Origin of the sequence: Clostridium sp. AM42-4, from assembly GCF_003480105.1 — a bacterium.
Classification (GTDB): domain Bacteria; phylum Bacillota; class Clostridia; order Lachnospirales; family Lachnospiraceae; genus Brotaphodocola.
Genome location: NZ_QUIK01000002.1, coordinates 83,583 through 141,253 on the forward strand (window position 1 = coordinate 83,583; position 57,671 = coordinate 141,253).

At 49.7% G+C, this 57,671-nt stretch carries 56 protein-coding genes (1 of these 56 only partly in view); 23 read left to right on the forward strand and 33 right to left on the reverse strand.

Going from position 1 to position 57,671, the window contains the following annotated elements; all coding sequences use genetic code 11:
- Positions 1 to 146 precede the first annotated feature (146 nt).
- From rpiB to DW922_RS01760, 3 genes are all read right to left on the reverse strand, one after another.
- Positions 147 to 590, reverse strand: a complete 444-nt coding sequence (gene rpiB / locus DW922_RS01750) for a ribose 5-phosphate isomerase B (RefSeq protein ID WP_118706339.1) — start codon at positions 588 to 590, stop codon at positions 147 to 149.
- 107 nt (positions 591 to 697) lie between these two features.
- A complete protein-coding gene (gene aroC / locus DW922_RS01755) occupies positions 698 to 1,777 on the reverse strand; it encodes a chorismate synthase (protein WP_118725622.1) in 1,080 nt (359 codons plus the stop codon).
- A gap of 90 nt (positions 1,778 to 1,867) precedes the next feature.
- Positions 1,868 to 2,929 carry a beta-propeller fold lactonase family protein gene (locus DW922_RS01760; protein WP_118725623.1) on the reverse strand — a complete coding sequence of 354 codons (1,062 nt, stop codon included), beginning with the start codon at positions 2,927 to 2,929 and terminating at the stop codon, positions 1,868 to 1,870.
- Positions 2,930 to 3,182: 253 nt separating this feature from the next.
- Here DW922_RS01760 and DW922_RS01765 point away from each other — a divergent pair, with 253 nt between their 5' ends.
- The 6 genes from DW922_RS01765 (at position 3,183) to DW922_RS01790 (ending at position 8,914) form a co-directional block, all read left to right on the forward strand.
- Positions 3,183 to 3,716 (forward strand): helix-turn-helix domain-containing protein, encoded by a 534-nt coding sequence (locus DW922_RS01765; protein WP_118725624.1) that lies wholly within the window; start codon positions 3,183 to 3,185, stop codon positions 3,714 to 3,716.
- 134 nt (positions 3,717 to 3,850) lie between these two features.
- Positions 3,851 to 4,927, forward strand: coding sequence for an ABC transporter ATP-binding protein (locus DW922_RS01770; RefSeq protein ID WP_118540344.1), 1,077 nt, complete (start codon positions 3,851 to 3,853; stop codon positions 4,925 to 4,927).
- Positions 4,920 to 5,732, forward strand: a complete 813-nt coding sequence (locus DW922_RS01775) for an ABC transporter permease (protein ID WP_118719513.1) — start codon at positions 4,920 to 4,922, stop codon at positions 5,730 to 5,732. Before DW922_RS01770 ends, DW922_RS01775 begins: the two co-directional genes overlap by 8 nt.
- Positions 5,732 to 6,526, forward strand: a complete 795-nt coding sequence (locus DW922_RS01780) for an ABC transporter permease (protein ID WP_118719515.1) — start codon at positions 5,732 to 5,734, stop codon at positions 6,524 to 6,526. The genes DW922_RS01775 and DW922_RS01780 overlap by 1 nt, the downstream gene beginning before the upstream one ends.
- Positions 6,527 to 6,652: 126 nt before the next feature.
- The gene (locus tag DW922_RS01785; protein ID WP_118719517.1) at positions 6,653 to 7,780 is read left to right on the forward strand and encodes an ABC transporter substrate-binding protein; all 1,128 of its coding nucleotides are present in this window, start codon (positions 6,653 to 6,655) and stop codon (positions 7,778 to 7,780) included.
- Positions 7,781 to 7,807: 27 nt separating this feature from the next.
- The gene (locus DW922_RS01790; protein ID WP_118725625.1) at positions 7,808 to 8,914 is read left to right on the forward strand and encodes an ABC transporter substrate-binding protein; all 1,107 of its coding nucleotides are present in this window, start codon (positions 7,808 to 7,810) and stop codon (positions 8,912 to 8,914) included.
- 451 nt (positions 8,915 to 9,365) lie between these two features.
- Here DW922_RS01790 and DW922_RS01795 read toward each other — a convergent pair whose 3' ends face one another.
- The 4 genes from DW922_RS01795 to DW922_RS01810 all read right to left on the reverse strand — a co-directional run bounded on the left by DW922_RS01795 (position 9,366) and on the right by DW922_RS01810 (position 13,448).
- Positions 9,366 to 10,310, reverse strand: coding sequence for an AEC family transporter (locus DW922_RS01795; protein WP_118725626.1), 945 nt, complete (start codon positions 10,308 to 10,310; stop codon positions 9,366 to 9,368).
- Between the two features lie 262 nt (positions 10,311 to 10,572).
- Positions 10,573 to 11,199 carry a L(+)-tartrate dehydratase subunit beta gene (gene ttdB, locus DW922_RS01800; RefSeq protein WP_118725627.1) on the reverse strand — a complete coding sequence of 209 codons (627 nt, stop codon included), beginning with the start codon at positions 11,197 to 11,199 and terminating at the stop codon, positions 10,573 to 10,575.
- Positions 11,199 to 12,101, reverse strand: coding sequence for a L(+)-tartrate dehydratase subunit alpha (gene ttdA / locus DW922_RS01805; protein WP_118719523.1), 903 nt, complete (start codon positions 12,099 to 12,101; stop codon positions 11,199 to 11,201). Before ttdA ends, ttdB begins: the two co-directional genes overlap by 1 nt.
- 78 nt (positions 12,102 to 12,179) lie before the next feature.
- Positions 12,180 to 13,448, reverse strand: a complete 1,269-nt coding sequence (locus DW922_RS01810; protein WP_118725628.1) for an SLC13 family permease — start codon at positions 13,446 to 13,448, stop codon at positions 12,180 to 12,182.
- A gap of 335 nt (positions 13,449 to 13,783) precedes the next feature.
- Here DW922_RS01810 and DW922_RS01815 point away from each other — a divergent pair, with 335 nt between their 5' ends.
- Positions 13,784 to 14,650 carry a LysR family transcriptional regulator gene (locus tag DW922_RS01815; RefSeq protein WP_118725629.1) on the forward strand — a complete coding sequence of 289 codons (867 nt, stop codon included), beginning with the start codon at positions 13,784 to 13,786 and terminating at the stop codon, positions 14,648 to 14,650.
- Positions 14,651 to 14,738: 88 nt separating this feature from the next.
- Here DW922_RS01815 and DW922_RS01820 read toward each other — a convergent pair whose 3' ends face one another.
- Together DW922_RS01820 and DW922_RS01825 are read right to left on the reverse strand one after the other, a co-directional pair.
- Positions 14,739 to 15,281 (reverse strand): NADH peroxidase, encoded by a 543-nt coding sequence (locus tag DW922_RS01820; RefSeq protein ID WP_118725630.1) that lies wholly within the window; start codon positions 15,279 to 15,281, stop codon positions 14,739 to 14,741.
- 220 nt (positions 15,282 to 15,501) lie between these two features.
- Positions 15,502 to 16,695: an aminotransferase class I/II-fold pyridoxal phosphate-dependent enzyme gene (locus DW922_RS01825; protein ID WP_118725631.1), complete on the reverse strand. Its 1,194-nt coding sequence runs from the start codon at positions 16,693 to 16,695 to the stop codon at positions 15,502 to 15,504.
- 169 nt (positions 16,696 to 16,864) lie between these two features.
- Here DW922_RS01825 and DW922_RS01830 point away from each other — a divergent pair, with 169 nt between their 5' ends.
- The 5 genes from DW922_RS01830 (at position 16,865) to DW922_RS01850 (ending at position 20,687) form a co-directional block, all read left to right on the forward strand.
- On the forward strand, positions 16,865 to 17,074 hold the full coding sequence (locus DW922_RS01830; RefSeq protein WP_118706321.1) for a DUF378 domain-containing protein: 210 nt from the start codon (positions 16,865 to 16,867) through the stop codon (positions 17,072 to 17,074).
- A 96-nt stretch (positions 17,075 to 17,170) separates the two neighbouring features.
- Positions 17,171 to 17,992 carry an MBL fold metallo-hydrolase gene (locus tag DW922_RS01835; RefSeq protein WP_118725728.1) on the forward strand — a complete coding sequence of 274 codons (822 nt, stop codon included), beginning with the start codon at positions 17,171 to 17,173 and terminating at the stop codon, positions 17,990 to 17,992.
- The gene (locus tag DW922_RS01840; protein WP_118725632.1) at positions 17,989 to 18,801 is read left to right on the forward strand and encodes a threonine/serine exporter family protein; all 813 of its coding nucleotides are present in this window, start codon (positions 17,989 to 17,991) and stop codon (positions 18,799 to 18,801) included. The genes DW922_RS01835 and DW922_RS01840 overlap by 4 nt, the downstream gene beginning before the upstream one ends.
- Before the next feature lie 117 nt (positions 18,802 to 18,918).
- A complete protein-coding gene (locus tag DW922_RS01845; RefSeq protein ID WP_118541675.1) occupies positions 18,919 to 19,365 on the forward strand; it encodes a threonine/serine exporter family protein in 447 nt (148 codons plus the stop codon).
- 47 nt (positions 19,366 to 19,412) lie between these two features.
- Positions 19,413 to 20,687: a dihydroorotase gene (locus DW922_RS01850; protein WP_195714985.1), complete on the forward strand. Its 1,275-nt coding sequence runs from the start codon at positions 19,413 to 19,415 to the stop codon at positions 20,685 to 20,687.
- Positions 20,688 to 20,766: 79 nt separating this feature from the next.
- Here DW922_RS01850 and DW922_RS01855 read toward each other — a convergent pair whose 3' ends face one another.
- Entirely contained in the window at positions 20,767 to 22,224 is a 1,458-nt protein-coding gene (locus DW922_RS01855) for a sodium:solute symporter family protein (protein ID WP_118725633.1), read from the reverse strand.
- A gap of 144 nt (positions 22,225 to 22,368) precedes the next feature.
- On the opposite strand from DW922_RS01855, the gene DW922_RS01860 reads away from it, so the two are divergent.
- Positions 22,369 to 23,076 (forward strand): LytTR family DNA-binding domain-containing protein, encoded by a 708-nt coding sequence (locus DW922_RS01860; RefSeq protein ID WP_118725634.1) that lies wholly within the window; start codon positions 22,369 to 22,371, stop codon positions 23,074 to 23,076.
- Between the two features lie 78 nt (positions 23,077 to 23,154).
- Positions 23,155 to 24,465 (forward strand): GHKL domain-containing protein, encoded by a 1,311-nt coding sequence (locus DW922_RS01865; RefSeq protein ID WP_118725635.1) that lies wholly within the window; start codon positions 23,155 to 23,157, stop codon positions 24,463 to 24,465.
- A gap of 33 nt (positions 24,466 to 24,498) precedes the next feature.
- On the opposite strand, the gene DW922_RS01870 is transcribed toward DW922_RS01865, so the two are convergent.
- From DW922_RS01870 to DW922_RS01925, 12 genes are all read right to left on the reverse strand, one after another.
- Positions 24,499 to 25,275, reverse strand: coding sequence for a nucleoside phosphorylase (locus DW922_RS01870; protein WP_118719529.1), 777 nt, complete (start codon positions 25,273 to 25,275; stop codon positions 24,499 to 24,501).
- Between the two features lie 61 nt (positions 25,276 to 25,336).
- Positions 25,337 to 26,122 (reverse strand): nucleoside phosphorylase, encoded by a 786-nt coding sequence (locus DW922_RS01875; protein ID WP_118725636.1) that lies wholly within the window; start codon positions 26,120 to 26,122, stop codon positions 25,337 to 25,339.
- A gap of 2 nt (positions 26,123 to 26,124) precedes the next feature.
- The gene (locus tag DW922_RS01880) at positions 26,125 to 27,060 is read right to left on the reverse strand and encodes an ABC transporter permease (protein WP_118719533.1); all 936 of its coding nucleotides are present in this window, start codon (positions 27,058 to 27,060) and stop codon (positions 26,125 to 26,127) included.
- Positions 27,057 to 28,136 carry an ABC transporter permease gene (locus tag DW922_RS01885; protein ID WP_118719535.1) on the reverse strand — a complete coding sequence of 360 codons (1,080 nt, stop codon included), beginning with the start codon at positions 28,134 to 28,136 and terminating at the stop codon, positions 27,057 to 27,059. The genes DW922_RS01880 and DW922_RS01885 overlap by 4 nt, the downstream gene beginning before the upstream one ends.
- Positions 28,126 to 29,682, reverse strand: a complete 1,557-nt coding sequence (locus DW922_RS01890; RefSeq protein WP_118725637.1) for an ABC transporter ATP-binding protein — start codon at positions 29,680 to 29,682, stop codon at positions 28,126 to 28,128. The genes DW922_RS01885 and DW922_RS01890 overlap by 11 nt, the downstream gene beginning before the upstream one ends.
- A 97-nt stretch (positions 29,683 to 29,779) precedes the next feature.
- The gene (locus DW922_RS01895; protein ID WP_118725638.1) at positions 29,780 to 30,976 is read right to left on the reverse strand and encodes a BMP family ABC transporter substrate-binding protein; all 1,197 of its coding nucleotides are present in this window, start codon (positions 30,974 to 30,976) and stop codon (positions 29,780 to 29,782) included.
- Positions 30,977 to 31,098: 122 nt separating this feature from the next.
- Entirely contained in the window at positions 31,099 to 31,836 is a 738-nt protein-coding gene (locus DW922_RS01900; protein WP_118719537.1) for a GntR family transcriptional regulator, read from the reverse strand.
- 3 nt (positions 31,837 to 31,839) lie between these two features.
- Complete coding sequence (locus DW922_RS01905) at positions 31,840 to 32,604, reverse strand: nucleoside phosphorylase (RefSeq protein ID WP_118725639.1); 765 nt, start codon at positions 32,602 to 32,604, stop codon at positions 31,840 to 31,842.
- Between the two features lie 95 nt (positions 32,605 to 32,699).
- Positions 32,700 to 33,677 carry a nucleoside hydrolase gene (locus tag DW922_RS01910; protein WP_118725640.1) on the reverse strand — a complete coding sequence of 326 codons (978 nt, stop codon included), beginning with the start codon at positions 33,675 to 33,677 and terminating at the stop codon, positions 32,700 to 32,702.
- A 157-nt stretch (positions 33,678 to 33,834) separates the two neighbouring features.
- Entirely contained in the window at positions 33,835 to 34,734 is a 900-nt protein-coding gene (gene rbsK, locus DW922_RS01915; protein WP_118725641.1) for a ribokinase, read from the reverse strand.
- Positions 34,735 to 34,762: 28 nt separating this feature from the next.
- Complete coding sequence (gene glgB, locus DW922_RS01920; RefSeq protein ID WP_118725642.1) at positions 34,763 to 37,147, reverse strand: 1,4-alpha-glucan branching protein GlgB; 2,385 nt, start codon at positions 37,145 to 37,147, stop codon at positions 34,763 to 34,765.
- Positions 37,148 to 37,264: 117 nt separating this feature from the next.
- Entirely contained in the window at positions 37,265 to 38,380 is a 1,116-nt protein-coding gene (locus tag DW922_RS01925; protein ID WP_118725643.1) for a DUF3810 domain-containing protein, read from the reverse strand.
- Between the two features lie 233 nt (positions 38,381 to 38,613).
- On the opposite strand from DW922_RS01925, the gene DW922_RS01930 reads away from it, so the two are divergent.
- From DW922_RS01930 to DW922_RS01950, 6 genes are all read left to right on the forward strand, one after another.
- Positions 38,614 to 39,945 (forward strand): potassium transporter TrkG, encoded by a 1,332-nt coding sequence (locus tag DW922_RS01930; protein WP_118725730.1) that lies wholly within the window; start codon positions 38,614 to 38,616, stop codon positions 39,943 to 39,945.
- Positions 39,946 to 39,964: 19 nt separating this feature from the next.
- Positions 39,965 to 40,612: a TrkA family potassium uptake protein gene (locus DW922_RS01935; protein ID WP_118544267.1), complete on the forward strand. Its 648-nt coding sequence runs from the start codon at positions 39,965 to 39,967 to the stop codon at positions 40,610 to 40,612.
- 16 nt (positions 40,613 to 40,628) lie between these two features.
- Positions 40,629 to 40,802, forward strand: coding sequence for a hypothetical protein (locus DW922_RS17415; RefSeq protein WP_154106736.1), 174 nt, complete (start codon positions 40,629 to 40,631; stop codon positions 40,800 to 40,802).
- A gap of 69 nt (positions 40,803 to 40,871) precedes the next feature.
- Positions 40,872 to 42,881: a DUF4118 domain-containing protein gene (locus DW922_RS01940; RefSeq protein ID WP_182436840.1), complete on the forward strand. Its 2,010-nt coding sequence runs from the start codon at positions 40,872 to 40,874 to the stop codon at positions 42,879 to 42,881.
- Entirely contained in the window at positions 42,874 to 43,572 is a 699-nt protein-coding gene (locus DW922_RS01945) for a response regulator transcription factor (protein ID WP_118725644.1), read from the forward strand. The genes DW922_RS01940 and DW922_RS01945 overlap by 8 nt, the downstream gene beginning before the upstream one ends.
- Positions 43,573 to 43,684: 112 nt before the next feature.
- Positions 43,685 to 44,044 (forward strand): cupin domain-containing protein, encoded by a 360-nt coding sequence (locus tag DW922_RS01950; protein WP_118544264.1) that lies wholly within the window; start codon positions 43,685 to 43,687, stop codon positions 44,042 to 44,044.
- Between the two features lie 83 nt (positions 44,045 to 44,127).
- Here the strand turns inward: DW922_RS01950 and atpC are convergent, their stop codons facing one another.
- The 11 genes from atpC to DW922_RS02005 form a co-directional block, all read right to left on the reverse strand.
- Positions 44,128 to 44,526 carry an ATP synthase F1 subunit epsilon gene (gene atpC / locus DW922_RS01955; RefSeq protein ID WP_118719549.1) on the reverse strand — a complete coding sequence of 133 codons (399 nt, stop codon included), beginning with the start codon at positions 44,524 to 44,526 and terminating at the stop codon, positions 44,128 to 44,130.
- An 11-nt stretch (positions 44,527 to 44,537) separates the two neighbouring features.
- Complete coding sequence (gene atpD / locus DW922_RS01960; protein ID WP_118544261.1) at positions 44,538 to 45,929, reverse strand: F0F1 ATP synthase subunit beta; 1,392 nt, start codon at positions 45,927 to 45,929, stop codon at positions 44,538 to 44,540.
- 85 nt (positions 45,930 to 46,014) lie between these two features.
- Entirely contained in the window at positions 46,015 to 46,878 is an 864-nt protein-coding gene (gene atpG / locus DW922_RS01965) for an ATP synthase F1 subunit gamma (RefSeq protein ID WP_118544260.1), read from the reverse strand.
- 19 nt (positions 46,879 to 46,897) lie between these two features.
- Complete coding sequence (atpA, locus tag DW922_RS01970; protein ID WP_118544259.1) at positions 46,898 to 48,400, reverse strand: F0F1 ATP synthase subunit alpha; 1,503 nt, start codon at positions 48,398 to 48,400, stop codon at positions 46,898 to 46,900.
- A 21-nt stretch (positions 48,401 to 48,421) separates the two neighbouring features.
- Positions 48,422 to 48,970: an ATP synthase F1 subunit delta gene (gene atpH, locus DW922_RS01975; RefSeq protein ID WP_118719551.1), complete on the reverse strand. Its 549-nt coding sequence runs from the start codon at positions 48,968 to 48,970 to the stop codon at positions 48,422 to 48,424.
- Complete coding sequence (gene atpF / locus DW922_RS01980) at positions 48,958 to 49,473, reverse strand: F0F1 ATP synthase subunit B (RefSeq protein WP_118719553.1); 516 nt, start codon at positions 49,471 to 49,473, stop codon at positions 48,958 to 48,960. The genes atpH and atpF overlap by 13 nt, the downstream gene beginning before the upstream one ends.
- 58 nt (positions 49,474 to 49,531) lie before the next feature.
- The gene (atpE, locus tag DW922_RS01985; RefSeq protein ID WP_118544256.1) at positions 49,532 to 49,792 is read right to left on the reverse strand and encodes an ATP synthase F0 subunit C; all 261 of its coding nucleotides are present in this window, start codon (positions 49,790 to 49,792) and stop codon (positions 49,532 to 49,534) included.
- Between the two features lie 170 nt (positions 49,793 to 49,962).
- The gene (gene atpB / locus DW922_RS01990) at positions 49,963 to 50,664 is read right to left on the reverse strand and encodes a F0F1 ATP synthase subunit A (RefSeq protein ID WP_118544255.1); all 702 of its coding nucleotides are present in this window, start codon (positions 50,662 to 50,664) and stop codon (positions 49,963 to 49,965) included.
- A 19-nt stretch (positions 50,665 to 50,683) separates the two neighbouring features.
- Positions 50,684 to 51,148: a hypothetical protein gene (locus DW922_RS01995; protein ID WP_118725645.1), complete on the reverse strand. Its 465-nt coding sequence runs from the start codon at positions 51,146 to 51,148 to the stop codon at positions 50,684 to 50,686.
- Positions 51,145 to 51,489, reverse strand: coding sequence for an AtpZ/AtpI family protein (locus DW922_RS02000; RefSeq protein WP_118725731.1), 345 nt, complete (start codon positions 51,487 to 51,489; stop codon positions 51,145 to 51,147). The genes DW922_RS01995 and DW922_RS02000 overlap by 4 nt, the downstream gene beginning before the upstream one ends.
- A 350-nt stretch (positions 51,490 to 51,839) precedes the next feature.
- Positions 51,840 to 53,027 (reverse strand): NADP-dependent malic enzyme, encoded by a 1,188-nt coding sequence (locus DW922_RS02005; protein WP_118725646.1) that lies wholly within the window; start codon positions 53,025 to 53,027, stop codon positions 51,840 to 51,842.
- A 396-nt stretch (positions 53,028 to 53,423) separates the two neighbouring features.
- Between DW922_RS02005 and DW922_RS02010 the strand changes: the two genes are divergently transcribed.
- The 3 genes from DW922_RS02010 to DW922_RS02020 form a co-directional block, all read left to right on the forward strand.
- Positions 53,424 to 53,753 (forward strand): cupin domain-containing protein, encoded by a 330-nt coding sequence (locus DW922_RS02010; RefSeq protein ID WP_177303823.1) that lies wholly within the window; start codon positions 53,424 to 53,426, stop codon positions 53,751 to 53,753.
- A gap of 382 nt (positions 53,754 to 54,135) precedes the next feature.
- Entirely contained in the window at positions 54,136 to 55,968 is a 1,833-nt protein-coding gene (locus DW922_RS02015) for an NAD(P)-binding protein (RefSeq protein WP_118725647.1), read from the forward strand.
- On the forward strand, positions 55,962 to 57,671 hold the 5' portion of the coding sequence (locus DW922_RS02020; protein ID WP_118725648.1) for a [FeFe] hydrogenase, group A. Its footprint extends 33 nt past the window's final position; only the first 1,710 of its 1,743 coding nucleotides appear in the window; the start codon lies at positions 55,962 to 55,964; its stop codon lies off the right edge, out of view. Before DW922_RS02015 ends, DW922_RS02020 begins: the two co-directional genes overlap by 7 nt.

Consider the following 57,671-nt stretch of genomic DNA (forward strand, 5'->3'; position numbering starts at 1 on the left):
GGTCCTGGGCGAGGAAGACATCTGCCAAATCTACAAAAATGCAAATCACGCTGCGAAATTTTAAAATAACAATTTAAGTATATGACAAGGGCCGTGTAAGTTGCCGAAAGGCAACTCACACGGCCCTATTAAAGTGAATCAAATTGTTATTTATTCTCAATATCGAAGATCATGTCGACTCTTCTCTGGTGGCGTCCACCCTCATATTCGTTGTCCAACCACTCATCTACGATCATCTTCGCCATCTCGACACCCACTACGCGGGCACCGAAGGTCAGGACGTTGGTATTGTTGTGTCTGCGGGACATTCTCGCGCTGTACGGCTCGCTGCAGGTGCAGACCAGAACGCCTTTTACCTTGCCTGCTGCCAGACCGATACCGATACCGGTTCCGCAGATTGCGATGCCGTAATCCGCCTCACCGGATGCTACCGCGCGTCCAACCTTCTCGCCGTATACCGGGTAATCGCAGCTTTCGCTGGAGTTGGTTCCGAAGTCGATGACCTCGTAACCCTTCTGCTCTACATATGCCTTGATGGCTTCCTTCATTTCCACTGCGGAGTGATCATTTCCCATTGCAATCTTCTTCATAATTTTCCTCTTTCCTGCCTTTCTTTGTTCTCCTCGTTCCAGCTTCCAGCGCTGGACACATCAATTTTTCCGTGCGTTTCCGGCTTTCAGATTTCAGATCGGCACGCTTAATCCAGCTTTGCATTCTTTCCCATTAACAGCAGATCAGCGATCGTCAGCGCCGTCATGGCTTCTACTACCACAACCGCTCTCGGCACCACCACCGGATCATGGCGTCCCTTGATGGCGATCTCTACATTCTCGCCATGGTTGTTCGCTGTTTTCTGTGGCTGCGCGATTGACGGAGTCGGTTTGAAAGCCGCACGCAGCACGATCTGGCTTCCATCGCTCATGCCGCCTAAAATACCGCCTGCATGGTTGGTCTTTTTCACAACCTTACCATAAGCATCGACATAAAACTCATCGTTATTCTGGGATCCAAGCGCTTTTGCTGCTGCAAAGCCATCCCCGATCTCGAATCCTTTTACGGCGCCGATGGACATGATTGCCCTCGCCAGGCTTGCATCCAGCTTATCGAATACCGGCTCGCCAACACCAACCGGCATGCCATCTACCAGACATTCTACCACGCCGCCCACGGAATCCTGTGCAGCGATCATGCGCTCTAAAAATTCTGCAGTTTCCTCTGCTGCCACCTTATCCGGCATGTTCAGGCTGTTGTTATCGCGCTCAGAAAGATCAAAGCGCTTCGGATCGATCTCAAACTCGCCGATGCTTTTCACATAAGCGGTGACCGTAATGCCATAATGTGCCAGCAGCTTGCAGGCAACTGCCCCGGCTGCTACCCGGGCAATGGTCTCACGCGCGGAAGAGCGTCCGCCGCCCCGGTAATCACGGAAGCCATACTTCTGCTCAAAGCAGTAATCCGCATGTCCCGGGCGGTACACATCCATGATCGCACTATAATCTTTGGAACGCTGGTCGGTATTGCGCACCATCATGGCGATCGGGGTTCCGGTCGTCTTTCCCTCAAACACACCGGAAAGGATCTCGACCTGGTCTCCTTCGTTTCTTGCGGTGGCAAATTTGCTCTGCCCCGGTTTTCTTCTATTTAAATAAGTCTGTACATCTTCCTCACAAAGCGGAAGTCCCGCTGGGCAGCCGTCGATGGTAACACCGATGCCTTTGCCGTGGGACTCTCCCCATGTCATGATACGGAAGATGGTTCCATAGGTTGATCCTGCCATAGTTTCCTCCGCTGTTTTCCCATTTTTCTTTCACACAAAGGTATAAACGCCTGACGGCCTTGCACAGTGCTGCCAGATTTTTCGTCTTAATCAGTCGTCCACTTTCACAATGATGCAGCTGTTCGGCTCGTTGCACTTGATCGCATTGGAGCTCATGATCAGCAGTTTTTTCTCGTAATCGATCTTGAAAAATGTGATGGTATTGCTTTCATGGTTGATTGCCGCAATGTGCTTATCATCCGGGAAGACTGCGATATCCTTTGGATATTCTCCGCTGATCGGCAGACAGCACATCAGGGTCAGAAGACCGGTCTTCTTATCTCTGCTGTACATAGCCACACTCTCGTCGCCTGCATTGCTGCAGAACATATGCTTCTCATCCGGGGAGAAGCGTAACGAGCAGGCTGCTGCCAAAGAGCTGTGCTTTTCTCCCATGGTAGAAATCGTCTGAATCTTCTCCACATTCGGGACACGGTCTCCGGTCTCGTAGGTAAATACGTCAATGACATTCTTCTGCTCATACATTAAATAGAAGAATTTGCCATCAGAGCTGAAGCGCAGGTTTCTCGGTGCAGATTCCATCTCACACGGGATGGTGTCTACCTGAACCAGATGCTCGTCCTTCTCGCTGAAGCGGTAGATCTTTACCTGGTCCAGACCGGAATCTACGATCATGACAAATTTGTTATCCGGAGTACGTCTGCAGCAGGTTACATGCGGGCGAAAATTACGCTCTGCTACGCTGCCCAGTCCCTTATGGAACACACCGTCCACGATCTCACCGACACCGCCATCCTTGCGCAGGCGCAGTACCGTTGCCTTGCCATCATGGAAACCAGACACGAATACATACCGGTCTTCCTTATCCATGGACAGGTGGCAGGCTCTCATGCCTTTGGTCTTTGCGCTGTTTAAGCGGGAAAGACTTCCGTTTTCCAGAATACGGAATGCCACAACACCCTCATCCGCAACAGAATACAGGGTTTTATTATCATTGGATGCTGTTACATAGGAGGAATTGTCCACTTCCACCTCGCAGCGCTCTGTAAATGTTCCTTTTTCCACGTCTACATCGTAAACCGTGATTCCCTTGGCTTTGCCGTTGTACGAATAGGAACCGACATATGCCATATACTTTCCTTCAAAAGCCATTGCTCTTCCTCCTGTCACGCCTTCAAGTTTCTGCGTTTTTTAACCCGGTCTGCGCATAAAATGCGCAAACGTTCCAATCGTAAACAGCATACCACACATTCTCAAAAAAATCTATTCTGAATCTATTGACATACAGATATTTTCCAGTATAATGAATCTTGCTTTGTGTTTACTAAAGCTAAACTTTAAAGTGCATTTTACATTCATTTAATATTTCTAAACTTTTCGGATAGTATTATCATGGAGGACTGTTATGGATATCGGATCAAAATTAAAGGAGATACGGACGCTAAAGGGTCTGACCCAGGAAGAACTGGCAGACCGGGCAGAGCTTTCCAAGGGCTTCATCTCCCAGCTGGAACGAAATTTAACCTCTCCTTCCATTGCGACACTCACCGACATCTTACAGTGCCTCGGCACGACGCTTGGTGAGTTTTTTAATGAAACTCCGGAGGAACAGGTCGTATTCGGAAAAGCAGATTATTTTGAAAAATACGATGCGGAATTAAAAAATGAGATCCGCTGGATCATCCCGAACGCACAGAAAAACATGATGGAACCGATTCTCATTGCCTTAGAGGCCGGCGGCTCCACCTACCCGGACAACCCACATGAGGGTGAGGAATTCGGATATGTACTGCAGGGAAGCATCAACATCCACATCGGAAGCAAGACCTACCGGGCGAAGAAGGGCGAGTCCTTTTACTTTACCCCGGACAAAAAGCATTACCTTACGAGCCGTCACGGCGCATCGCTGATCTGGGTCAGCACGCCGCCAAGCTTCTAAAGCTGACCGGAGCGAACATCGCAAAGGCCGGTAGCCCGCTTTTGAGAGGGCAGCTGCATATGCAGTCAGCCCAGAGATTGAATATCACATGTAAATGAAAACAAATGTAACCATACTTTAGGAGGAATAATGCGATGGCTCAGCCCCTGATTGACTTAGTCAACATTTCAAAAAGCTTTGACAACACCATGGTCTTAGACGACCTCAATCTTTCCGTTAAGGAAAATTCTTTCGTAACATTACTGGGTCCCAGCGGCTGCGGCAAAACCACAACCCTGCGCATCATCGGCGGATTTGAGACGGCCGACACCGGAAAGGTCATTTTCGACGGAACCGATATCAGCAAACTTCCGCCGAATAAGCGCCAGTTAAATACCGTATTCCAGAAATACGCCCTGTTCACCCACATGAACATCGCGGAAAATATCGCATTCGGCTTAAAGATCAAAGGCAAATCCAAAGCCTACATCGATGACAAGATCAAGTACGCGTTAAAGCTGGTAAACTTAGACGGCTATGAGAAGCGTACCGTAGACTCCTTAAGCGGCGGCCAGCAGCAACGTATCGCCATTGCCCGCGCCATCGTAAACGAGCCGCGTCTTCTGCTTTTAGACGAGCCGTTAGGTGCCCTGGACTTAAAGCTGCGCCAGGACATGCAGTATGAGCTGATCCGCTTAAAGAATGAGCTCGGCATCACCTTCATCTACGTTACCCACGACCAGGAAGAAGCGCTGACCATGTCCGACACCATCGTTGTCATGAACCAGGGCTACATCCAGCAGATGGGTACTCCGGAGCAGATCTACAACGAGCCGGAGAACGCATTCGTGGCAGACTTCATCGGCGAAAGCAACATTGTCCCGGGCATTATGATTCGCGACGAGCTGGTTGAGATCTTCGGTGCCAAATTTGCCTGCGTGGATAAAGGCTTCGGCAACAACACTCCGGTCGATGTTGTCATCCGCCCGGAGGATATCGACCTGGTAGACCCGTCCGAGGGCACGCTGGTCGGCACCTGCACCCACTTGATCTTCAAGGGTGTTCATTATGAAATGGAAGTCACCACCCCGGACGGCTTCGAGTGGCTGGTACACAGCACCGATATGTGCCCGGTCGGCAAACAGGTCGGCATCAAGGTGGACCCGTTTGACATCCAGATCATGAACAAACCTGCATCAGAGGATGAGGAGGCCGTAGGAGTCAATGAATAAGAAATGGTTAGCCGGACCGTATCTGGTCTGGATGGTTGGTTTCATCGTCATTCCGCTGATTCTTATCGTGTATTACGGATTGACCGATAAATCCGGAGCATTCACCCTTACCAATGTGCTTTCCATCTCCACCCCGGAGCATGTGAAGGCCCTGTGGCTCTCCCTGGGACTTTCCCTGGTGAGCACGGTGATCTGCCTCGTACTTGCTTACCCGCTTGCCATGATCCTGCGTAACCGTGGCATCGGCCAGGGAAGCTTTATCGTCTTCATCTTCATTCTTCCGATGTGGATGAACTTTCTGCTGCGCACCCTGGCATGGCAGACTCTTCTGGAAAAGAGCGGTGTGATCAACGGCATCTTAAGTGCCCTGCACCTGCCAAACCAGAACCTGATCAATACCCCGGGCGCGATCGTGCTTGGTATGGTTTATAACTTCCTGCCGTTTATGGTCCTTCCGATCTACAACGTGCTTTGCAAGATCGATGATAACACTATCAACGCGGCAAGAGACCTTGGCGCAAGCTTTACCCAGACACTTCTGTGGGTATGGCTTCCGCTTAGCGTACCAGGCATCATCAGCGGCATTACCATGGTGTTCGTACCGTCCCTGACCACTTTCGTAATTTCCAACTTACTGGGCGGCAGCAAGATCCTCCTGATCGGTAATGTCATCGAGCAGGAATTCACCAAGGGCAGCAACTGGAACTTAGGCTCCGGTCTCTCCCTGGTCCTTATGGTCTTCATTCTGATCAGCATGGCGCTGATCGCAAAATACGATAAAAACGGCGAAGGGAGTACATTCTAATGAGTAAGATCCGACAGAATTTCCGGCGTATCCTGCAGGACTTCTACCTGGTGATCATCATGGTGTTTTTGTACGCGCCGATTGCCACCATGGTGGTATTATCCTTTAACAGTTCCAAATCCCGTACCCAGTGGGGCGGGTTCACCCTGCAGTGGTACACCCAGATGTTTGCAAGCCGCAACATCATGGCTGCCCTGCAGAATACTTTGCTGATCGCATTCTTGTCCGCGCTGATCGCCACCATCATCGGCACCGCGGCATCCATCGCGATCAACAGCATGAAACAGATTCCCCAGACCATCGTCATGGGGATCACCAACATTCCGATGCTGAATGCCGATATCGTAACCGGTATCTCCCTGATGCTGGCTTTCCTTGCTTTCGGTATTTCCCTTGGCTTTAAGACCGTGCTGATCGCGCACATCACCTTTAATATCCCGTACGTGATCCTAAGCGTCATGCCAAAGCTCAAGCAGACCAACCGCTACACCTATGAAGCGGCCCTGGACCTCGGCGCAAGCCCGATCCGCGCTTTCTTCAAAGTCGTGTTCCCGGATATCTTACCGGGTGTGCTGTCCGGCTTTTTGCTGGCCTTCACCATGTCTCTGGATGATTTTATCATCACCCACTTTACCAGAGGCGCAGGCATCAACACCCTGTCCACCCTGATCTACAGCGAAGTTCGCCGCGGCATCAAGCCGTCTATGTACGCGCTCTCCACCGTGATCTTTGCGGTGGTACTGGCACTGCTGCTCATCAGCAATTTTGCACCGAAGAAAAAGCAGGAAGCCTGACACGTTTTGATTTACCAAACAAAACAGGCAGGATGTCTGACCTTTTTTGATTCACCAAACACCATTTGCTGCTCTGCGAAATGTCAAATAGACAGCACACAACCACACCACTAAGAGGAGATGACTATGAAAAAAAGAGTATTTGCAATTTCCATGGCAGGTCTGACTGCCGCTTCCACTCTTCTTTCCGGCTGCGGTGCATCCGGATCTGCAGGAGGTTCCACTTCTGCTGCCAATTCCGGCAGTTCTGACGCAGGCGAGCTTTATGTTTACAACTGGGGCGAGTACATTGACGAGGATGTCATTTCCCAGTTCGAGGATGAGACCGGCATCAAGGTTATTTACGATATGTTCGAGACCAACGAGGAGATGTACCCGGTCATCGAGGCCGGCGGCGTCAACTACGATGTTGTCTGCCCGTCCGATTACATGATCCAGAAGATGCGTGAGAACGACCTGCTTGCTGAGATCAACTTCGACAATGTGCCGAATATCGACCAGATTGACCCGGCTTACATGGAAATGTCCAAGTCCTTTGACCCGGAGAACAAATACTCCGTTCCTTACTGCTGGGGAACCGTAGGCATCCTTTACAATACCAAGCTGTTAGACGAGCTCGGCGTACCGGCTCCGACCAAATGGGCAGATCTGTGGGATGAGCGCTTAAGCGGCGAGATCCTCATGCAGGACAGTGTCCGCGACGCCTTCATGGTTGCCTTAAAGAAAGATGGCTACTCCATGAACAGTGCAAATGAGGACGAGCTCCAGCAGGCGAAGCAGGATCTGGTAGACCAGAAACCGCTCGTTCAGGCTTACGTCATCGACCAGGTAAGAGACAAGATGATCGGCGGTGAGGCTGCAGTCGGTGTCATTTACTCCGGCGAGATGCTCTACATCCAGGACGAGGTTGCAAACCTGGGACTGGATTACGAACTGGAATATGTCATTCCGGAAGAGGGAACCAACCTGTGGCTGGATTCCTGGGTCATTCCGAAAAACGCGAAGAACAAAGAAAACGCAGAGAAATGGATCGATTTCTTATGCCGTCCGGAGATTGCAAAAGCAAACTTTGAGTACATCACCTACCCGACCCCGAACAAGGGCGCGTTCGAGCTGTTAGACGAAGACCTTCAGAACAACAAGGCAGTCTTCCCGGATATCGATTCCCTGAACAATTCTGAGGTTTACGAGTATCTCGGCGATGAAACCGACAATATCTACAACGAACTGTGGAAAGAAATAAAATCCAACTAAAAATAAAAGACAGAGGAGATTGAGAAAATGAAAAAAAGATGGATCGCATCTGCTGCGGCTTTATCCGCAGCGGCACTTACTGTAACCGGCTGCGGAGCTTCCGCTTCCGGCACTGCTCCGGCTAAGGGCTCTGGCTCCGGCGATGCCGGTGAGCTCTACGTTTACAACTGGGGCGAGTACATTGACGAGAGTGTCATTGATGAATTCGAGGAAGAAACCGGCATTAAGGTTGTCTACGATTTATTCGAGACCAACGAGGAGATGTATCCGGTCATCGAAGCCGGCGGCATTGCTTACGATGCGGTATGCCCATCCGATTTCATGATCCAGAAGATGCGCGAGCATGACCTCTTAGCCGAGATCAACTTCGACAACGTGCCGAACATCGACCAGATCGATCCGCTTTACATGGAGCTTTCCAAATCCTTCGACCCGGAAAACAAATACGCAGTTCCGTATACCTGGGGCACCATCGGCATCCTCTACAACAAAGAGCGCCTGCAGGAGCTTGGCGTAGAGCCGCCGACCAAATGGTCCGACCTGTGGGATGAGCGCTTAAGCGGTGAAATCCTCATGCAGGACAGCATCCGCAGTGCCTTCATGACCGGCTTAAAGAAAAACGGCTACTCCTTAAACAGCACCAATCCGGATGAGATCAACAAGGCAAAGCAGGACCTGATCGATCAGAAGCCGCTGGTACAGGCTTACGTTGTAGACCAGGTAAGAGATAAGATGATCGGCGGCGAGGCTGCAGTCGGCATCATCTACTCCGGTGAGATGCTTTACATCCAGGGCGAGGACGGCACCGACAATCTCCAGTACGTGATCCCGGAAGAAGGCACCGACCTCTTCATCGACTGCTGGGTCATCCCGAAAAATGCAAAGAACAAGGAAAACGCAGAGAAGTGGATCAACTTCCTGTGCAGACCGGACATCGCAAAGAAGAACTTTGAGTACATCACCTACTCCACCCCCAACAAGGGCGCATTCGAGCTGTTAGACGAAGATATGCAGAACAACAAGGCAATCTTCCCGGACATCGACTCCATCAAGAATGCAGAGGTTCTGAAGTACCTTGGCGACGATGTGGACGAGATCTACAACGAAGCATGGAAGGAAGTAAAATCTAAGTAATTCCATTTCAGACATGACCAAAATTGTGCATCCTGCGGAACAATTTTGATTTCCCAGGAACTCAGTTTCCATGAAAAAAAGGAGCTTCGCACTGATGAATAAATCTCAGTGCAAAGCTCCTTTTTTGATTGTTTACATTCCAAATCAGCTACCAAAACTATGTCATATTGGAATTTTCCGTTCAGGAAATCCCTATCCATGAACAGGGACCATAACTTCCCGGCACCAGTCATCGAAATCTTTCGGAGTGATCGCATATACCTCAGTATCATTCTCTAACGCAACCGCGCTAGCGGAGCGCGGTTTTTTTCAATCAGCTCCATCTCTCCGAAAAACTGTTCTCTTTCCAGCTTTACAAGCTGGGTTTCCTGAGCACTGCTGTAGTCTTTATAAATCCCAACGCTGCCTTTCAGAATGGCGGAAAGGCATTTTTACAACTTGATTTTGCAGACTAGATCAACCCCAGTGTCCTTGTCACATACAACCAGAAGGTCAATGAAAATGCGCTCGCACAGGTTGTCAGTGCCACGATGCTGGAGGTCAGTACTCCGGCATGTCCCATATTGCGGGCCATAACGTAACAGCTGACCGTTGTGCTAGAACCAAGCATGACAAGAATCGCAATCAGTTTCGCCTCCCGGAAGCCCAAAAGCACGGCCAGCGGAAGAAAGATGGTGCACAAGCCAAACAGCTTCATAAAACTTGCCAGAAATGCCGGTCCCATACCGTTTTTTGCCTCTTTCCAGTTAAAGGCAGCACCCATTGCCATTAACCCAAGCGGGGTTGCCATGCCTCCAAGGTTCGATACGGTTTTCGTAAAAATAGCTGGTGTAGGAAGATGAAGGACTGACCACAGCGCACCAAATACGATACCCAGAATGATCGGATTCGTCACGATCCCCTTCAGCGTTTTTTTCACCAGTGCCGGACTCATACCATCCTGTCCTGGTTTTGTAAAGGAGAGCACAACAACTGCCATAATGTTATAAAGCGGCACACTTCCGATGATCATGAGTGGCGCCATGCCCGAATTCCCATAGATATTAGTAATAAATGCAATGCCCAGAATTGCCGCGCTGCTGCGGTATGCGCCCTGAATAAACTCGCCACGCAGGGATTTGTCCTTCAATGTCAGGGAAAGCAGTGTTGCAATCAAGATACTTAAAATAGTAGCCGAGAAACAGAACGCTACAAATTTCCCATCCCAGGCACTTGCAAAATCCTGCTTTGCAAGATCTCCGAAAAGCAGCACCGGCAACGCCACCTTAAACACAAACTGGTTGAGTCCGTCGATCATATTTTCTCTTAAGATTCCTGTTCTCCGAAACACCATGCCAAGTACCATAAGCAAAAAGACCGGCATGGTCGCATTCAGACTAAACATCAGATTTTCCATATGCGTTTACCTCATTTTCCCACAAGAATTTAACACCTTCACAGCTGTATTTTATAGTGGCAGGCTTACCATCTTTCATTATCTTTATCACTGTGATTTGCTAAACTTTAATATACACTGAAAAATCGGGTTTTGTCAATCGCAGGTAAAGGGAACACAAAAACAGGCGCTGCAAAGAAGGGAGTTTTGCAGCGCCTGTTTTCTTTTTCGGCAAAATTTGGACATTACATTTGGTTGAAATGAATTCTTGATCGGGTAAAGCTTATTTAATGAAGCTTACATGCTTGCAGATCTCTTCGATCGCTTTTTCTTTTCTCTCGTTGAAAACAACTTTGTTTTCTTCAAAGAGATTGCGTCCCTCGGTATCGATGGATACGATCAGCGGGCCAAACTCTTTCACTCGGCAGTTCCACAGAGTCTCCGGCATACCTAAGTCTCTCCACTCTGCGCGGACGATCTCTTCTACCTCAGTTGCTGCCACAACAGCATTTCCAGCCGGGAATACACAGTGGATTGCTTTGTAGTTCTTGCAGGCATACTCGGTGTTCGGACCCATACCGCCCTTACCGATGATAACCTTGACACCGGTTTTCTCAACAAATTCTTTCTCGAATTTTTCCATACGCATGGAAGTGGTCGGGCCTACGGAAACCATCTCGAACTTATCATTCTCCAGCGGACGAATGATCGGGCCTGCGTGGAAGATTGCTGCGTCGCGTACATCCACCGGCAGCTCCCGGCCCCCCTCTACCAGACGGCGGTGTGCCACGTCACGGCAGGTTGTCATGCTTCCATTTAAGTATACGATATCACCAATATGAATATCCTTTAAATCCTCCTCAGAAATCGGAGTCGTCAAAATTTTCTTTCCATCTTTCAGTTCTAACATTATAAAGTCACCCCCGAATGTGTAGTAATGGTATAGTTCAGATCCTTATCAAAGATGATGTGTCCGCGTCGGTGGGACCAGCATCCTACATTGACAGCCACACCAATGGTAGATGGATGTCTTGCGGTGTTCTCGATATGTACACCCATAACGGAGTACTTGCCGCCCATACCCTGCGGTCCAAGACCAATCGCATTGATGCCATCTTCCAGAAGCTTCTCCATGGAAGCGGCACGCTCGTTCTCGTTGTGGCTTCCCAGCGGACGCATCAGCGCTTTCTTGGAAAGCAGTGCTGCAGTCTCAACAGAGGTTGCAACGCCGACACCAACCAGAAGCGGCGGGCATGCATTTAAACCATAGGAAGTCATGACATCCATAACGAAACGGGTCACGCCCTCATAACCGGCACCTGGCATCAGGACCATAGCTTTACCCGGAAGCGTACAGCCGCCGCCTGCCATGTATGTGTAGATCTCGCACTTGTCGCTGTCCGGAACGATATCCCAGAACACGGTCGGGGTACCCTTACCTACGTTCTTTCCGGTGTTGTACTCATCAAAAGTCTCTACACTGTTGTGACGAAGCGGTGCCTCGAAGGTTGCCTTTACCACTGCCTCTTTTAACAGCGCCTCCAGCTCACCGATCAGCGGGAATTTTGTTCCGCATTTTACCCAGAACTGCAGCACACCGGTGTCCTGGCAGCTCGGACGGTTTAAGGTCTTTGCCAGTACCTGGTTCTTCTTCATGGTCTCATAAATTACTTTGGACAGCGGGCTGTCCTCCTTCTCTGCCAGTTCGTCTAACTTGGCAATGATGTCGTCCGGCAGTACCTTACCGATATGGGATACAAAATTCGCCATATATGTGGTAAGCTGCTCAACCTGTTTTTCTTTGCTGCTCATCGTTTTGATCTCCTTTCTTGTGAAACATAAATTCATGTGAATATGTTGTGTTTATAATTTTATTTATTCCAATTCCGTTTACGGGAAAAACGGAAATGTAATCGGTAAAATGATCATGCTGACGATCGTTGCAATAACAATCAGCGGTAATCCGGATTTGACATAATCCATAAAGGTATATCCTCCGGCTCCCACTACCATGGTGTTTGCCGGCATGCCGATCGGGGTTGCGTAAGCGCAGGAACCGCCGATGACACAGGCCATCAGAACTGCTCTCGGGTCCGCGCCCATTCCCTGGGCAATAGAGAGACAGATCGGAACCATAAGGGCTGTGGTTGCTGTGTTGGACATGAAGTTTGTCATCACACAGCAGAGGATAAATACCACAAAGGTCAGCACATACGGGGAAGGATTTTCTCCCAGCGCTCCCATAACGGTTTCCGCGATCATGGCACCCGCTCCTGTCTGGGATAAGGCCGACGCCAAAGATAAAGTGCCGCCAAACAGGAAGATCGTTTTTAAGTCAATCGATTTCAGTGCATCTTTCTCGGAAATGACTCCGGTCAGGATCAGTGCCAGCGCTCCCACACATCCTGAGATGCAAAGCTTGATGCCGATCTGCTTCTCAAAGATCATGGCAAGCAGGGTCAGCACCAGAATCACCAGGGACAGAGTCTGCTTCCACTTCGGTACATCATCGAAATTCTTTGTGTCATCAAACACTCCGGCATCGCCGCTTACCTGTTTATTCGGAAGCAAGCGGTAACCAACCGTCGCATAAAAGAGGATTCCGCAGATTAGGATCGGCATTCCGACAATGGCATATTCAAAAAAGCCAAATCCCAGGTTCATCTCCTCCAGGGCACTCTGTGCGATCAGGTTTCCCGGCGCACCGATCAGGGATAAGTTGCCTCCCATGGCTGCCGCAAATACCAGCGGCATCAGCAGTCTGGAACGGGAATATCCGGATTTTGCGGCGATTCCGATCACAACCGGGATCAGCACTGCTGCAGTTCCGGTGTTAGAAAGGACACCGCTCATCAGTCCTACGATCACCATAATGGCAATGATCAGCATCTTCTCTGTCTTTGCAAACTTTGTTACGATCCCGCCGATCTTGTTCGCCATGCCGGTCTCGAAAAACGCACCTCCGACAATAAACATAGCAACGAACAAAATGACGTTGCTGTCGATGAATCCGGCAAATGCCGTCTTTACATCTAAAACTCCAGTCACGACCAGTCCGCAACAGACGATCATGGATGTCACTCCAAGCGGTATCTTCTCAAATACGAACATGACTACCGCAAAGAAAAGAAACAGTAATGTGATTGTTGTTGGATTCATTCTTACCTCCCATACTCTCAAAACATATTCTTTTGAAACTTACACTCCTTGTGAAACCTAAGAGTAATAAGGTTGCTGTTTGCGCAACACGTAAACAGTAACGTAATGAGGCGGCCGCGTTATTACCTGTTGTTTATGGCATCATTATATCGATTGTATTTCGGATTGTACATTTACTAAAAATGATACCCCCATAAAAAAAGGTTAAGGCTTTTTTCGGTTTTTCGGCACAATCCCCTAATTTCATGGTATAATTTTTGTCATCTAAGACCGGGTTTTGGTGTATTTTTCCCAATTACCCGGGAAATTTCGTGAAAAGGAGAATCTGGCGCTTTATGAAAATTGTCCAATTAGAATACTTCTGCGCAGTGAGCCAGTACCACAGTATTACCCAGGCAGCACAGAAGCTCTATGTCACACAGCCTGCGATTTCCAACGCCATCAAGGAGCTGGAGAAGGAATTTTCCGTCAGTCTTTTTGTCCGCTCCAAAAATCACCTGACCCTGACTACCGAGGGCGAATTGTTTTATCAAAAAGCAAGCGAACTTCTTGCGTCCATCAAACAGACTACCCAGCAGTTTTACGATCTGGGAAAACAGATTCCACCGATCCGCATCGGCATTCCTCCGCTTTTAAGCACGATCTTTTTCCCGGAAATGCTTCTGGATTTCCAGAAACAGTACCCGGATATCCCGGTAGAGCTGTTTGAATACGGTTCCATCCGCGCTGCATCCCTGGTGCAGGAGGAAACGCTGGATCTGGCCCTGGTCAATATGCACTTTTATGATATCGATAAAATGAATACCTTCCGCATCCAAACCGAACATCTGGTATTCTGCGTCTCCAAAGAACACCGTCTGGCGAAAGAAAAAGAAGTGACAATAGAAATGCTGCGGGACGAGCCCATCATCATGTATAATACAGATTCCGTGCAGAACACTACCCTGAATTCGCGCTTTGAAAATGCAGGGATCACCCCGAACGTCATTTTACATGCCAGCCAGCTCTATACGATCGAACGCTTTTTACATAGTGGAAACTGTGGCGCTGTCCTCTATTCTTCTCTGGTGAAGCATATGAATGGGGTAAAAGGAATTCCGATTGACCCGGTTATCCAGCAGGAAATCGGTATTGTGTGGAAAAAAGGAAAATATATCAATGGAAGTGTGGAAAAGTTTTTGAACTTTGTGAAAGAACGGTAGAAAAATGATATGCGCTTATCAAAAAAGGTGGTTTCGTATTCCATAGAATGAAATACGAAACCACCTTTTTCACATCATGCTATATGAATTAGCCAAAATATCTCTTTAACAGGCCCTCAAATGCTCTTCCGTGTCTTGCCTCGTCTTTTGCCATCTCATGAACGGTGTCATGGATTGCATCAAGATTTGCAGCTTTCGCGCGCTTAGCCAGGTCAAACTTGCCCTCGGTTGCACCGTGCTCTGCAGCAACTCTCATCTCCAGATTCTTCTTGGTAGAGTCGGTTACGACCTCACCTAACAGCTCCGCAAACTTTGCTGCATGCTCAGCTTCCTCGTAAGCTGCTTTTTCCCAGTAAAGACCGATCTCCGGGTAGCCTTCTCTGTGTGCAACTCTTGCCATAGCCAAGTACATACCAACCTCAGAGCACTCGCCCTCGAAGTTTGCGCGAAGATCAGCTAAGATATCCTCGCTGACACCCTGTGCAACACCTACTACATGCTCAGCAGCCCAGGTCATCTCGCCTTCCTGCTCTTTGAACTTGGAAGCCGGTGCCTTACAAACCGGGCAGAACTCCGGTGCAGCCTCTCCCTCGTAAACATATCCGCATACAGTACAAACCCATTTCTTCATAACTCAGTTCTCCTTTTCTTGATGTGTGATATTCTAATTTGTGTCTCTTTGTTAATATTAGTAATTGTTACTGATATTAATTTAGCACAGGGCTGCGTATTTGTCAACACTTTTTTATAAACAATATCGCACAGTAAACACAAATGGGCCGGAAGGTTCCGTCCCCGCCGAATGGCGGGGACGAAACCTTTCGGCCCTCGTTCGTTACTGTGTGATATTGTTAAAATACATACTGCCTAAGCCGCTCAAATGCCTCCTGTACCCGGCTCATCGGCAATGCCAGATTCATCCGGATATGGCACGGTCCATGGAACGGGCGTCCGTCCTGCCAGATGACACCTACTTCCACCCCGGCTTTCAGAAGTTCGTCGATACTTTTTCCATGCTTCTCACACCACTTTGTGCAGTCCAGAAACAACATATACGTTCCTTCCGGTTTTGATACTTCGACTCCATCAAAATGTTCCTGAATGAAATTGCAGGCGAATTCTACGTTCCCGGTCAATACCTGACGCAGTTCATCTACCCACCCATAACCTTCCGGCTTATATGCACCGATCAGGGCATGCATGGACAAGACGTTCATTTCATTATAATGAGATAACGAGGACTCTTTTAAAATCCGTTCCCGCAGCCAGTCATTGTAAATAATATGGTAGCTTCCCACAAGTCCCGCCAGGTTAAACGTCTTGGATGGCGCATACATGGCAACAGTACGGTTTCTGGCATCTTCACTCACGGACTGGGTCGGGATATGTTTATGTCCTTCCAAGATCAGGTCCGACCAGATTTCATCGGAAACCACATAAACATCATGCTTTCTGTAAAGCTCCATGGCTTTTTCAATCTCCCAGCGTTCCCACACGCGGCCACACGGGTTATGCGGAGAACAGAATACCGCTGCATGAATATGGTTCTCTACAATTTTCTTTTCCATATCATCGAAATCCATACGCCAGATGCCGTTTTCATCTTTTACCAATGGCGAATGAACAATATGATATCCATTATTCTCAATACATTTGGTGAAACCGATATAGGTAGGGGAATGCAAAAGTACATGATCGCCCCGCGAGCACATCACATTCAACGCACTGACTACTCCGCCCAGAATCCCGTTTTCATAGCCAATATGTTTTGGTTCCAGTCCGGTCACCCCGTTTCGTTTTTCCTGCCACTGGATAATGGAACGATAATATTCTTTTGTCGGGCTGAAATATCCGTAAGCCGGGTGCTGGACACGTTCCATCATTGCTGCCGGTATGGTTGGCACCGTTGGAAAATTCATATCTGCCACCCACATCGGAATACGGTCAAAACCTTCTTTTACCTGCGCTCCCGGAATCGGAATCTGATCTACTGCTATAGAATCTCTTCCTGCACGGTCCATAATGGAAGTAAAATCGTATTTCATAGTTTTCTTTTGTCCTTTCGTTCGTATCATAAATCTGATTCCATTTTACCGCGTTCTGCAATAATCTGCAATCATTGCCGGATTTTTCTGATATAAAGCTTTCTGATAGAAACACCATGTATAATTTTTTTCTTTCTGCGCAGAATGATTCCTGTAAGGAGGGAATCTCATGAACAACAAAGCTATGGATTGCACCGCGCTGACACTTACCATCATCGGCGCCGTCAACTGGGGACTGATCGGATTTTTTAACTTTAATCTGGTTGCATTTTTGTTTGGCAGCATGACCTGGATTTCCCGGATCATCTATGCCCTCGTCGGTCTTTGTGGGTTATATCTCATTAGTTTCTATATGAAAATCGGAGAGGTGGAAGCGTGAATGCGCTTCCACTTTTCTTCTGCTTATGTTATGATGAATGCAGATTCACAAGTTACATTTCCCTTGAAAAGTTACTCAGAAAGTGAGGAATCTGCGATGAAGATTACATACATAAAACACAGCGGTTATCTTCTGGAAAGCGATCAGGCACTGCTGCTTTTCGATTTCTGGAAAGGTACCCTGCCACCCTTAGCTCCAGAGAAAGACCTGTTCGTATTTGTCAGCCACCGCCACGAAGATCATTTTAATCCAAAGATTTTCAATCTGGCAGTTTCTCATCCCAAAATCCACTTCATCCTTTCCGATGACATCTGGCAGAACAAGGTTCCGGAGCATCTGCATGGTCTGACCTGGTTTGTGGATCCCGGAAAGGTCCGGGAGTTTAAAGAAGGCGGCGGTATCCGCGTTACTGCATTTAAGTCTACCGATGAAGGGGTTGCTTTTGTTGTGGAAACCGGGATTTTTTCTTCCGGCGCCGATTCGAGCACGGATTCTGGACTGAAACAAAAAATCGCTTTGACAAACCAGAAACACTTCACCATTTACCACGCCGGTGACTTAAACAACTGGCGCTGGAATGGCGAACCACTGGCCTGGAACAACAACATGAGTACCAATTACCAGCGGGAACTGGAAAAGATCAAGGCAGCCGGGTTCCACCCGGATGTCGCCATGGTTCCGCTGGATGGCCGGCAGGAAAATCTGTTTTACCTGGGGCTCGATGATTTTATGCGCACAGTCGGAGCGGATATGGTACTTCCGATGCATTTCTGGGAAGACTTCAGTGTGATTGACAGACTGAAGGGTATGGAATGCAGTGCCGATTACCGGGACCGCATTGTGAACCTTTCCAAAGAAGGAGAAAGCTTCTGGTATCCGGAGGCTCCGTCCCATGATGAAACAGGAGTTCTTTCATGATGACTTGGAATACCAGTTCCGAGGCAGGAGCCGATCCCGCACAGGAAATCCTGCTGCTCGCCATGAAAGCAGGACAGATCCAGCTGGAAAACGGAGCTGAAATTTTCCGGGTGGAAGATACGATCATGCATATCTGCCGCGCTTATGGCCTGCACTCTGTTAATACCTTTGTCCTGAGCAATGGTATTTTCCTAAGCTGCGGTGATGAGGACGAACCACAGTTTGCCAAAGTCCTGCAGATTCCGGTAAACAATACCAATCTGCGCCGGGTAGCAGAAGTCAACCAGCTTTCCCGCCGCATTGAAGATGATGGACTTGATCTGGAAACGGTCCGCCGGGAACTGAAGCGCATAGAGGAACAGCCCGGTTTTCCTGCGGCCCTGCAGATTGCAGTTGCCGGAGTCTCCGGTGCCTGCTTCAGCGTCATGTTTGGCGGAACTCCATGGGATTTTCTTTGTTCCATTGTCATCGGGAGCCTTTACCAGGCTTATACTTTGTATTTGGGAAATCCGCACTTTGGGCGGATCGTGCGCAGCATCCTCGGCAGTGCCTGGATCACCTTTTTGTGCATTCTCTGCTACCGGTTCGGTCCGGGGCAGAATTTTGATGCCATGATCATTGGCGGCATTATCCTTATGGTACCGGGAGTTGCCTTTACCAACGCCATCCGCGATATGGCCGACAGTGACTACATTGCCGGGTCCGTCCGGATGATGGATGCCATGCTGGGCTTTTTCTGCATCGCGATCGGAGTTGGTTTTGTCATTGCATTGTACGGGATTCTGGCAGGTGCACCACTGCTGCCCTGATCACTTCGAAGATTTCCGGACTGCTTCTGAACTGCCCTGATCATTTCGAAACGCTCCAGATTTTCTCATGACTTTCTAGATCGTTTTCCCGACTTAGATACTTTATGGAGGTTTCCCATGCTTCATCTACTGATACAGACCATTTCGGCTGCGATCGCCACAGTCGGTTTTTCCCTGCTGTTTGGCGTCCCGGCGCGCTATTATCCCAGCTGTGCTTTGATCGGCGGAATCAGCTGGCTGGCATATCTTGTGCTTGTTCCTTACAGTTCCGTCACCATTGCAACCTTCGCCGCTACAGTGATCGTCATTCTCATGTCACGCTGGTTTGCAGTACGGGAACGGTGTCCGGTCACAATTTTTCTGATTTCCGGCATCATCCCACTGGTTCCGGGCGCCGGAATTTACCGCGCGGCTTATTATACCGTGACCGACCAGCTTTATCTGGCGGTACAGACCGGTTTTGATGCTTTAAAAATGGCTGTTGCCATTGTCCTTGGAATTGTATTTGTCTTTGAAATCCCGCAGGCTGCATTTCAGATTGGAAATCATAAACGGCGCCGCTGACGCCGCCCTGATATGCCATGCGATAAAAATTAGTAGGAGGACTTATTATGCTGTTACTTCACAACGGACGGGTTATCGACCCGAAATCCGGACTTGACCAGGTTATGGACCTGGTGACCGACAACGGAAAAATTTTGGAACTTGGAACACACTTAACCGAAAAATACCCGGATGCAGAAACCATCGACGCTTCCGGTCTTGTCGTTGCTCCGGGCCTCATCGATGTACACGTACACTTCCGCGATCCAGGTCTCACTTATAAGGAAGATATTCATACCGGCGCAGCCGCTGCTGCGGCTGGCGGTTTTACCACGGTAGTCTGCATGGCCAACACCAAGCCGCCGGTTGATAACGTGGAAACACTGGAATATGTCCTCGCCGAAGGCAAAAAAACTCCGATCAATGTCTTAAGCGCTGCCAATATCACCATCGGCATGAAAGGTGAAGTGCTCACAGACATGGAAGCGTTAAAAGCTCATGGTGCAGCCGGATTTACCGATGACGGCATCCCGTTAAAAGATACTGCTTTGGTAAAAAAAGCAATGGAAGAATCTGTCCGCTTAAACGTGCCGTTAAGCTTTCATGAAGAAGATCCGGCCCTCATCACGAACAACGGCATCAACCGCGGCGCCGTTTCCGAGCATTTCGGCATTGGCGGCTCTCCGGCTGTTGCAGAAGATGTTCTGGTTGCACGCGACTGCATGCTGGCCCTGCACACCGGTGCCCTCATCGACATCCAGCATATCAGCTCCGGGCATTCTGTCCGCATGGTCGAACTGGCCAAACAGCTTGGTGCCCATGTCATGGCAGAGGTGACTCCGCACCATTTCAGTCTCGATGAATCCGCTGTCTTAAAGCACGGCACTTTGGCAAAGATGAACCCGCCGCTGCGCACTCTGGAAGATAAAGAAGAAATCCTGCGCGGATTAAAAGAAGGCGTGATCGACATCATCGCCACCGACCATGCACCACACAGCGCAGAAGAAAAAGCAAAACCGCTGACCGAAGCACCGAGCGGCATTATCGGCCTGGAAACCGCTCTGGCACTGGGTGTCACCAACCTGGTCCGTGAAAATGTCCTGACTCTGCCGCAGCTCATGGAAAAAATGAGCTTAAACCCGGCTATCCTTTATCATCTTGAAAAGAACAAAGGGCATTTAAGCGCCGGTGCAGATGCAGATCTGGTCGTCTTTGACCCGGAAGAAAAATGGACGGTAAAAGAGTTTAAATCCAAGGCTGCAAACTCTCCGTTCATCGGAGAAGAGCTTTACGGCAAGGTGAAATACACCATCTGCGGTGGAAAGATTGCTTATAAGGATTAGAACACTAAGAAATAGGGCCGTGTGAGTTGCCTTTCGGCAGCTCACACGGCCCTTGTCATATACTTATATTGTTATACTGCTAATCATCTTCCACCGGTGCCAGCTCGGTAGTCTCTACCTTCGGCGGCATCAGCTTGGAGAATACGATAAATGCAATGAATGCTGCAACCAGACCCGGGATAATGGACTGGCTGAATTTGATTCCGAACAGTACCCCTTTGGAAACATGCTCTAAGTAAACCACTACGATGGTTCCTGCGATCAGGGAAGCAATGGTTCCTGCAGTGGACGCTTTCTTCCAGTAATGTCCCATGACATACGGGAAGAAGGAGCCTGCTGCTCTTAAGGTAAAGCAGAACATCAGGATGGTTACGATGCTCTGGGTGTTAAACAGCGCAATGAACATGGAGCAAACACCTACCAGGCACATAACAATCTTGGTGACTTTCATAACGGACTCACTGGATGCATCCGGTTTTAATACAGCTTTGTAGATATCATTTGCGAAAATGGATCCTGCACCCAGAAGGTCAGAGTCAGAACTGGACATGGTTGCAGAAATGATGCCTGCAAACAACAGTCCGCAGATCAGAGCCGGCATGGTATTCATAGCCAGAACCGGAAGTGCATAACGTGCGCCTACGGATGCGAACTGGTCGGAGCTGAACTTGCCCATGTTGATCAGAGCCAGGGTGATGATACCCAGAACCGTCGGGATAAACGCATAAATAAAGTTTACCAGAGCTGCCAGCCATGCACCGCCCTTTGCTGCTTTCTCATCCTTTGCTGCATAGAAACGGGATACTGCTTCCTGTCCTACAGAGAAAGTAGCCACATACATAATAACAAGAGAAATCACACCAAACGGGCTGTAGCCCTGGAACAGGTTCATGGTTCCTTCCGGAACATTTGCTGCAACATTGCCCCAGCCGCCTGCATAGTTCATGGCAAACGGAACCGCGATGATCATACCAATGACAATTAAGAATACCTGTACGAAGTCGGTCAGGGTAACGCTCCACAGACCGCCCATGATCGAGTAAACGGTAACAACCACTGCCACAATAATAACAGCCACCTGATAATCAATGTTTAACATGGTGGAAAGAACAACTGCCGATGCAATGAACTGACCAGCCGTTACACCAATCAGCGGAAGCAGCATGATGATCGCAGTGATCAGACCACACTCTTTGCCGTAACGTCTGCGGAAATATTCCGGAACAGTCTTAACTGTAGCCGCACGGAACTTCGGTGCCACAAAACTTAAGATGACAAATGCAATACCCATGGTGATGATATACCAGGCTGCACTTAAACCATAACCTGACATACCATTCTGAACAACGCCCAGGGAACTTCCTCCGCCAATCTCAGTTGCTGCCAGTGTACCGGCCATTAATATCGGTCCCAAACGTCTGCCCGCTACCATAAAATCCGTGTTATTGGTAATCTTCGTGGAAGAATACCAGCCAATCCACAGCATGAACAGCAGATACACGACAACGATTGCTGTAACTATAATGTTTGTACCCATACACATACCCTCCTATCGTGTTTGACAACTTCGCGAAAAAGTTGTATAAATTGTTTATGTTTTAAGTTTAGCACAGGTTTTGTGTGTGCAAAACTGCCAAATATGAAAAAACACAACCAAATCTGTAACCTGGAGGATAATACCATGCTGAACATTGCCATATGTGATGATACACCGGAAGAACGGGAACTGGTATGCGCATTGGCCCGGCGTTATTTTGAAGAAAAAAACTGTCCGGTCCGCTTTTCCGTTTACGATTCCATGCAGTCTGTTCTGGATTCCGGCATTGCTTACGATCTTTATTTTTTAGATGTCCTGATGCCGGGAAAAAGCGGGATTCAGGGCGCCGCCGACCTCCTGAAGCTTTATTCCGATCCAGTTATCATTTTCATTACATCCTCCCTGGAATCTGCGGTGGACAGCTACCGTGTCTGCGCATCTGGTTTCCTGTTAAAACCGGTACACTGGGAGGACTTTCAAGAAACCATGGACCGGGTATCCGCACAAAAACTGACACCGCCTGCAGCATACCTTTCGGTTATCGTGAACCGGGTTCCTGTGCAGCTTTCCCTGGACCGGATCTCCTGCTTTGAGAACAGGCTCCACAAGGTCTACGCCACCCTGACCGATGGCAGCGTTATCGCCGTAAGCCAGAAGCTCTCCACAATTTTAGAGGAGCTTTCGGGGCAGCCGGTATTTCTGCGATGCCATCAAAGCTACATTGTCAGTCTGACGCATGTCCGCACTTTGGAAGACTCCTGCTTTCAGATGGAAGACGGCACTTCCATCCCGATTTCCCGTGCTTTCTATAAAGAAGCCAAAAATGCTTACTATCATTACCGCCTGCGCTAGTGCAAGCCGCATTCCCGGTTCGCACGATGTGCACAGCAATACACTTGCATCTCACAGAAACAAAGGAGATTTTTGCTTATGAATGACACAGCCTGCCATGTTTTCCAGGATCTGATCAATCTTTCCGTACGCATGATGCCGATTTTTCTCTGCCTGGAACCGAAAGACAAAAACCGGGAGACCATTGCAGCCTGCTCTGTCTACCTGTGGGCTATCATGATTTTCACCCAGTCTCTGTTTCACATTCCGGATCGGACGTTCTGGCTCTTCCAGGGATTTTTTTCGTGTCTGTTTTTCCTGGTTTTACTGGTCTTTTTTCAGGGCGCTGCAGTGGAAAAACTGTTTTTCTATCTGTCTGCCTGGATGCTCGCAGATCTGTCTTCCTTTTTAAACCGTTTTTCTGCCTGGTATTTCAAAAGCCTGATTCCTTTGTCTATGGAACAGCTTTGTACCATCATTTCGCTGGTCAATGCCACGCTCTGCGGTACCTTTGTATTCTTCTGGATGAAAAAACGGGCCAGGGAAATATTCCGAAGTCTTTCTCCAAGATTTTCCCTGCTCTTAGCTGGTTACCCGGCTTTGTTTTTGCTGATCCAGTTCACCGGTGAGCGTGCGCTCTTCCCGCATGGCATTCCATCCGGTCAAAGCCAGAGCCTGCTTCTGTTCTTCCTGATTCTCTGCGTCAGCCTGCTCTTACTCTATGTGCTCACGTTAAACAGTACCGCACAGATCGTAAAGCGCAAACAGACAGAGGAAGAACTTACCTTTGCCCGCCAGATGATCAACAAACAGCGCGAACATTATAACCAGACCCTTGAATACATCGAACAGGTGCGGATCATCCGGCATGACTTCCGGCATCATATCCATGCCCTGCTCTACATGGACAAGGAACAGCAGGTAAAATACTTGAAAAATCTCCAAAAAGAACTGGAAAATGCCGAGCAGCAGATTTTCTGCGAAAACCAGGCAGTAAACGGCCTAATCCAGGAATACGCAGGCCGGGCAGACAAAGCCGGAATTGCGTTCACCGCGCGGCTGGATCTGTCCGCCCATATTCCGATTGATGACCTGACTCTGTGTATCGTCATCGGGAATCTGCTGGAAAACGCCATGGAGGCTTCGAAAAAAATGACAGAAAATCCTTTCATCCGCATCCAGGCACGCATGGAAGGAGATCATCTGCTGATGCTGGTAGAAAACGCATATAACGGAAAAATTCAGGAGAAAAACGGAAAAATCCTTTCCAGTAAAAAAGATGGGGGGCTCGGGATGCTGAGTATCCAGCGCATCCTGAACCGCCCCGAAGACGAATTTGATGTTTACTTTAATGATGATACTTTCACGTCCATGGTCCGGATCGGCATAGACCCTTCGGTTCACCGATAGAACGCTCCCTCAGGGAAACTTTCTATACGGAAGCTATACAGAAGCAGCGGCCTGTCTGTCTTTCCGGATCATGATCTTCATCGCCTCAATCCCTACCTCAATGGCGCGCTCTTCCCAGCCGCTTGGATAATCATCGGCGTCATTGGAGTACTCTCCAAAATTGGTAGCGCTGATCATGACGCTGGAAGTACGGATGCCTAAGGATGCCCCGATCAAAAACAGGATGGAGCATTCCATGCTGGTATTCGTGGCGCCGCCTTTTAAGTAAGAATCCCACTTTTCTTTCAGTTCATGGTAAACCGGCTTCGTTTCCGGCTCTGCTTCGGTATAATAGGAATCTTTTGTGATGGTCACGCCGATGTTGTACGGATAGCCAAGCTTCTTTGCCGCTTCTTCCAGTGCTTTTAACATTTCATAATCCGGCACTGCCGGAAATTCAAACGGCAGATAATGATTGCCCGTTCCTTCCATGCGCACTGCACCGTTTGGGATCACGACATCTCCGAGTTTCACCTTCGGGGATGTGGAAGCCGCAGAACCGATCCGCATCATCGTATGGGCTCCGCAGGAATAAAGCTCCTCGATCGCGATTCCGGCAGATGGTCCGCCGATGCCGGTACTGGTTACCGTAACCGGAACTCCTTCCAGAGTCCCGGTATACGTCAGATATTCCCGATGATGGGCAATCTTCACCGGATTGTCAAAATGGTTTGCGATCAGGGTTGCCCGCTCCACACTGCCGGGCAGGAACACATATTTTCCAACCTGATCCGATGTTACCCCCAAATGCATAGTTTTTGCTTCTGCCATATTACACCCTCCACACTTTCTGCTGTTTTCAATCCGCAGTCTGTCATTTCACGAAGCCGGATTAAGCTTCTTTTTCCTCTCCCTGCTCTTTTTCAAAGCGGTAAATGGCCTCCAGAACCACCTTGATCTCCTCGTCCCAGCCGTTTGCCAGTCCTTCGTTTGCGGTTTCATAGATCACTTCCCCCGTGATCAGATTGCCGGATACCGCACTGATCATGGCAGCGCGTTTCTTCCGGCGGGTGCATACCGTGTAAAGCGCAGAGCTCTCCATCTCTACATTCAGGCATCCATAAGAAGAAAGTTTCTCGATCCATTCCTGGGTCTCTCCATAAAATGCATCGTCGGATGCGTTAATTCCATAGTAAACCCTGCCCGTTAATTCCGGCTGCATCTCCCTTGCCGTGTCAATGATGGTACGGGTCAGATCAAAATCCGGTACCGCCGGGAAACAGTCCGGCACATAAAACCGGCTGGTTCCCTCATTCTTCATGGAACCGGTGGAAATCATCAGATCGCCGATCTTAATCCCCTCCTGCAATGCTGCACTGCTTCCGATCCGGATCAGGCATTCTGCTCCGATGTTCATCAGCTCTTCCGCTGCGATCGCAGTGGAAGGGCAGCCCATGCCGGTCGAGGTAACAGAGATTTTTACGCCCTTATAATATCCGGTAAACGTCCGGTGTTCCCGGTTGTTTGCCACCAGTTCTGCATGGTCAAGATACTTTGCCACGCGGTCAGAACGCGCCGGATCGCCCGGGAGCAGGACATATTTTCCGATATCACCTGGTTTCAGATGAATATGATACTGTTTTTTCCCAAGTGTCTTACTTTCCTTATCAAGTGCCATAATCATGCCTCCTCTATATTTTTCAGTTTTTTCTCAGCAGCCATCGTTTTCTGAATAGAATAAATGGTCAAACCTGCAATCGTTGCCAGGTACGGAAGCATCTGGATGAACTCAGACGGGATTTTCAGTACCTGAAGGATATTCGACATGCCGTCAAAGAATGCGAAGATCATGGAGGAGAGCAATGCGCCTGCCGGCGTCGACTGTCCCATGGAACATGCTGCCAGGGCAATGAAACCGCGTCCTGCAGTCATATCACGCACAAACATATTTAAATAACCCATGGAGAGGTACATGCCGCCAAGTCCGGTCAGCACTCCGCAGAGTAAAATAGCCAGGAAACGGATCGCTGTCACATTCTGTCCGACACTGGAGGCTGCATTCGGGTTCTCGCCCACCGCACGCATCCGCAGTCCCATCGGGGTTTTGTAAAGGAAAAACCAGATCACGACAACCATGATCAGCGCAAAATACGTTAACGCATTATGACCGGAAAGAATGCTTCCGATCACCGGAATATCTTTGATCACGGGAATGTTGATCTGCGGGAAAGAGAAGCTCTTTAAAGAAGAGGAATTTCCCTTTTCACCGGTAGCCAGCTGCAGTACAAATACGGTTAAGCCGGAAGCCATGGTATTGACCGCCGTACCGCAAAGTACGTTATTCGCCTTTAAGATCAGGTGGAAATACGCAAACAGCGCGCTCACAGCCAGGGCAGCTGCCATACCTGCCACGATGCCCCAAAAAAGACTGCCGCCAAAGGCACTTCCCAGCACTCCGGCGAGTGCGGAAATCAGCATAATGCCTTCCAATCCCAGGTTTACCACTCCGGCTCTGGAACAGATCACGCCGCCAAGCGAAGAAAAGATGATTGGAGTCGCCACACGAATCCACATATAAATAAATTCCGGGCTGACAATATAACTTAAAACTTTCATTGCTTTGCCGCCTCCTTTTCCTCTTCTTTTGCTGCTTTCACGATCAGGCTCTGTCTCCAGCCCTTTAACAGCGCATCGGCTGCGATCAGAAACATCATAACACCCTGGATAATATCCACGACCTCACGTCCCACATCACTGCTGCGGGCCATGATATCTGCGCCTACATTCAGATAACCAATAAACGCTGCTGCAAGCGGAACCAGAAGCGGATTGCTTCTTGCAAGCAGTGCAACAACGATACCCGTCCAGCCATAACCAGGGGAAGTCGTCCATTTAAACCGGTTATACATACCAAGGATCTCAGCACCGCCGCCCATTCCGGCAATGGCTCCTGCAATAACCTGGGCCGCAACCATAAGACCGGTAACTTTTAATCCGGAATACTTTGCAAAAAGCGGATTCTCACCGGTAATACGCAGCTTTGTACCAAATGAGGTGCGGTACAGGAAAAACCACACCAGTACACACAGAATGATTCCAAGAACAATTCCCGCATGGATTCTGGTACCGGCAATCACCACCGGAAGTCCTGCAGTTTCTTCAAATTTTAAGGAAGCCAGGCTGGAGCTGCTCACTTCGCGGAAATGGTAACTGACCAGGTAAATGGCAAAAAACTGCACAACATAGTTTAACATAATCGAGGTTACCAGCTCACTGACATTCCATTTCATTTTCAACAGTGCCGGGATCATGGAAACAATCGCTCCGCAAAAACCGGCAAACAAAATTGCCACAGCCGGATGAAGCCCGCCCGGAAGCTTACAGGCAATCGCAACGATCATGGCTCCGGAGGTTCCGATAAAGAAGGAGCCTTCTGCGATCATGGAAAACTGACCGGAACCAAAAATGATGATAACCGCAAGCGCCGTGAACATCAGCGGTGCTGCTGCCTCTATGATATTTCCGATCCTTCGCAGTGAAGTAAATGGTCCGATAAAGAAACTGGTGATGGCCGTCATCGGATCATCGCTGACGATCAGAACGATCAGGGAAACCAGCGCACAGGCAATGAAAATGATCAGCGCCAGCTTGACCGCATCTACCAGCAAATTGATTTTTTTATTACTGTTCATGGCACGCCTCCCGGATTTCTTCCTCTGTCTGTTTCTGGATACCAAGCATATAGGTTCCAAGCTCTTCCTCGGTTATGCTGGCAGTGTCCTTGATATAAGCGGCGATCTTACCTTCATAAAATACCAGCAGACTGTCTGAGAGTCCCAGGACCTCATTTAGATCGGAGGTTACCAGAATGACGCCGTTTCCAGCATCCCTGGATTCCACCAGCCGTTTACGGATAAACTCGGTTGCACCGACATCGACACCACGGGTCGGCTGATCTGCGATGATCACCTGCGGATCACCGGACAGTTCTCTTGCCAGCACCACTTTCTGGATATTACCGCCGGACAGACTGTCAATCGAAACATCCTGGGATTTGCACAGTACCTGATACTGCTCTACCATTTCATCTCCGTAGTTTCGAACTGCTTTCCGGTTGATGATCCCGTGCCGGAAAAACGTTTTCCAGTTCAACTTATCCGCGATCATATTTTCTGTCAGCGACAGCTTCGGGGCAATTCCCATCGTCATGCGGTCTTCCGGAATATGGGCTACCTTCATGCCGCGGATCGCAGCAACGGAACTTCCCTTAATATTTTTCCCGGCAATTTCGATCGTACCGGATGCATAACCGCCCATTCCGGTCAGTGCTTCTACCAGTTCTGTCTGACCGTTTCCTTCCACACCGGCAATGCCAAGGATCTCCCCTTTCCTTAGCGAAAAAGAAATTCTGTCCACCGCCCGTTTGCCATTTTCACCAAGGATCACCAGATCTTTGATCTTTACCAGGGTTTCTCCCGGATGGCACGGAGCTTTTTCCGTGTTCAGGATGACATCACGTCCTACCATCAGTCTGGAAATGTCCTGCTCGGTCACGGAAGCAACCTCATGCACGCCCATGGTCACACCGCGGCGGATGATGGTAATGCGGTCACAGATCTGCTTAACCTCCTGGAGCTTATGCGAAATAAAAATGATCGTGTAATCATTCTGTTTCAGATGAAGCAGTTCATCAAACAGTTCCTGCGTTTCCTGAGGTGTCAGCACGGCTGTCGGTTCATCCAGGATCAGGATCTTCGCACCACGGAAAAGTGCCTTCAGGATCTCAACACGCTGTTTCTGTCCTACCGTCAGATCTTCTACTTTTTTATCCGGATCCACATAGAGGTTAAACTTTTTGCCCATCTCCTCTACCTGTTTTCTGGCATACGCCAGGTCAACCCGGATTCCTTTTACCGGTTCCATTCCCATGATGATATTTTCTGTTACAGTCAGGGACGGTACCAGCATGAAGTGCTGATGGACCATGCCCACGCCCAGCTTGATCGCCATCTGCGGGGATGTCATATGTACTTTGTTCCCATTGATATAAATTTCTCCTGATGTGGGCTGCTCTTCGCCAAACAGGATTTTCATAAGCGTGGATTTTCCGGCTCCGTTCTCACCGGAAAGAGCATGGATCTCACCACGGTTTACTGACAATGTCACATCTTTGTTTGCCATAACGCCATTGGAATAGACTTTGACAATATGGGACATTCTTAAAGCTTCTTCCGCCATTCTCAACACCTCACCTGCAACCAGTTTCCCTGTGTTTTTATTTTTTAATAGAAAAAAGCCGGAGGGGCCGGCCCTCCGGCTGTAAATATCATTTACATCACGGTTTCATGCTGTCACGCAGTGCTGCAACTTCATCTGTGCTCATATCAAATGCAGTACCAACGGTAATTTCACCATCGATGACTTTCTGCTCGGTCTCATCGATAAATTTCTGGATATCTTCCGGAACGATTGCTTTGTAGTTTTCGTTCTTTGCAAGACCTACTGCTCCGCTGTCAAGACCAAGGGTGTAATCCTGATCCAGGCTCATCTCGCCATTCTGCCATCCTTCGATTGCGGTGTAGATCGACTCACCAACATTCTTTAAGCTGGAGGAAAGAACATTTGCTGCAAGGTCCTTATCAGACTCAGCCAGCTCGGAGTACAGATCCTGGTCACATGCGATCAGATATTTGTCTGCATTCTGTGCTGCGGTTGCTGCACCAAGGATAGACTGGGATGCCGGTGCGTATACGATCTGTGCACCCTGGTTGTAAAGCTGGGTGGTCATCTCCATACATTTGGAAACATCCTCGAAGGAACCAACATAGGAAGTCATAACCTTGATCTCCGGATCAACATACTGGATACCCTCCAGATAACCTACCAGGAAATCGTTGATGTTTGCGGTATCCATGGAACCAACAAAGCCGAGAACCTTCTGGGAGGCATCGATCTTTGCATCGCCGGACTCTAACATCTTTGCTGCGAGTACACCGGAAAGGTAAGCAGCCTGGTTTGAGTAGTAATTTAAGCCCATCATGTTGTTGTCTTTTACAACATCACGGTCAACAGAAGCATCGAAGATCAGGTAGTTTTTATCTGGGAACTGTGCAGCAATATCCTGTGCCAGCTCTTTTACAGACCAGGTACCGGAAACGATCATATCCCAATCCTGCTCGGATACATCCAGATAGTTGCCTTCGTAGCTTGTCTCGTCACGGCCCATCTCTACGGTTTTGACTTCAGCACCCAGCTTGTCTTTTAACATCTGCATGCCGCTCTCAGCAGAATCGTTAAAGCCCTTATCACCAAGGCTTCCGTTGCACAGGTATACAACCTTTAACGGTTTGTCGCTGCCTTCGGTCTTTTCCTCAGCCTTAGCTTCCGTGCTCTCAGCTGCATCTGCCTTCTCTTCCGTCTTCTCTGCTGCCGGTGCTGCTGTGGTCTCCTTGCTGGAAGAACCGCCGCATCCTGCCAGGACGCCTGCTGTCATTGCTGCTGCCAGTGCTACGCTTACTACTTTCTTTTTCATGATGATCCTCCTCATTAGAATAAATTATGTACAAACTGCCTTGGGCAGCTGTATTTCTTTATGATCGTTATTCTCATTCTTCCTGTCTGTGTAACTCTTTACCCGATTCACACACACAAATCTTATCTTCTTCGTTCCATGGAAAAACGGTACCAGTTCCCATCCATCCAGTATTTGTGGTAGGAAACCGCATGATCGCCCTCCGACAGTACATCGTCCATCACGATCAGGATCGATGTCTTCGGCTTGTCGGTTTCTTCTTCCGTCCACTCCATGGCGCTCATGGAAAGTTCCGAGCGCTCTGCTTTCCGGTAAATCTGATTCAATACAAAATCTTCAATTTCTTTCTGGTCATCTACGGAAATGCCTGTTTTTTCTACCTCCAGCACCGGGATTACCGTTACCGAAGATGCAACATGCACTTCCTTCACAAAATATTTCGTATCCACGGCAAGTGCAATGAAAGATCCCCGCTCCAGACCCAGAAGATCACTTACCAGTTTTCCTCCATTCTGAAAGGAAATTATGGATTCGGTTCTTGTAACCGGCTGCTGGCATCCGGTCAGACACGGATTTACGATCTGGGAAATGCCGGTACGGCTGCGTTCCATCTGCCCCGTCACCGTCGTCTTTTTTCCCTGCATCTTGTAGATCAGACCATCCTCCTCCAGCTTGCGCACTGCCAGGCGGATCGTACTGCGGCTTACATTCCAGTATGCTGCCAGCGCATTTTCACCCGGAATCGTATCGCCTTCCTTTAAAGCCCCGCTGCTGATCCTTTCATATATGATATCGTAAATCTGAACGTAATATGGAATATTCAGTTCTTTCAGCTTTGGCAGACTTGCACAGTCATTCATAAATCAGGCATTCTCCTTATCCTCTGCGATCAGCGTTCTCATAGCTTCAATCGCTGTGCGGATTGCTCTGTCTTCGATATCGATATCGGTCTTTCTGCCGTTTGCCGAATAATCCTTATAGCTGGTTGCACTCGCCATAACACAGCCGGTACGGATGCCAAGAGATGCGCCTACGGAAAAGAGGACTGAACACTCCATGCTGGTGGAGGTTGCACCGCCTTTTTCATAAGCCTCCCATTTATAGATCAGTTCCGGTCCCACCGGTTTGGTTTCCGGTGTAGTCTGGGTGTAAAATGATGCCTTGGTAATGGTCACTCCGATGTTGTATGGCAATTCCAGTTTCTGTGCCGCCTGCTCGATGGCTTTTACAACCTGGAAGTCCGGCACTGCCGGAAATTCTACCGGAAGATAATGGGCGCTGACGCCTTCCATCTTTACCGCTCCGTTTGGGATCACAACATCACCAAGTGATACCTTTTTCGACGTGGATGCGCAGGTTCCGACGCGGAGCATGGTGTCCGCACCGCACTGGTAGAGCTCCTCTACTGCAATTGCTGCGGACGGTCCGCCGATTCCAGTACTGGTAACCGCTACCTTCACCCCGTCCAGTTCCCCGACAAATGTACGGAACTCCCGGTTGTAGGCGATTTCCTTCGGATGATCGAAGTATGCTGCAATCTTTTCGGTGCGCTCCGGACTTCCCGGAAGGAATACATAACGGCCGACTTCCCCTGGTTCCAGTCCAATATGCATCATTTTCTTTCCCATAACGACTTCTCCTTTTTTGTGATGATTTTCTTTATGGTTCTTTTTTCTTTGATATTTCCGGTTTCACTTCTGACCGAAACGAGAACCGTCCGTCTTTATTTCCAGTTATATCTTCCCGGTGTCATATCCTGAAAAACAGCAAACAGTCTTCTGACTGCCACTTCTGAATTGACACTGATGCAGGCTGCAATTTCTTCCCGGTCCAGATTTGGGACAAAGCCCATATCTTTCTTAATCATGCCCTTGAATGGTTCATGTTCATATTCCACACTTGCCCGGATCATCTTATAAATGCCAAGGCTCGGATCTTCCGCGATCAGCATAGCCAGCGGGTCATGCACTACGCAGGCATTTGCCATACCCATAGATACCCGGTGGAACTCAAAGTAGAACTTTAATACTTCGCGGATATATTCTGCAATTGGCTTGCACTCCTCAGAAGCGTATTCGCAGAGGTTTCTGACATCCCGGTCTGTAATGAACGTTTTCATAGTTACGTCCAGACCTACCAGTGTCAGATGAAACCCTGCTCCAAACACAACATCCGCTGCCTTGGCATCTCCGTGGATGTTGGCCTCTGCATAGTTATTGATGTTGCCTGGAACATCGATGCAGCCGCCCATGGACACTACTTTTTTCACTTTTTTCGGCAGTTCCGGATCTTTCAGATATGCCTTAGCCAGGTTGGTCATCCGGCCAGTCGTGATGATGATCAGCTCTCCGTTTAACTCATTCGCCTTGCGGATGATAAAGTCCTCCGCTTTTTCGTCTAACGGTTTCTGGCTGCTCTCTGGCAAAATCACATTGCCAATGCCGTTGTCACCATGAATGAATGCCGGAGCGGATTCAAACACGCCCTCTAAGGATTCATTTGCCCCAACTGCAACCGGCACTTCATAACCACAATTGGAAAGTTTGATCAGGCGGAGACTGTTGTCCGCTGACTGCTCTGCATTGTTATTGCCAAAACAGGTGGTAATTCCCTCCACATGGAAGTTTGGAGAACGCAGTGCATAAAGGATTGCCAGGGAATCATCCACTCCGGTGTCCGCATCGATTATAATATTTTTCATTTATAAATCCGCTCCTTTTTATCTTGTATGCTTATAATAAAACATGGCTACCATGTTTGTCAACACGATAGCCATGTTTTATTGTAATTTATGACAGCTTTTACAATTACTTGCCAAAATTATCATGGAAATTGCCCAATATTATTTTTTGATGGGCTTACAAAATTTCTTTTCTTGCCGGGAAAGATGGCTGCGCTCCGGCACGCGTTACCGCAATCGCACTCGCTTTTGCTGCAAATTCCAGCGCTTTTTCCAGGGAATTGCCCTCTGCGAGGCTGCACGCCATAGCACCGGTAAAGCAATCCCCCGCACCGGTTGTATCCACCGCTTTTGCCTTCACGGCAGGAACACGTTCCAGGTTTCCACTCTCATCCAGCGTGCAGCATCCGTCAGAGCCAAGTGTAATAATCGGATGCGCAACGCCCATCTCCTTAAGCGTATGAAGCTCGCGCTCCGGCTGGCAGGTTTCTCCCTCACGGCCAAGTACCTTCATGATCTCGGTCTGGTTCGGTTTTACAATGGTAAGTCCGCAGATCAGCTCTTTCGGAAGTTCTCTCGCCGGAGCCGGATCCAGAATGACGGTCTTTCCCGCTTTCTTTGCCATTTCTGCCACATAACAAACCGTCTCAAACGGAATCTCAAGCTGCAGGATCACAATGTCACTTGCCTCGATCACATGCTTCACGGAATCCACGTAGGCACGATCCACCAATTCATTGGCTCCCGGAATCACAATAATGCTATTGTCACCTTCTGCATTTACCGCAATCAGCGCAGTTCCGGTGCTGACTCCTTTTACAGTCCGGATGTACTCCGTGTTAACACCGGCATGTTTTAAACTTTCCAGGCTCATACGCCCTGCTGCATCATCGCCAATTGCGCCGAGCATGGTGACATCCCCGCCCAGATATGCGGCTGCATAAGCCTGGTTGGCACCCTTTCCGCCCGGTTTTAAATCCAGCCCCTGGCCGGAAACCGTTTCTCCGACTCCCGGCTGCTTTTGCACATGGGTCACATAATCCATGTTAATGCTTCCGACCACTACGATTTTCTTCATGTATCTTCCTCTGCTTTCCTCGGTTCTGCTATTTTTCTGCTGCTTTCTTTGCTGCTGCAGACTTCTTCGTGCCAGCGGTCTTAGCAGTCGCTGCTTTCTTCTCCGCAGTCTTCGTTCCAGCTTTTTTCGGCTCTACAGTTTTTTTCGCTGCCGCTTTCTTCGGTGCTGCCGGCTTCTTCGGTGCTGCCGGTTCGCAGGAGAATACGATCATTGCCATAGGCGGTACATCGACCAGCATGAAGTAATCCCGTCCATCGAACGCTTCCTTCTTTGCTGCCTTGACGCGGGAATTGCCCACACCGCTTCCGCCAAACTTCTTCGCATCGCTGTTGAAGATTTCTTTGTATCTTCCGGCAAACGGAAGTCCGATCTGATATTTTTCATGGACAACCGGTGCAAAGTTGCAGACAAAGAGCAAGGTTTCCTCCGGCTTATCGGTCTTTCTGGTAAATACGACGATATTGTCTGCCGCAGAGGTACAGTTGATCCATTCAAAGCCCTCCGGTTCAAAGTCTTTCTGGTACATAGCCGGATGGCTGCGGTAGAATTCGTTCAACGCTTTCACGTAGTCCTGCATGTTCTTGTGCAGCGGATATTCCAGAATGTTCCACGGAAGTTCCTCATTCTCATTCCATTCGGAGATCTGCGCAAATTCCTGTCCCATGAACAACAGCTTCTTGCCCGGGTGTCCGTACATAAAACCGTATGCGGTTCGCAGGTTCGCTGCCTTTTCCTCATACGTCTCACCCGGCATCTTTAAGAGCATGGAAGACTTACCATGCACCACCTCATCGTGGGAGAATACCAGCACAAAGTCCTCACTGTAGGCATAGAGCATGCTGAAAGTCAGCTCGCCGTAATGCTGGTTGCGGAAATAAGGATCGCACTGCATGTAACCGGTAAAATCATTCATCCAGCCCATGTTCCACTTATAGTCAAAGCCCAGACCATTCTCTTTCACGGAACCGGTGATCTGCGGCCATGCGGTAGATTCCTCCGCGATCAGAAGACCGCCCCTGATCTCCTTTTTGAAGATACTGTTTAAATGCTTCAGAAAATCCACGGCCTCCAGATTCTCATGGCCGCCGTAGATATTGGCCACCCACTCGCCATCGTTCTTGCCGTAATCCAGATACAGCATGGACGCCACTGCATCCATACGGATACCGTCTGCGTGGTACTGCTTTGCCCAGAACAATGCATTTGCGATCAGGAAGTTTGTAACCTGCGGCCGTCCGTAATTATAGATCAGGGTACCCCAGTGCGGATGCGCACCCTGCCTCGGGTCCTGATGCTCGTAAACACAGCTTCCATCGAAGCATGCCAGACCGTGGGCGTCACGCGGAAAATGAGCCGGTACCCAGTCCAGGATCACGCCGATACCCTGTTCATGCATGTAATTCATGAAATACATAAAATCATCCGGCGTGCCATACCTGCTTGTCGGCGCATAGTAGCCGGTTACCTGATAGCCCCAGGATTCGTCTAACGGATGCTCCATCACCGGCATCAGCTCCACATGGGTATAGCCCAGCTTTTTCACATACTCTGCCAGCTTCGGCGCGATCTCCCGGTAGTTGTAAAACTCCGAACCGGTTACCGGCTCCCCGTCTTCGTCCAGTTTTAATTCATGGCGCATCCAGGAGCCCAGATGCAGTTCATAGATGGAAAGCGGCTTGTCCTTGGCCGCCTCCAGCTCCCGGTTCTTCATCCAGACCTCATCACTCCAGGTGAACTGCTCCAGGTCCCAGACGATGGAGGCATTGTCCGGACGCAGCTCTGAGTAGTTTCCGTACGGATCTGATTTCAGCATCGGTTCCCCGCGATGGTTCTTGATCTCATATTTGTAAAGTGTTCCGGCCTTCAGCCCCGGCATAAACAGTTCAAAGACCCCAGAATCCCCAAGACGTTTCATCTGATGGCGGCGGCCGTCCCACATATTAAAATCACCGACCACACTGACACGCATGGCACACGGTGCCCATACGGCAAAATAAACACCGTTTACGCCGTCAATGGTCATCGGATGCGCACCCATTTTGCGATATACATCATAATAGATTCCTGCGTCAAACTTTTTCAGTTCTGCGTCTGTAAACTGAGACGGGAATGCGTATGGATCCTGCAATTCCTCCGTTGTCCCGTTATCGTAAGTAATCTCCAGGAGATATTTGCTCATCTTCTTCCCATGCAGGAGCACCGCATAATATCCGGCCTCGTCCTGCAGTTCCATAGGATAGCTCTTATTTCCAACCTTCGCTGCCACAGCTACTGCGTGCGGCATGAACACCTGGATCAGCAGTCCCTCTTCCACCTCATGCGCTCCCAGAAGGCGTTCCGGATTTGCCGCCTCGGAATACACGATTTCCTCAATTCCAGCCCAGTCCATTAAATCATATAATACCTGATCCATTGATAGCCCTCCCAAAATATAGAGTCGGAAATTCGACAAAAATTGCGACTTTTCAAATTTTCCGATCATTAATTCTGAAATTTATTATAGCCGATTTTTCTCGCGTTTTCCACTGGTTTAATCTAAATTTATCAAGTTTTCGTTAAGAAATCGCTGCTGTATTCTTCGGTAGGATAACATCAGGTCCACCATCCTTCCGTAGCTTTTCACGCCGTCGGCCTGGGAGTTCATTTTCAGATAAGTGTCATTCATCCGGGTTGCCGCCTCCGATACCCTGCTTTCATACCGGTTCCAGAAATCCGAATTTTCATCCAGGTCCTGCCTTGCTTCCCCGCAGAGCTGTTTCGTCAGTTCTATGTAGCGCTTCCTGTCTGCCCAGGCCAGGGCATTTCCCGCATAAACCCAGCCGGTCAGGTAACCGCTATAGCGGAACGCTTCATTTTCTGATGAAATACAGGCCAGATACCCGATAAAATTCGCCTCATCCTCCCGCATAAAGCCCTTCAGATGGGATAACTCATGGCAAAGGGTATGGGGCACGTTGTAATCTGGCATGTCCCCGTTATAGTTCGCTTCCACCGTAAACGGAGAGTAAACGCCACACAGCTGCTGCACGGAAAGGATCTGGGATACCAAAACCTCCTTTGGTTTTGGATAAAATCCTCCCAGACAGGAGAATTGTTCTCCTGCCGCCTGCATGGCTGTTACCGCTTCTGACCGCCAGGCACTGCGGTTCTCCCGATAAAACTGCCGGCCGGATTTTGCAGATTCATTGACCAGCTCCACCAGATCACTGCACAGGGCCTCCAGCTCTTCCTCAGTGTAAGTGCCATCCTCCAGACCGGCATAAGAAGAAAAAGAGGAGGCATAGTAATTGATGCCGCAGTTAACGGTGTATAAAAACAGCAGCGTACCGACGATCAAAAGCCACCGCCTGCCAATGACTGTCAGAATTTTTGCAGTTTCCGGTCGGATTAGCACCGCAGACAGACGCACTACATCCAGAAACAGCAGGCACAGCAGACCATACAGCCCCATCTCCGCTACAGAAAATGGCAGCAGCCCCGTCAATCGCCCCACACCTTCCACGATCCACGGGTAAATATGGTGGGCATACCAGGTGCCAAAGCCCGGAAGTGTCCGGGCAGAAAGCTGAAATACTGCTGTCAGAAGCAGCAGGGAGATTCCTGCTGCCACAAAATATTGACTGTCATATCGCTTATTTTTTTTCATGAATCTCTCCTGAAATGTGTACCCCAAATATTGTCCAATAACAGCATGTTTTAACTATAGTTTACTATATATTTTCACTGTTTTCCATACAATACAAAAAGCAGGAGCCAGAATCTTTGTACCATCTTAATACCGGGCAAAATACCTTTGTGCCCTCTTTAACTCTTTTTTTCTATAATGGAACTAACAAAAACAACGGTATCACTGCCCGACAGAAGATTGGAGCTGTATCCATGAAACCATTTTCCATAAAACCATTAAATTCTTTTCAGATCATTGTCCTGGGATTTGCCGGAGTCATTCTGGCCGGCGCACTTCTTTTAATGCTGCCGGTTTCCTCCGCCACCCACTGCGTTACTCCGTTTTTAAGTGCATTATTCACCTCCACCACCTCTGTCTGCGTGACGGGACTAATCGTGGTGGATACCGGTACCTACTGGTCCGTTTTCGGTCAGGCTGTGATCCTGGTGCTGATCCAGATTGGCGGCATGGGAGTCGTAACTGTCGCTGCGGCAGTCACCATTGTTTCTGGACGCAAGATCGGTCTGATGCAGCGCAGTACCATGCAGGAAGCCGTGGCCGCACCAAAGATGAGCGGCATTGTGCGCCTGACCGGCTTTATCATCCGGGCTACGCTCCTGATCGAGCTGTCCGGTGCCGCTCTGCTGGCCCCTGTATTTTGCAGAGATTTTGGCCTCATCCGCGGACTCTGGATGGCCATGTTCCATTCCATTTCCGCCTTCTGCAACGCAGGGATCGACCTGATGGGAATCCGCATTCCCTTTTCTTCCCTCACACTTTATGCCGCAAACCCACTGGTCAACCTGGTCATCATGGCACTTATCATCATCGGCGGCATCGGCTTTCTGACCTGGGAAGATATTCGCAGCAATCAGCTTCATTTCAGCCGGTACCGCATGCAGAGCAAGGTCATTTTAACCACCACAGCCATCCTGATCCTGTTTCCTGCCCTCTATTTCTATTTCGGAGAATTCCGGCAGGGAAGCTTTGGAATAAGGCTTCTTTTATCCCTGTTTCAGTCGGTTACTCCGCGAACAGCCGGTTTCAATACGGCAGACTTCAGCCAGCTCAGCGCATCCGGCCAGATGCTGACCATCATTCTGATGCTCATCGGCGGAAGCCCCGGTTCTACAGCAGGAGGCATGAAAACCACTACCCTCGCAGTTCTTACCGCCACTGCCGTATCGGTCTTTCGGCGGAACGAAACCCCGGAGCTGTTTAAGCGCCGGATTGCCACGGAAACTGTAGCAAATGCTGCCTCCATCCTGATGATGTATCTCAGTCTCTGTCTGACCGGCGCATTTCTCATCAGCCGCATAGAGGAGCTTCCCATGATGGCATGTATGTTTGAAACGGCCTCAGCGGTAGGCACGGTCGGACTCAGCTTCGGCATTACTCCCGGGCTCGGGAGTATCTCCCGGATCATCCTGATCATCCTGATGTATCTGGGAAGAGTCGGAGGACTGACTTTAATCTACGCCGCATTGTCCGGACACCGGATCCGGCTTGGTAAATATCCATTGGAAAAAATCACTGTGGGATAACACGTAAAGGAGCAAGATCATGAAATCAATTTTACTGATTGGCCTCGGCCGTTTTGGAAAACATATTGCCATGGAGCTGCATTCCCTGGGGCACCAGGTGATGGCAGTCGATCATAATGAGGTGCGTGTCAACGAAGCACTTTCTTTCCTGACCAGCGCTCAGATTGGTGACAGCACCTCGGAGGATTTTCTTTCTTCCCTGGGCGTACGCAATTTCGATGTCTGCATTGTTGCTATCGGAACTGACTTTCAAAGTTCTCTGGAAACCACATCGCTCTTAAAAGAGCTGGGTGCCAGACTGGTTGTCTCCCGGGCTGCCAGAGATGTCCATGCCAAGTTCCTGCTGCGCAACGGCGCGGATGAAGTCGTCTACCCAGAAAAACAGCTGGCCAAGTGGACCGCCATTCGCTGCAGCTCTGACCACATCCGGGATTTTGTTGATCTTGACGGAGATCATGATCTGTTTGAAGTCGATCTTCCTGACCAGTGGATCGGCATGAGTGTCTCGCAGATCGACATCCGAAAGCAGTATGGCATCAACATCATCGGAGTGCGCCATAATGGCAAAATTGAGTATTCGGTTACGCCGCAGACCAGTTTTTGCGCAGGAGACTCCATCCTGGTCCTTGGCCGCTACCACGATCTGCAGAAATGTTTCCGGATCTGATTTCGGAGGTGATCTTATGGGAAATCTGATTCTGATTCTCTTTCTCATCCTGTTTTTTACCTTCATCTATCTGCTTATGAGCCGGATTGACCAGATTCTGGACCGGCTGCGCAAAGGGAATCTGCGCATGGAACAGCAGCGGCCGGATCCTGACCGGAAAATGCCGGAAGAAAATGATTCTTTAGATTGATTTGCAAAAGAATCCGTTTTATGATGGAAATCAGAAAAACCATGCCCGAATATGGAAGGATCCAGCATTATGATACAGGATAACAATTTTTCTGAAACATATCATTCCGAAAGGCAGACCAGGGAGCATATCCTCGTCTGTCTTTCTTCTGCACCATCAAACCTGAGGATCGTGCAGACGGGTGCCCGTATGTCTGAGGCTTTTCATGGCACCCTGACTGCGCTCTATGTCCAGACACCGGATCATTCTGCCATGTCCAAAGAAGATCAGAATCGTCTGAAAGAACACATGCGTCTGGCCGAGCAGCTTGGAGCCTCCATCGAAACCGTATACGGTGACGATGTTTCCTACCAGATCGCGGAATTTTCGCGCCTCAACAATATTACAAAAATTGTCCTTGGGCGCAGCAATATCCGGCGGCGGCATATCTGGAGCAAGCCGTCCCTGACAGAAAAGCTGACAGAAATCGCGCCGAATCTGGATATCTACATTATTCCGGATGCTGCCTCCGCTCACAGCAGCTACCACCCCAGAGGGCATCTCCGGAATGCAGTCTGGAATATTCAGGCAACAGATCTGCTGCGCACCGTTTGCATTCTGATTTCCGTGACACTGACTGGTCTCTTCTTCTACCGGGCCGGACTGTCAGAGGCAAACATCATCACGCTTTATATCCTCGGAGTCCTGCTGGCCTCCATCGCCACGACCGGATGGAGCTGCAGTCTGCTGGCTTCTGCCTGCAGCGTTATTGTTTTTAACTATTTTTTTACCACTCCTCGCTTCACCTTTCATGTGTACGGAAAGGAATATCCGGTCACCTTTATTGTGATGTTTGCCGTGGCCCTGTTAAGCAGTGCCCTGACCACCCGTCTGAAGGATCACGCCCGCCAGTCCGCCAAGCTGGCCTACCGCACCAAGGTCCTGTTTGACACCAACCAGCTTCTGCAAAAGGCAGAAACCGACAAAGCAATCCTGAATACCCTGATTTCCCAGATCCAAAAATTACTCGGGAAACACATCATCATTTACCCGGTTCAACATGGGACATTAGGAACACCCATCCTCTCCCCGGATCCTGCTTCCACAGAAAAATCTGAATTTCTGACCTGCCCCCGGGAACGGGAGGTTGCCCTGTGGGTTCTGGCTCACAACAAACGGGCCGGTGCCTATACCGACACTTTTCCGGATGCTCTGTGCCATTATCTGGCCATCCGGGTACAGGATGCTGTCTATGGAGTTGCCGGCATGGAAGCCGGAGAGCATCCCATGGATTCCTTTGAATACAGCGTTCTGGTTTCCATACTGGGAGAAGGCGCCCTGGCCATGGAAAACCGCCAGAATATCCGGGAAAAAGAGCAGGCAGCTCTTCTGATGGAAAAGGAACGGTTCCGGGCCAATCTGCTGCGTACCATCTCCCATGATCTGCGCACCCCGCTGACTGCCATATCCGGCAATGCCAGTAACCTGCTCTCCAACCATTCCGCCATCGACGAAGCCACCCGGCTGCAGATCTACGCGGACATCTACGACGATTCCATGTGGCTGATCAATCTGGTAGAAAATCTGCTGGCTGTCACCCGCATTGAAGACGGCCGCATGAACCTGCGCATGGAAACCGAACTGGTCAGCGAGGTCATTTCCGAAGCGCTCCGTCATGTCAGCCGTCAAAGCGTTGAACATAGCATTACAGCAGAAAGCACGGATGATTTTCTGCTTGCCCGCATGGATGCCCGGCTCATTGTGCAGGTCATCATCAACCTTGTGGACAATGCCATCAAATACACACAAAAGGGCAGCCGGATCCAGATCCTGACCGACAGGCTGGCATCAAAGGTGCGGATCCGGGTCACGGATGATGGTCCGGGCATTCCGGATGAAGCAAAGCCTTTTGTCTTTGATATGTGTTATACCGGCGCAAACCGCATCGCGGACAGCCGCCGAAGCCTTGGTCTCGGACTCTGCTTATGCCGCTCCATTATCCGGGCCCACGGCGGAGAAATTTCCGTATCTGACAATACGCCCTCCGGCTGTGTCTTTACCTTTACATTACCCTGCGAGGAGGTAACTATCCATGAATAAACCGCTGATTCTGGTTGTGGAGGACGATGCGCCCGTCCGCAACCTGATCACTACCACCTTAAAGCTGCACGATTACCGCTTTCTGACCGCAGCAAACGGAGAAACCGCGCTGATCGAGACATCCTCCCACAATCCGGATATCATTCTGCTGGATCTTGGACTTCCGGATATTGACGGCATCGACATCATCCGGCAGATCCGCACCTGGAGCATGACCCCCATTATCGTCATCAGCGCCCGCAGCGAGGATACCGACAAAATTGAAGCTCTGGACAATGGTGCCGATGATTACCTGACCAAGCCCTTTTCCGTTGATGAGCTTCTGGCCCGCCTGCGCGTGACCCAGCGCCGCTTAAGCTTCATGCAGGAAACCATGTCCGCCCAGGATTCCGTGTTTGTCAACGGCCCTCTGAAGATTGATTTTTCTGCCGGATGCGCCTGCTTAAACGAGGAGCCGCTGCCTCTGACCCCTACCGAGTACAAGCTTCTGTGCCTGATGGCCCGCAACGTGGGAAAGGTCCTGACCCACACCTATATCACCGAGCATGTATGGGGGAGCAATTTTAAAAGCGATGTAGCCTCTCTCCGGGTCTTTATGGCAACGCTCCGCAAAAAGCTAGAATCCGCTCCGGGCGCGCCCCAGCAGATCCAGACCCATATCGGAGTCGGATACCGGATGCTGAGATTGTAATCTTCCATAATTTTATATTTCATTTTGTTTCAATTTGGGATATACTTTTGATAACACGTGACCGTGGAAACATGGAACAGTCACGATATTACAGACTAAGGAGGCTGAAATTATGGTTCGCAAAGAAAATACTGTTGCGGTTGAACATCTGGGCGGAGGCAAAGGTACCGCATATGTGCATCACATCATTTCCAAAGAAGAATTTTTAGGTCACGGAAGAATGTACGCTAAGGTGGTACTTCCTCCGGGCGCAAGCGTAGGTTGGCACCAGCACGTCCATGACACCGAGCCGTATTACATTTTAAAGGGACAGGCTGACTTCATCGACAACGACAAGTCTGTCACCAAAGTTGGCCCTGGCGACTGCTGCATCATCGAGGTCGGACAATTCCACAGCCTGGAGAACAACTCCAGCGAAGATGTGGAATTCATGGCACTTATTTATAATGAGCCGGGATTTTTGTACGAATAAAGATTCTTATACAAATTAACAGCAAAAACGGAGCATTCGCTAAGATCATTTGCGAATGCTCCGTTTTTATTGCTCTATTTTGTTTAATGTCTCAAATTCAAACGCACCAGCGCACGCTTGAGCGCTGCTTCTGCGCGCACTACATCAAGATCAGCCTGACCGGAGGAAAGACGGCGCTCCGCACGGGAACGTGCCTCTTCTGCACGGTGATAGTCGATCTCATCCGGCCACTCCACTACCTCTGCCATGATCGTTACCTGCTCCGGCAGAATGGTGATGAATCCGGACATGAGTGCTGCTTCCTTCTCGCCGCCGTTCTCATGGATCTTGAGGACGCCTGGCGCAACAACAGCAGTCAGCGGAATGTGGTCCGGGTAAATACCGATCTCACCCTCGGTGGTGGTCAGCTCTACCATGGAGACATCTCCGTCGTAGAACCCGCCGGTCGGGGTGACAACCTTTAATTTCATTCCATCAGCCATAGACATACCCCCTATTTCACGCGGGCAAGAACGTCATCGATATTACCTGCATTCAGGAAATACTGCTCCGGAATGTCGTCATGCTTGCCTTCCAGGATTTCCTTGAAGCCCTGAATGGTCTCGCTTAACGGAACGTAACGGCCTTCCAGACCGGTGAACTGTCCTGCTACGAAGAACGGCTGGGATAAGAATCTCTGGATCTTACGTGCACGGGATACGGTCAGCTTATCTTCCTCGGAAAGCTCATCCATACCTAACATGGCGATGATATCCTGCAGCTCTTTGTACTTCTGCAGAACCTCCTGCACGCCGCGGGCTACCTTGTAGTGCTCCTCACCAACGACACGCGGGTCGAGGATACGGGAGGTGGACTCCAGCGGGTCTACTGCCGGGTAAATACCCTGCTCTACGATGGCACGGCTTAATACCGTGGTTGCATCCAGATGTGCGAAGGTGTTTGCCGGAGCCGGGTCAGTTAAGTCATCGGCCGGCACGTAAACTGCCTGTACGGAAGTAATGGAACCGTTCTTGGTGGAGGTGATACGCTCCTGCAGAGCACCCATCTCGGTCTGCAGGGTCGGCTGGTAACCTACTGCGGACGGCATACGTCCAAGCAGTGCAGATACCTCGGAACCTGCCTGGGTGAAACGGAAGATGTTGTCGATGAACAACAGGACATCCTTACCACCTTTGTCACGGAAGTACTCTGCCATGGTCAGACCAGTCAGGCCGACTCTCATACGTGCTCCCGGCGGCTCGTTCATCTGACCGAATACCATGGTGGTCTTATTGATAACGCCAGACTCGGTCATCTCGTAGTAAAGGTCATTACCCTCACGGGTACGCTCACCTACACCGGTGAATACGGAATATCCGCCGTGCTCGGTAGCGATGTTACGAATCAGCTCCTGGATCAGGACGGTCTTACCTACACCAGCACCGCCGAACAGACCGATCTTACCACCCTTCTGATAAGGGCAGAGCAGGTCTACGACTTTGATACCGGTCTCAAGGATCTCAGTCTGGGTGGACTGTTCCTCAAAGGTAGGAGCTTTTCTGTGGATCGGAAGGTACTCTTCCACCTGTGGCTTTTCTTTATTGTCGATCGGCTCGCCCAGTACGTTGAAAATACGGCCCAGCGTATTCTCACCAACCGGTACGGAAATCGGTGCGCCGGTTGCAATGGCGTCCATACCACGTCTCAGACCATCGGTGGTTCCCATTGCGATACATCTTACGGTATCGTCACCAAGATCCTGTGCAACCTCGACGGTCAGGGTGCCGCCATCCTCAAGCGGTACCTTGATTGCCTCGTTGATTTCCGGAATCTTGCCCTGGGAGAACTTGATATCCATGACCGCACCGATGATCTGCGTGATCTTACCAGTATTTTGTTCTGCCATCTTGCTTCTCCTTTTATTTCTTTCTCGAATGCACTCCCTGGGAGCGCTATCGTTTTGGCAGGGCATCAGGCTCTGTCAAAACAGATTAATTGATCGCATTTGCACCTGCAATGATCTCCGTAAGCTCCTGGGTAATGGAACCCTGACGCGCACGGTTGTACTGCAGCTCTAACTTGCCCAGCATCTCTTCTGCATTGTTGGTTGCCGAATCCATGGCGGTCATACGCGCGCCATTTTCACTGGCAACTGCCTCCTGCAGCGCACCAAAGATCAGACTGCTCATATATTTCGGGATGATCATATCGAGCACTTCTTCTTCGCTCGGCTCGTAGTTCATGAGTGCTTCCGCTTTCGGAGCCTCTGCTTCGCCGCTTTCTTCCATGGTAAACGGAAGGAGCTTGATGAGCTTCGGAATATGAACTACGGTGTTCTTAAACGAAGTATATGCAAGATAGATCTCTCCGACCTCTCCGCGTCCGAATGCTGCCAGCAGTTCTTTTGTGAGATCTGCCGCATCCTGGTAAGCCGGCTCGTCGATCACCTCGGAGTAGTCCGCAGTGATCTCGTAGCCTTTCTTTGCCAGTCCGTCACGGCCCTTACGGCCAATGGCGTAGACCCGGGTCTTCTCCGGGGTCAGCGCCTCATTTCCTGCGATGAGCTTGACAATGTTGTTATTGTAGCCGCCGGCAAGGCCGCGGTTGGAAGTGATCGCAATGACCGCCTTTCCATCCGTATTGCCTGCCCGCAGGTATTTGTGGTCGATGGTTCCTGACTTTTTCAGCATGGAAGAGATCGTCTCATACATCAAGTCGAAATAAGGCTTGGAGCCTTCTGCTTTCTGTCTGGATTTCTGCAGCTTGACTGTAGAAACCAGCTTCATGGCTTTGGTAATCTGGCCGGTGCTCTGGATACTTGCTTTTCTGCGTTTAATATCTCTCATCGATGCCATGATCGTTCACCTGCCTTATCTAGCGCTGCTCTTTGCACTCTTTGATCGCTTTTACAAGCAGAGCCTCGGTCTCCTCAGACAACACCTTGGTGTCGCGGATTGCTGCCGGGATCTCCGGGTACTTGCTGTCAATATACTTAAATAAATCTTTCTCGAATGCCAGCACATCTGCAACCGGAATATCAAGAAGATGTTTTCTGGTTGCTGCGTAAATGATGATTACCTGGTACTCAACCGGCATTGGCTGGTACTGAGGCTGTTTTAAGACTTCACGGATGCGCTCGCCCTGTGCCAGCTGCTCGGTGGTTGCGGCATCCAGCTCGGAACCGAACTGCGCGAAGCTTGCCAGCTCACGGTACTGTGCCAGTTCCACACGGATCGGCGCTGCAATCTTCTTGATTGCCTTGATCTGTGCCGCGCCGCCTACACGGGATACGGACAGACCAGCGTTGATTGCCGGACGGAAACCGGAGTTGAACATCTCAGTCTCAAGGTAAATCTGACCATCGGTAATGGAAATTACGTTGGTCGGAATGTATGCGGATACATCGCCCGCCTGGGTCTCGATGATCGGCAGTGCGGTTAAGGAACCGCCACCTAAATCGTCAGAAAGACGGGATGCGCGCTCCAGCAGTCTGGAGTGCAGATAGAATACGTCGCCCGGATAAGCCTCACGTCCCGGCGGTCTCTTCAGAAGAAGGGACAGGGTACGGTAAGCGGCAGCGTGCTTGGTTAAGTCATCGTAGACAACCAGTACGTCCTCTCCGTTTTCCATCCACTCCTCACCGATCGCACATCCGGAATATGGTGCGATGTACTGTAATGGAGCTAAGTCGGATGCTGTGGAAACTACGATAGTGGTGTAGTCCATAGCGCCGAACTCCTCTAAGGTTCTTACAATGTTGGCAACGGTAGATGCCTTCTGGCCGATTGCCACGTAGATACAGTGAACGCCCTGACCTTTCTGGTTGATGATGGTATCGATCGCAATTGCGGTCTTACCGGTCTGACGGTCACCGATGATCAGCTCACGCTGTCCACGGCCGATCGGGATCATGGCATCGATTGCCTTGATACCGGTCTGTAACGGGGTGTCTACCGATTTTCTCTCGATTACGCCGTGAGCGACACGCTCAACACGGCGGAATTTGTCAGTCTCGATCGGGCCTTTGCCATCGATCGGCATACCCAGTGCGTTGACAACTCGTCCGGTCATGGCGTCGCCTACCGGGACCTCAACCACACGTCCGGTTGTCTTAACGATATCTCCCTCACTGATGTTCCTGGTATCACCTAAGAGAACGACACCTACGTTGTCCTCCTCCAGGTTCTGGACCATGCCGTATACTTCTCCCGGGAATTCCAGAAGCTCACCCTGCATGGCTTTCTCCAGTCCATGAACTCGAGCGATACCGTCCGCAACCGTGATAACGGTTCCGACGTCAGAGACTTCCAGTTTGGTAGAATACTTTGCAATCTGTTCTTTGATTACCGAACTGATTTCTTCTGGTCTCAAATTCATTGTCTGTTCCTTTCCGGCTTATTATGCCAGCTGAAGCGCGGATAACTCCTTCTTCAGCCCGTAAAGCCTTGTCTTAATACTGCTGTCCACCACGCGGTCTCCGATGCGGATGACCATGCCCCCGAGGAGGGACGCATCCACATCGTAGTGCATTTCAAACTGCACATAACCGGTGGTCTCAAGCAGTCTTTTTTCCAAAGCGGCCTTCTGCTCCACGCCCAGCTCCACTGCGCTGGTCACATAAGCAGCTCCGATCTTTTTGAATTCTTTCACCCTCTGGATGAAATATTCCAGAATCGAGATCATCTCGTTCTGTCTGTCTTTCTCAACAATGATGCTCAAGAAGCCCATCAGCTCCTCCGCAATCTTTCCGGAAAAGACCTGATGTAATAAGGTAACCTTTTCTTCTTTTACGATCTGCGGATTTCCGAGAACGGAAAAGAGTTCCGGGTTGTCCTGTAAAATGGGGAGCAGGGCACTGGTCTCTTCGTAGAGCGTGTCCATGATCTCTTTTTCCATGGCTGTCTCAAACAATGCATCACCGTACACCTTTGAAACTAGCTTTGCCATGTATGTTCACCCATTTCCTTCAAAGTCTCATCAATCAAAGCATCCTGAATCTTTACATCGATGGAGTTTCCAACCACCTTCTCTGCCATGTAAGCAGCAATGTCTACGATCTCCTGCTTCATGTCATCGAGGGCTTTCTTCTTCTCCAGCTCAACCTCGCGGTTTGCCCGCTCAATGATTCTGGCTGCTTCGGCCTTGGCTTCATCGAGCATTTCCTCCTCACGGGCTTTGGCTTTACGCCGTGCAGTCTCCAGAATGCTCTCAGCTTCTTTGTTCACGTCTCTTAATTTTGCCTCGTACTCCGCCTTCATGGACTCTGCAGAAGCTTTGTCTTCCGCAGCAGAAGCCAGTTCTCCGGCAATCTTCTGTTTTCTCTTTTCCAGCACATCGCGCACCGGATTGAAAAGCAGATAGGACAATGCAAAGAATAAAATGAAGATATTGATACCGGTCAGCACTGCGTCATGCAGAAGCTGCGGATCAAATCCGATCAATCTGTCCAAGTCTTACGCCTCCTTTCGTTCGTTACTGTTCGCTACGCTCTCCGTAACGTTTCTGTTCTTATGCGCCGAACGGCTTAACGAACATCAGGATGATAGCAACAACCAGACCGTACAGACCGGTGGTCTCTGCTACTGCCTGACCAAGAAGCATGGTGGAAGTGATATCGGATTTTGCACCCGGGTTACGACCTACTGCTGCAGCACCGTGACCAGCTGCGATACCCTGTCCTACACCAGGTCCGATACCGGCGATCATTGCCAGACCAGCGCCGATTGCGGAACAACCAAAGATAAAGTCCTGTCCTGAGATACCATTCATAGTTAAGTCCTCCTAAAATAAATTAATTGTGTCAATCCATGCCACCTCGATTCCGCTTCGCTTCATCTCGGTGCCGGGCTGCGCCCTATTCATCTGAATGTCCTCGTTCCGGCTTTGGAATGCAAGCATTCCGCGCCTGCACAAGTCCATCCATCTGAGCATGGCTTGGCTTATTCCATTTTGTCGTTGATGTATACCATGGTCAGCATACAGAATACGTATGTCTGGATCGCACCGGAGAATACATCACAGTAAACATGAAGTGCCGCCGGAATACCGATATTGGTAAAGATCGGCATCATGCCATACCATAATCCCATAATGATCACGCCTGACAGCAGGTTTGCGAACAGACGCAGGGAAATGGAAATCGGGTTCGCGATCTCACCGATTAAGTTGATCGGGAATAAGATCGGTGTTGGCTCAAACAGGCTGGTAAAATGTCTTACGCCCCTGTTCTTGATGCCCTGGTAGTTTACAATAAAGAACGTAAACATACCAAGCAGGAAAGTAACGCCATAATCTGCAGTCGGAGCACGCAGTCCCAGCAGACCGCTTAAGTTACAGAAGAGGATAAATACAAAGATCGTTCCGATGTAGTTGATGAAACGTCTTGCATTGCCTCCCAGAATTCCTGCAGTCATGCCCTGCAGTGCCTCGTACGCCATCTCCAGCACATTCTGAAACGTTCCGGGCTGGTCCGTTGCCTTTTTGAGGGTCCGGTTTGCCAGTACCGCAAGAATCAAAATCAGCGCGGTGATGATCCACATGCCTATGGTCGTTGTTGTGATCCAAAAATCCTGACCGAACAACTGGTATTTTAATACCCCGTGTATCATAAAGTCAGGCTCATTGGAAATCAGCATTCCCATTCACGGTTCCTCCTTTCTCTCATGATATCCCCGGACGGTCTTGCTCCGTGCTTTCTGCCTGGACAGAAGGCTCAGGATCTTTTCCACCGGAAATTCTGTGAATCAGTGGCTGCAAGTATGCACCTGCTTTCATGCCCATAGCGCCGATGACCGCTGCCAGAAGATCGATCTTAAGCACTTTCCAGTAGATCAGAAGTGCTGCCACAAACACAAGCTTGCGCAGCATGCTCTGCGCAACGGTATATTTGTTCGCATAGTTCTCACTTCCGCTGTCGAGTACCCGCTCGGTCGTCACCGCCATATGGATCAGCATGCAGATCGCTCCTGCTGCTCCTGCAATCAGTCCCAGGACTACCGGAATAACCGGATAGGAAACCTTGGGAAGAAGCAAAAACGAAAGAACGATCAGGACCAGATTGTAAAAAATAATCCCGGCCGACATCTCCGCAAGCAGCCGCTTTGTTGACTTACTCAGCCATCTCATTGTGATCTGCCTCCTTTGCTGTCTGACCTTGCACCTGCACCCGTAATACGGCTTGGCTGTTTCGGTTTGCTGATTCCACTGCGCTGCTGTCCGGCCTGCTGCTCACGTCTTAGACGTTCGTCCTCTTTTTGCTCCTGCAAAAGAGTATTCTTCGCCATAATCCAGCCACAGCGTCCGCCAGCCAACACCCCAAGGATCAGCATTGGTACCATGAGCTTCGTCCCAAAATGGGAATCCACCAGATAACCTGTATAAATGCACAGGAGGATTGGAGTCAGTACGCTAAGGCCAAGCTGTGTTACCATGGCAAGACTACGGAATACGCTTTTCTTATAATGCACCAACGCTCACCTCTTTCTGCATTTTTGCATGTACTACATATTATAACCAAACTTTTTGGTTTTGTCCATTATGAATAGTTGGTTCGGCAAAAAATGGTGAATCTTGCACATTGCAAACATTTCTGTCTTTTTTTTATCGAACATTTTCACAAAAACAACCGATAAAAATTGTCAAACTTGCCACTTAAAACCACATTTATACCAAAAAAACCGTCACACCCTGAAAATGTGACGGTTTTAACAGATTCTTTGCAGAAGAAATTTCTTCTTATCTTATATAGCACTTATGAGATCTTTTTGATTCTCATTTTTTCGTGATTTTTATTTCGTACGGATGAAGTTCCAAACCATTACTTTATCTCTTCATACGGAACCCGGTTGATGCCCTCTTCCACAGCAGCCTTTGCTACTGCATTCGCTACTGCCAGGGCAACTCTCTTGTCAAAGGAAGACGGAATCACATATTCTGCATTCAGTTCCTCCTCCGGAATGACGGAAGCAATCGCATGCGCTGCCGCGATCTTCATCTTCTCGGTAATGTCTTTCGCACGTACTGCAAGAACGCCCTTGAAGAGTCCCGGGAATACCAGCACATTGTTGATCTGGTTCGGATAATCAGAACGTCCGGTACCAACTACGGCTGCACCGCCTGCTTTTGCCTCATCCGGCATGATCTCCGGAACCGGGTTTGCCATGGCAAATACAATACCGTGGTTCATGGTAGCTACCATTTCTCTAGTTACCAGGTTCGGTCTGGACACACCAACAAAGATATCAGCGCCTTTTAAGGCATCAGCAAGTGTTCCATGCTCTTTATTCTTGTTGCTGATATGGGAGATTTCTTCCTGACCAGAATTTAAGTTTGCATCGCCCTCACAGATAATGCCGTGGATGTCACACATGATAATATTTCCAAAGCCCATTGCAATCAGCTGCTTACCAATTGCCACACCAGCAGCACCAGCGCCATTGATGACAACACGGAGCTCGCCCATCTTCTTGCCGGTTACTTTCACTGCATTCAGAAGTGCAGCACCTACTACGATAGCAGTACCGTGCTGGTCATCGTGGAAGACCGGAATGTCACAGCGCTCTTTCAGCTTTTTCTCAATCTCAAAACAACGCGGAGCTGCAATATCCTCCAGGTTGATGCCGCCAAAGCTCTTGGAGATCAGGGCAATGGTATTGACGATGGTGTCCACATCCTTGGAATCCACACACAGCGGAAATGCGTCTACATCTGCAAATGTTTTAAAGAGTGCGCACTTTCCTTCCATAACCGGCATACCAGCAGACGGTCCGATATCGCCAAGTCCCAGCACTGCGGTTCCGTCTGTGATGACAGCAACCAGATTGCCTTTACGGGTATAATCGTAAGCCTTGTCCTCATCCTCTGCGATCAGCAGGCACGGCTCTGCCACGCCCGGGGTGTAGGCGATGGACAGCTCCTCCGGAGTTGTAACCTTCGCACGGGAAATGACCTCAATTTTTCCCTTCCATTCTTTGTGTTTTTCAATTGCAAGCTGCTTCTTATCCACCAGTTTGTCCTCCTGTATTTGTTAAATTTTCTACATTCACATCATTTTTTTCAAAACGGCTGTTAACTTTCTGTCAGAATCTGGCATTGCCGTCCCGCATGCGCCTGACCGCGTAACGGTGCCGATAGATCTGCCATTCTGGTTTTCTGATGCGTTACAGCTGGTTTCATTCTAATACAAAGTAGAAAGGGCGTCAACCTGACAGAAAAGAATGTTTTCGTCACTGCTCATATATCGCACAAACAACAAATTTTGCACCATAGCTTCTATTTCAACATTTTGTTGCCTGGACAACGGATTTTCTTTGCTATTGCGTTTATAATAGAATCATATGTAACTGCTAGCATAAAACAGTTACGGGCAGATTTTATCCAACATTCAAGGAGGTTTATCATCATGAGCTTTATCAAAAATATCGACAAGTCCCAGGTTCTCACATTAAAAGATGAGGTTTCCTACCAGAAAGGCCAGGTCGTCAGCAAGACCCTCGCCCAGAACGATGCCTTAAGCGTTACCCTCTTCGCGTTCGACAAGGACGAGGAGATCAGCACCCACGAATCCGGCGGTGACGCGTTCGTCACCTGCTTAGACGGCGTTGGCCGCATCACCATCGACGGCAAGGCATATGAACTGCACGAAGGGGAATCCATCATTATGCCGGCAAAGCATCCGCATGCCGTGTATGGACAGGAGCAGTTTAAGATGCTGCTGGTTGTGGTATTTTAGTTGTTGAGAAAAAAAGATTCAACTGGAAACAAAACAAGACTTGCCCAAACAAGCGGTCTTATTGTATACTTGGTCTCAGCTGCGGTCATTTCAAGGACCGCGCAGTGCGGCTGCCTTGCCGGATAATATGAGAAAAAGTTTTAAGTTTATAAGATACCCAGAGGGGAGTCGCATGAAAGGTCCAAAGACCCGGAATGCGGCTTCCTTTGTTTTATTTCTGACAAACTTTTAGAAAACCTAAAAAATTTTTAGTTTTTGCTTGCCTTTTTCTCTGGCACTCTGTATACTTAGAGGCAGTTGTATTTGAGAAACATCATCATTTTGTACAATAACGTGGCAATCAAGCGCATGGCCACCTAACAAAAAGGGAGGAACACCTACTATGAGTCGTTTGGAAATCACCAGTCCCAACCAGGCTCAGCTCATGATTGAGGAGCTGTACAAAGACCTGGAACGCCGAATCGAATCCAGTCCGCCAGGTCTCTGCCCGGTTGACATGACCAGAGCCTTTGTGGAGATGTGCCACACCCACACCTGCGGCAAATGTGTCCCGTGCCGTGTCGGTCTGTGGCAGTTAAAGAACCTGCTCACCGATGTTATGAACGGGGAAGCCACCATGGAAACCTTAAAGCTCATGGAGGAACTGTCCCAGAGCATTATGAACGGTGCTGACTGTGCCATTGGCTACGAAGCTGCCCATACCGTATACCGAAGCTTAAAAGAATGCCGTGAAGACTATGAGGAGCACGTTCATCAGGGCCGCTGTACCTGCAACTACACGCAGCCGGTTCCGTGCGTTTCCCTTTGCCCGGCCCATGTGGATATTCCGGGTTACGTTTCCCTGGTACGCGAAGGCCGCTACGCCGATGCCATCCGTCTGATCCGCAAGGACAATCCATTTCCGACCACCTGCGGCTTCATCTGTGAACATCCGTGTGAGGCCCGCTGCCGCAGAAACATCATTGACGACGCCGTCAACATCCGCGGATTGAAACGCTTCGCAGCAGATTATGCTGGCAAAGTTCCTCCGCCAGCCTGTGCTGCTTCCACCGGCAAAAAGATTGCCATCATCGGCGGCGGCCCGGGCGGCTTAAGCGCAGCTTATTACCTACAGCTCATGGGACATCAGACCACCGTTTTTGAAATGCTCCCGAAACTGGGCGGCATGCTCCGCTACGGCATCCCGAACTACCGTCTGCCAAAGGAGCGTCTTGATGACGATATCAACGCCATTCTAGAGACTGGTGTGAAAGTCGAGTACGGAAAACGAATCGGTACTGACATTACGATTCAGGAACTGCGCAAGGAATACGATGCCGTGCTCATCACCATCGGCGCAAGCACAGATAAAAAGCTTGGCATTGAAGGAGAATCTGCAGAAGGTGTCATCTCCGCAGTCCGCTTCCTGCGTGATGTCGGAAAGAACTTAAATCCGGATCTGAGCGGACAGGAGGTTGCTGTCATTGGCGGCGGCAACGTTTCCATGGATGCAGTCCGAACAGCAAAACGTCTCGGCGCAAAGAAGGTTTCTATCCTCTACCGGCGCCGTGTAGCTGATATGACTGCACTTCCGGGTGAGATTGAAGGCGCTGTTGCCGAGGGCATTGAAGTAAAAACCCTGATGGCTCCGGCCCGGATCGATGTCGATGAAAACAACCATGTGCGCGGTGTCTATGTCACCCCGCAGATGATCAGCAAGATCAAAGGCGGCAGAGCCAGTGTGCGTGCGACCGGCGAGCCGGATATCTTTGTTCCGTGCCAGACCCTGATCGTGGCGATCGGACAGGATATTGAATTCCAGCACTTCGAGGAAGCCGGTCTTCCGGTCAACCGCGGCAAGATCCAGACCGAGCGCTACGGCGGTTTCGACAATATGCCTGGCGTATTTGCAGGCGGCGACTGCGCGTCCGGCCCGGCATCCGTCATCAAAGCCATTGCCGCTGCCAAGGTCGTTGCGGCAAACATCGACGAATATCTTGGTTTCCGTCACACGATCAGCTGCGATGTTGTGCTTCCGGAGCCTGATCTGCGTGACCGCATTCCATGCGGCCGTGTCAATATGACCGAGCGCGAGGCCTGCGAGCGCGTCTGCGATTTCGAAGGCGTGGAAAACTGCATGACCGAAGCAGAAGCAAGACAGGAAGCAAGCCGCTGCCTCGGCTGCGATCACTTCGGCTATGGAATCTTCAAAGGAGGTCGTGAAAACAGATGGTAAATTTAAAGATCGATCATAACGAAATCTCGGTTCCGGAGGGAACCACCATTATGGAAGCGGCTGCCCTTGCAGGAATCGACATTCCAAAGCTCTGCTATTTAAAAGATATCAACGAGATTGCGGCTTGCCGCGTATGTCTCGTGGAGGTTGTCGGAAAAGAGCAGCTGGTAACCTCCTGCAACAATAAAGTGCAGGAGGGACTGGAAATCCTGACAAACAGTCCGAGGGTCCGTGTGGCAAGAAAACAGAATGTACAGCTCATTCTCTCCCAGCACGACTTTAAGTGCGCAACCTGTGTCCGCAGCGGCAACTGTACCCTGCAGACGCTTTCAAACGACTTAAACATCATCGACCTTCCGTTTAAAGAGCGTGTAGAACATGCTCCATGGGATAAGAATTTCCCGCTCATCCGTGACACGGAAAAGTGCATCAAGTGCATGCGCTGCATCCAGGTCTGCGATAAAGTGCAGGGACTGGGTATCTGGGATGTGACCAGTACCGGTTCCAGAACCACCGTCAATGTCAAAGGCAACCGCAAGATCACCGATGCAGACTGTGCCCTCTGCGGCCAGTGCATCACCCACTGTCCGGTGGGCGCCCTGCGCGAGCGCGATGACACCGAAAAAGTATGGGATGCCATTGCAGATGAAAAGAAAACCGTTGTAGTCCAGATTGCTCCCGCTGTCCGCACTGCATGGGGCGAAGCCATGGGAATGAAACGCGAAGACGCTACCGTCGGCAAGATTTTAGATGCCTGGAAGCGCATGGGCGCGGACTACGTGTTCGATACCTCCTTCTCCGCCGACTTAACGATCATGGAAGAAGCAACCGAATTTCTGGAGCGGTTCCAGAGCGGTTCCTTAAACAACTGGCCGATGTTCACCTCCTGTTGTCCGGGCTGGCTGCGTTTTGTAAAAACCCAGTTCCCGGAGATGGTTCCGCAGCTTTCGACCGCGAAATCCCCGCAGCAGATGTTTGGTGCTGTCATGAAGACCTACTTCGCCCAGTCCATCGGCGTGGACCCGGAAAATATTGTGACCGTATCCGTTATGCCCTGCGTTGCAAAAAAGGCAGAGGCAAACATGGATTTCTACTATAAAGAATACGCAGGGAAAGACGTGGACATTGTGCTGACCACACGAGAGTTCACACGCATGCTCCGCGAAACCCACATCCGGCCGGAAGTGCTGACTGACCGAAAGCCAGACAGCCTCATGCAGGAGTGGACCGGTGCCGGCGTCATCTTCGGCGCAACCGGCGGTGTCATGGAGGCGGCACTTCGAACCGCTTACCATGCCCTGTCCGGCAAAAATCCGGACCCGGATTTCTTTGATGACATCCGTACCGTCAATGAGGATTATGCACTCACAGAAGCAAACCTCGACTTTAACGGAACCACGGTCCGCACCGCCATTGTCAGCGGCCTCGGCAACACAAGAAAACTCCTCGAGGCGATCCGGCGCGGCGATGTATCTTATGACTTCGTAGAAATCATGGCCTGCCCCGGCGGCTGTGTCGGCGGCGGCGGACAGCCGATCTGTGACGGCAAAGAACTTGCAGGTGTGCGCGGTGAAAACCTGCACTTCCTCGACAAAAACAGTAAGATCCGGTTCTCCCATGAGAATCAGGACGTGGCAAAGCTGTACCAGGATTTCCTTGAACATCCTCTTTCCCACAAGTCCCACATGATCTTACACACGGAC

Excerpts from the sequence above, each read along its gene's own strand:
- atpG (WP_118544260.1), bottom strand. The coding sequence starts at position 46,878 with ATGGCATCGATGAGAGATATTAAACGCAGAAAAGCAAGTATCCAGAGC.
- atpC (WP_118719549.1), bottom strand. The coding sequence starts at position 44,526 with ATGGCTGATGGAATGAAATTAAAGGTTGTCACCCCGACCGGCGGGTTC.
- DW922_RS01895 (WP_118725638.1), bottom strand. The coding sequence starts at position 30,976 with ATGAAAAAGAAAGTAGTAAGCGTAGCACTGGCAGCAGCAATGACAGCA.
- glgB (WP_118725642.1), bottom strand. The coding sequence starts at position 37,147 with ATGGATCAGGTATTATATGATTTAATGGACTGGGCTGGAATTGAGGAA.
- DW922_RS02010 (WP_177303823.1), top strand. The coding sequence starts at position 53,424 with ATGAGCTTTATCAAAAATATCGACAAGTCCCAGGTTCTCACATTAAAA.
- DW922_RS01875 (WP_118725636.1), bottom strand. The coding sequence starts at position 26,122 with ATGGCACTTGATAAGGAAAGTAAGACACTTGGGAAAAAACAGTATCAT.
- DW922_RS01760 (WP_118725623.1), bottom strand. The coding sequence starts at position 2,929 with ATGGCTTTTGAAGGAAAGTATATGGCATATGTCGGTTCCTATTCGTAC.
- DW922_RS01905 (WP_118725639.1), bottom strand. The coding sequence starts at position 32,604 with ATGGGAAAGAAAATGATGCATATTGGACTGGAACCAGGGGAAGTCGGC.
- DW922_RS01765 (WP_118725624.1), top strand. The coding sequence starts at position 3,183 with ATGGATATCGGATCAAAATTAAAGGAGATACGGACGCTAAAGGGTCTG.
- atpE (WP_118544256.1), bottom strand. The coding sequence starts at position 49,792 with ATGAATGGTATCTCAGGACAGGACTTTATCTTTGGTTGTTCCGCAATC.
- DW922_RS01785 (WP_118719517.1), top strand. The coding sequence starts at position 6,653 with ATGAAAAAAAGAGTATTTGCAATTTCCATGGCAGGTCTGACTGCCGCT.
- DW922_RS01825 (WP_118725631.1), bottom strand. The coding sequence starts at position 16,695 with ATGAAATACGATTTTACTTCCATTATGGACCGTGCAGGAAGAGATTCT.
- DW922_RS01910 (WP_118725640.1), bottom strand. The coding sequence starts at position 33,677 with ATGAAAAATATTATAATCGATGCGGACACCGGAGTGGATGATTCCCTG.
- atpB (WP_118544255.1), bottom strand. The coding sequence starts at position 50,664 with ATGGGAATGCTGATTTCCAATGAGCCTGACTTTATGATACACGGGGTA.
- DW922_RS01795 (WP_118725626.1), bottom strand. The coding sequence starts at position 10,310 with ATGGAAAATCTGATGTTTAGTCTGAATGCGACCATGCCGGTCTTTTTG.
- DW922_RS01885 (WP_118719535.1), bottom strand. The coding sequence starts at position 28,136 with ATGAACAGTAATAAAAAAATCAATTTGCTGGTAGATGCGGTCAAGCTG.
- DW922_RS01810 (WP_118725628.1), bottom strand. The coding sequence starts at position 13,448 with ATGAATCCAACAACAATCACATTACTGTTTCTTTTCTTTGCGGTAGTC.
- atpD (WP_118544261.1), bottom strand. The coding sequence starts at position 45,929 with ATGGCAGAACAAAATACTGGTAAGATCACGCAGATCATCGGTGCGGTC.
- DW922_RS01935 (WP_118544267.1), top strand. The coding sequence starts at position 39,965 with ATGAAATCAATTTTACTGATTGGCCTCGGCCGTTTTGGAAAACATATT.
- rbsK (WP_118725641.1), bottom strand. The coding sequence starts at position 34,734 with ATGAAGAAAATCGTAGTGGTCGGAAGCATTAACATGGATTATGTGACC.
- DW922_RS01995 (WP_118725645.1), bottom strand. The coding sequence starts at position 51,148 with ATGAGATGGCTGAGTAAGTCAACAAAGCGGCTGCTTGCGGAGATGTCG.
- DW922_RS01840 (WP_118725632.1), top strand. The coding sequence starts at position 17,989 with ATGATGACTTGGAATACCAGTTCCGAGGCAGGAGCCGATCCCGCACAG.
- DW922_RS01860 (WP_118725634.1), top strand. The coding sequence starts at position 22,369 with ATGCTGAACATTGCCATATGTGATGATACACCGGAAGAACGGGAACTG.
- DW922_RS01870 (WP_118719529.1), bottom strand. The coding sequence starts at position 25,275 with ATGGCAGAAGCAAAAACTATGCATTTGGGGGTAACATCGGATCAGGTT.
- aroC (WP_118725622.1), bottom strand. The coding sequence starts at position 1,777 with ATGGCAGGATCAACCTATGGAACCATCTTCCGTATCATGACATGGGGA.
- DW922_RS01900 (WP_118719537.1), bottom strand. The coding sequence starts at position 31,836 with ATGAATGACTGTGCAAGTCTGCCAAAGCTGAAAGAACTGAATATTCCA.
- DW922_RS01855 (WP_118725633.1), bottom strand. The coding sequence starts at position 22,224 with ATGGGTACAAACATTATAGTTACAGCAATCGTTGTCGTGTATCTGCTG.
- DW922_RS01930 (WP_118725730.1), top strand. The coding sequence starts at position 38,614 with ATGAAACCATTTTCCATAAAACCATTAAATTCTTTTCAGATCATTGTC.
- DW922_RS01770 (WP_118540344.1), top strand. The coding sequence starts at position 3,851 with ATGGCTCAGCCCCTGATTGACTTAGTCAACATTTCAAAAAGCTTTGAC.
- DW922_RS01865 (WP_118725635.1), top strand. The coding sequence starts at position 23,155 with ATGAATGACACAGCCTGCCATGTTTTCCAGGATCTGATCAATCTTTCC.
- ttdA (WP_118719523.1), bottom strand. The coding sequence starts at position 12,101 with ATGAGCAGCAAAGAAAAACAGGTTGAGCAGCTTACCACATATATGGCG.
- DW922_RS01835 (WP_118725728.1), top strand. The coding sequence starts at position 17,171 with ATGAAGATTACATACATAAAACACAGCGGTTATCTTCTGGAAAGCGAT.
- DW922_RS01845 (WP_118541675.1), top strand. The coding sequence starts at position 18,919 with ATGCTTCATCTACTGATACAGACCATTTCGGCTGCGATCGCCACAGTC.
- DW922_RS01925 (WP_118725643.1), bottom strand. The coding sequence starts at position 38,380 with ATGAAAAAAAATAAGCGATATGACAGTCAATATTTTGTGGCAGCAGGA.
- DW922_RS01820 (WP_118725630.1), bottom strand. The coding sequence starts at position 15,281 with ATGAAGAAATGGGTTTGTACTGTATGCGGATATGTTTACGAGGGAGAG.
- DW922_RS01780 (WP_118719515.1), top strand. The coding sequence starts at position 5,732 with ATGAGTAAGATCCGACAGAATTTCCGGCGTATCCTGCAGGACTTCTAC.
- DW922_RS01880 (WP_118719533.1), bottom strand. The coding sequence starts at position 27,060 with ATGAAAGTTTTAAGTTATATTGTCAGCCCGGAATTTATTTATATGTGG.
- rpiB (WP_118706339.1), bottom strand. The coding sequence starts at position 590 with ATGAAGAAGATTGCAATGGGAAATGATCACTCCGCAGTGGAAATGAAG.
- ttdB (WP_118725627.1), bottom strand. The coding sequence starts at position 11,199 with ATGTTAGAACTGAAAGATGGAAAGAAAATTTTGACGACTCCGATTTCT.
- atpH (WP_118719551.1), bottom strand. The coding sequence starts at position 48,970 with ATGGCAAAGCTAGTTTCAAAGGTGTACGGTGATGCATTGTTTGAGACA.
- DW922_RS01950 (WP_118544264.1), top strand. The coding sequence starts at position 43,685 with ATGGTTCGCAAAGAAAATACTGTTGCGGTTGAACATCTGGGCGGAGGC.
- DW922_RS01945 (WP_118725644.1), top strand. The coding sequence starts at position 42,874 with ATGAATAAACCGCTGATTCTGGTTGTGGAGGACGATGCGCCCGTCCGC.
- DW922_RS01940 (WP_182436840.1), top strand. The coding sequence starts at position 40,872 with ATGATACAGGATAACAATTTTTCTGAAACATATCATTCCGAAAGGCAG.
- DW922_RS01850 (WP_195714985.1), top strand. The coding sequence starts at position 19,413 with ATGCTGTTACTTCACAACGGACGGGTTATCGACCCGAAATCCGGACTT.
- DW922_RS01790 (WP_118725625.1), top strand. The coding sequence starts at position 7,808 with ATGAAAAAAAGATGGATCGCATCTGCTGCGGCTTTATCCGCAGCGGCA.
- DW922_RS01815 (WP_118725629.1), top strand. The coding sequence starts at position 13,784 with ATGAAAATTGTCCAATTAGAATACTTCTGCGCAGTGAGCCAGTACCAC.
- DW922_RS02015 (WP_118725647.1), top strand. The coding sequence starts at position 54,136 with ATGAGTCGTTTGGAAATCACCAGTCCCAACCAGGCTCAGCTCATGATT.
- DW922_RS17415 (WP_154106736.1), top strand. The coding sequence starts at position 40,629 with ATGGGAAATCTGATTCTGATTCTCTTTCTCATCCTGTTTTTTACCTTC.
- atpA (WP_118544259.1), bottom strand. The coding sequence starts at position 48,400 with ATGAATTTGAGACCAGAAGAAATCAGTTCGGTAATCAAAGAACAGATT.
- DW922_RS01775 (WP_118719513.1), top strand. The coding sequence starts at position 4,920 with ATGAATAAGAAATGGTTAGCCGGACCGTATCTGGTCTGGATGGTTGGT.
- DW922_RS01830 (WP_118706321.1), top strand. The coding sequence starts at position 16,865 with ATGAACAACAAAGCTATGGATTGCACCGCGCTGACACTTACCATCATC.
- DW922_RS01890 (WP_118725637.1), bottom strand. The coding sequence starts at position 29,682 with ATGGCGGAAGAAGCTTTAAGAATGTCCCATATTGTCAAAGTCTATTCC.